We start from the raw sequence: 56202 nt of genomic DNA on the forward strand, positions 1-56202 counted from the left end.
CTGACCGTGCAGCCCCTTGGGGGGATGGGTCACCACGTTCTCCGTTTCCGTATCGGTCCTTGTGTCTGGCCCACCGCGCGGTGCGCGACGCTCACGAGGACTCCTTCATGACGCTCCATCCTCCATCGACCACCAGGCTCGCGCCGGTCACATAGGAGGCGTCCGCCGATGCCAGGAAGGCGACGGCCGATGCGACCTCCTCCGGCTGCCCGAAGCGCTTGGCCGCCGTCGCGGCCACGCTGCGCGTCCGGTCGGGCTCCGGGATGCCGTCCCAGGCGGCGGTGAGGATGGGACCGGGCAGGACGGTGTTGACCCGGATGTCGGGACCGTACTCGACGGCCAGTTGCCTGCCCAGTGAGCACAGCGCGCCCTTCGCGGCGGCGTAGGCGGCGTGCCCGGGCAGGCCGATGACCGCGTGCACCGAGGAGGTGAGGACGACCGAGCCCTGCGACGCGCGGAGCAGGACCGCGAAGGTCTTCATCCCGCGCCAGGCCGGCTTGAGCAGCACCGCCATCTGGCCGTCCCACTCTGCCTCGCTCAACTCGTGTGCCGCTTTGTTGAGCTGGGCGAAGGCGTTGCTGTGCAGCACGTCCAGTCGGCCGTGGTGCTCTTCGACGTGCCGGGCCAGGTTCTCCCAGTCGGCGGCCGAGGTCACGTCGCAGCGCACGTATTCCGCGCGTCCGCCGCTGTCCGCGATGTCTGCCGCGACCGCCTTGCCGGCCGTGTCGTCCACGTCCGTGACCACGACCACTGCCCCTTCGGCCGCGAGTCTGCGGGCCGTGGCCGCGCCGATTCCGTGCGCCGCACCGGTGATCACCGCTACGCGCTCCGTCATCCTGCGGCATTCCGTCATCACGTGCGTCTCCCCTTCGCTCCTGGCTACGGACCCACCATAGCTGTTTCAATTAATTATGAATATATCTTGACGGCATGGCGATGTCGCTCCGAGACTGACCGGCACGCACCAAGCAGCTTCGGTACGAAGCCAGGAAGGACCTCCTCCCATGAGCCGCACCACACCCCGCCGCAGAAGCCGGGGCGCACTCGCCGTCACCCTTGCCACCGCCTCCCTGTTCCTCTCCGCCTGCGGGGGTTCGAGCGATGCGCAGGACAAGGCACAGGCCCCCGCGAAGCCCGGCCAGAAGGTCGACCTGCGCTTCTGGTCGTGGGTTCCCGGCGTCGACAAGGCTGTCGACAAGTGGAACGCCACCCACCCGGACATCCACGTGAAGCTGGAGAAGATCCCGGCCGGCAGCAGCGGCGGCTACGCGAAGATGCGCGCCGCGCTCAAGAGCGGCAACGCGCCCGACCTGGCGCAGGTGGAGTACCAGGAGATCCCCTCGTTCCTGCTGGAGAACGGCCTGGTGAACCTGTCCCAGTACGGCGTGGACAAGGACCGGTCGAAGTTCGTGGACTGGCAGTGGCAGCAGGGGGTCTTCGACTCGAAGGTCTACGCGATTCCCCAGGCCTCTGGTCCGATGGGCCTGTTCTACCGCTCCGACCTGTTCAAGAAGTGGGGCATCGCGCCGCCCGCGACCTGGGACGAGTTCGCCCAGGCGGCGCAGAAGATCCACAAGGCCGATCCGAAGGCCTACATCAGCACCTTCCCTGCCGGCAACTCCGCCTGGTTCACCGCGCTCGCCTGGCAGGCCGGCGCCAAGTGGTTCGGCGTGAACGGCGACACGTGGTCGGTGAACATCGACTCCCCCCAGACCCTGAAGGTCGCCGCCTTCTGGGACAGCCTGCGCAGCAAGGGAGTGATCAAGACCGAACCCGACTTCGCCAACGGCTGGTACAAGGACCTGCAGAGCGGTGGCATCACCTCGTGGGTCAGTGCCCAGTGGGGCGACGCCATCATCAGCGGGAACGCTCCGCAGACCACGGGCAAGTGGGCGGTCGCGCCCATGCCGCAGTGGACAAAGGGCTCGAACTCGTCAGCGAACTGGGGTGGATCCTCCACGGCCGTCCTCAAGGGCGCCAAACACATCCCCGAGGCCCTGAAGTTCGCCGAGTGGCTCAACACCGACCCCGCCAGCGTCGACCTGCTGCTGCAGGGAGGTTACGGCTGGCCCGCGGCGGCCGACGGGTACAAGGGCTCCTCGCTGGACAAGCCGTCACCGTTCTTCGGCGGCCAGAAGTACAACGAGGTCTTCGCGAAGTCGGACAAGAGCATCGACAACTCGTGGAAGTGGATACCTACGATCGACGCCACCTACCAGCACCTCAACGACGGCTTCCAGGCCGCCGTGGCCGGCAAGGGCACGTTCGTCTCCGCGGTCCGGCAGGCGCAGAAGCAGACCGTCGAGGACCTGAAGAGGAAGGGCCTGAAGGTTTCCACCGGCCAGTGACCGCCTCCGGAGGCGCGACACGGCCGCCGCCGTTCTCCCCTCCGGACTCCAGAAAGAATCCTCATGCCCACCCGAGCGCCCCGCCGCCGCAGAAACCTGGCGCCCTTCGCCTTCGTCGCGCCGTTCCTCCTGCTGTTCCTCCTGACCTTCGCCGTGCCCATCGGCTACGCCGTCTACCAGAGCGTCATGGACGACGAGCACACCGGAGCCCTGGGGCTCGGCGGCACCCGTACCGTCTTCGTGGCGCTGCGCAACTACTCCGACGCGCTGTCCGACCACGCCTTCCTCCAGAGCATCGGCCGCGTACTGCTGTTCGCGGTCGTCCAGGTGCCGGTGATGGTCGTGCTGTCCGCCGGGCTCGCGCTGTTGCTGGACACCGCCTCGGCCAGAGGCGTGCGGTTCTTCCGCGCCGCCTTCTTCCTGCCCTACGGCGTCCCGGGGGTCATCGCGTCCATCTTGTGGGGCTTCCTGTACGTCCCCGGAGTCAGCCCCCTCGTGGACGGCATGAGCCACCTGGGGATATCGGTCGATCTGCTGGGCGGACACACCGTTCTGTGGTCCATCGCGAACATCGTCACCTGGGAGTTCGCCGGCTACAACGTCCTCGTTCTCGTCGCCCAGTTGCGGACCATCCCCGCGGAGCTGTACGAGGCCGCCCGCATCGACGGCGCCAGTGCGTGGGAGACGGTCCGGCACGTCAAACTGCCGCTGCTGCGCCCGGCGCTGATCCTCACCACGGTCTTCACCATCATCGGCACGCTGCAACTGTTCGCCGAACCGCTGGTGCTCAAGCCCGTCTCATCGAGCATCGACAGCGCCTACACCCCCAACCTCAGCGCCTACAACGAGGCGTTCACCAACGACAACTACCACCTCGCCGCCGCCGAGGCGGTGCTGCTCGCCCTCGCCGCGTTCGTGCTCTCCTTCGGATTCCTGCGGCTGATCAACAAGAGAGGTGGGGACGCGTGAGTCTCCAGACACCGGCCCGCACCGTCCCGCGAGGGGACGAGACGCCGGCCTCCGAGGACGGCGGCACCGCGCCGCGCGCCGGCATCACCGGGGTCACCACGCGCAGTCGGATCCTGGTCATCGGCCTGCTCACGGCGGCCGCCGGGTACTTCCTGCTCCCGGTGTACTGGCTGGCCGTGGCCTCCACCAAGTCCACCGGTGACCTGTTCGGCAGCTTCGGTCTGTGGTTCTCCCACCCCCGGTTCCTGAGCAACCTGCACCAGGTGGTCACCTACGACCATGCGATCTACCTGCGCTGGGCCGCCAACAGCCTGCTGTACGCGGGCGTCGGCGCGGGCGTGGCGACGCTGTTGGCCGCGATGTCCGGCTACGCGCTGGCCAAGTTCTCCTTCACCGGCCGCGACACGATCTTCAACGTCGTGCTGGGTGGCGTCCTGATCCCCGCCACGGCGCTGGCCCTGCCCATGTACCTGCTGTTCAGCAAGGCAGGCCTGGCCAACACCTACTGGGCCGTACTGCTGCCGAGCTTCGTCAGCCCCTTCGGCGTGTACCTGTGCCGGATCTACGCCGCGGCATCCATACCGGACGAGCTGTTGGAGGCGGCCCGGATCGACGGCGCCGGAGAGGTCCGCATCTTCACGGTCGTCGCCATGCGCATCATGACCCCTGCCCTGGTGACGATCTTCCTCTTCCAGTTCGTCGGCATCTGGAACAACTACTTCCTGCCGCTGGTGATGCTGTCCGACTCCAAGCTGTACCCCATCACGCTCGGCCTGACGTCGTGGCAGTCCTTCGCCGACCGCCAACCGCAGCTTTATCAGCTGACCGTCGGAGGTGCCTTCGTCTCCGTCGTCCCACTGATGATCGCCATGGTCGCCCTGCAGCGCTTCTGGCGCAGCGGTCTGACCGAGGGCAGCGTGAAGGGCTGAGCGCTCGCAGGCAGAAGGGGGAGGGACAGACGTCCCTCCCCCTTCTGCCGCACCACGTCAGGTCACCTGCCCCTGGGATTCGACGCCTTGCGGAACACGTCGTAGACGAGCTTGGGCCGCTCCTCGGCGAAGGTGACCAGACCCATGACGGAGATGCCGTTGTAGGACTGGTTGTACCCGGCCCGCTGCTTGTAGTCCTTGAGCACCCAGTAGGTGAAGCCGGCGACGAACTCGCTGCGCGCGGTCACCTGCGCCCAGTGCGCGGTGAAGCTCGCCGCCTGCCACTCCTCCGTGCCCTGCGTGGTGCCTGGGCCGTGGGTGCCGGCAATGGACCACGTTCCGTTCTCGGTGATCAGGATGGGCTTGCCGGGATACTTCGCGTGCACCGCGTCCAGCGTGGGGCCGAGGTCGGCGTCCTTGCCGTAGAAGTAGCCGAAGTACTCGTTGAACCCGATCACGTCGGCGAGGTCGAAGGCAGGGTCGTTGCTGGTGTTGGAGGCCCAGGTCACCGGGCGTGCGGTGAGGTCGACCGCCTTCACGGCCGCCTTCAGGTCGGCGAGCCAGGCCCGGTAGACCGGGGCGCCGTCGGCGTCGATCTCCGACTCGTTCTGCAGACCCCACAGGATCACCGACGGGTTGTTGTGCTGGTTCCACGCCATCGTCAGAGCCAGGGCGCGGGCGAGGCCGTAGCGCTCGGTCTGGAGCTTCTCCTGGGCGGTGTTGAGCCACATGGTGTCGATCTCGTCCATCACCAGCACGCCGTGCTCGTTCGCCCAGTCGTAGACGTAGGGGTGGCGGTTGTAGACGCAGTTGCGGATGAAGTTGGCGCCCAGTGCGGTGATGTGTCCCAGTTCCCGGTCGTACTCGGCCGGCGTCATCGCCCTGCCGTGCGCGGCCGTCTCCTCGTGCCAGTTGAGCCCCTTGAGGAACAGCGGCTTGCCGTTCAGCCGCAACTGGGCCTCCGCGATGTTCAGTTCACGGACGCCGTACACGGTGGACAGGGTGTCCACGCGTGAGCCCGAGGTTCTTCCAGCGGTCAGGGTGGCGCGGGCGGTGAGCGTGTGCGGCGAAGCCGGGCTCCAGCGCGGTGCCTGGGGTATCGGGACCGAGACACGTACGACGCCGGCCGACCGGGCCGCGATCCGTGCCGCAGCCACAACGGGTTGCCCGCCGCTCCCGCGGCCGGGATCCAGGGTGAGCCGGCCGTCGAAGTCGGTGGCGCTGTGGTTCTCGACGACCGCGTGAGCCTCCAGGCGCCCCTGCGCGGCGGACACGAGCAGTTTCGTGATGGTGACCTGCGGGACCGCCTCGATCCAGGCGGACCGTGTCAGTCCCGCGTACGGCCAGTAGTCGACGGGCTTGTACGGCAGTTCGTGGTCGTCGGTGACCGGCTGCAAGGCCGCGGCTGTGTAGTCGGTGTAGCTCGCCCGGCGGAAGACGCGCACGGCGATCGTCTGGCGGGTCCCAGGCCGGAGCGCCCCCGCGGCCGGCAGCGCGAATGGCGAGTTGGCGCCTTCGTGCTTGCCCAGGTGCGTGCCGTCGAGCCACACCTCGGCGCTGTAGCCGGCGGCCAGGAAGGCGATGCGTACGTGCCGGGCACGCCAGGACGCGGGCACGTCGACGGTGGTGCGGTACCAGGCGTAGCCGTCGCTGAACGCCGTGCCCTTGCCGAAGGGGGCGGTCTCGGAGCCGAAGCCGGGGGTGTCCAGCAGATCCCAGGCCGCCGGGACGTCGATGCGGCCCCAGGACCGGTCGTCGAAGTGCGGAGAGTGCCAGCCCTCGCCGAGTCCCTGGTCGGAGGGGTCGAAGCGAAAGCGCCATCGCTTGTCGAGGGACAGGTACTCACGTGTGGGCTCGTGCGTGCGCCAGCCGTCGAAGGCCGGAAGCACCGTGCCGTACTGGAAGACGACGTGGGTGCCGCCGACCTCGCGCACATGGGTACCCGAGGGCTCGGTGGCCGGGTGGGTGTCGAGCAGCGGGCCGTCGGTGGCCGACGTGGCCGTGCCGTCAGCCGCTCGTGCCGTCTCCGGCCAGGCCGGCAGGGCGACGACGGCCGCACCGAGTGCCGTGACGACGGCGCGCCGGGACGGGTGGATGGATTCGGTCATGACAGGCGGCTCCTTGATGCACGTACGTATTCGTCCGCCCCACAGCCTGGACAACCGGGTCACCCTCGTCAAGGATTATTCATAAATAATGAATTGAGCTAGCGTGGTGCCGCCGCACCGACGGCGTCCCACCGCACACGAACGACGGGTGACCTCATGACCACCGCACCGCACCAAGCCACCACGGGCCGACTCGCCATCACCCTGTGGGACTTCAGCTGGTACACCCAGGCAGGGCCCGGCGAGCCGTTCGCCGACCTGGACCGGGCCTTCGCCGAGGCGGTGGACCGGGGCTTCAACACGGTCCGCGTCTGCGCCATGCCCTTCCTGCTGTTCTCCGGGCGCGTCCCCGACCCGGAGTCGATCCAGGTCCGCGGCCTGGGGGAGGAGTTCGGACAGCGCACCCGCTGGTACGACGTGCGCGGCGGCTATCCGCTGGACGGCCGCCGACGGCTCGTCGAGCTGTTCGAGGCCGCCGCCCGCCACGACTGCAAGGTGATCGTGTCCTCCTGGGAGTACCAGCAGTCCCCCAGCTTCGCGGACACCGACGCCTGGCACCGTGCCCTGGCCGCGGTCCCCGGCCCGGACCGCGCCGAAGCGGTGGCCGAAGCGCTCGCCGGCCTCCTCGACTTCCTCACCGAGCGCGGACTGGCCGGCCAGGTGGCCTACGTCGAAGTGCACAACGAGGTCGACAACTGCTCCCTGGTACCGCGTGACGACGTCACCCACTACGCCTACCTGGGCGGCCCTCTCGACCGTGCCGTGAAGCTGCTGCGGGCCCGCCACCCCGGCATCCCTGTCACCTACTCGCTGGGCGAGCCCTGGCCGAGCGAGATCGACGACCTGCCGCAGGGGGCGCAGATCGCGCACTTCCACTTCTACGTCTACGGCGTGCTCGGCGCGCTGTACGAGGCGGTCGGACTCGGGCACGGCACCGAAGCGGCACCCGAGACGGCGACCTGGCCCACCCCCGAACTGGCCGCCATGCTGCGCCCCGACGCACCCGCCTTCGCCGACTACCAGCCGGACGAGCCCTGGCGACTGGCCGCCACCGGCATCCCGCGGGAACTGTTCTACGTACACGACTGGGTCGACCCCGACCGCTGGGACCTGTGGCTGTACGAGAACTATCCGGCGCACCGGCAGGCCATGCGGGAGACGCTGGCCGGGTGGGTCGACTCCGTCGCCGAGTTCGCCCGCCTGCGCGGCATCCCCGCTGTGCTCGGTGAAGGCGTCGTCGGGTACACCCCGCTGCTGACGCGCTTCGAGGAGGACGCCGTCGGCAAGGATCTCGCGGAGTTCGTCGTCGACCGTTGTCTGGCCGCGGGCTTCCAGGGCGTCGTCCTGACCTCGAACGCGGCCCCGCACCACCCCATGTGGCACACCGACCGGGACTGGATGCGACGGGTCAACGCCCGTGTCACCACGGCCTGAACACGCCCGCAGCGGCCCGGAACACGGATGCCGAGCCGTGCCGTCACGATGACTGGTAAATGACATGGCAGGCCGCCCGCCGACCGCGAGGACGGCCTGCCCTACCTCTGGGAGACCGTGCCCTCCCGAATCCCGCCGCGGCAGGTCGACGGCATCCCGTCGGTCGCCGGGCGTGCGGGCCATCCCCGTCGACGCTCCGGCGCCGTGCTGGGCGGCAAGGCGTACGACTGCGCCAGGAGTAGGTCAGCTCGTCGGACGGCAATGTCGATGCGCTGGCCCGCCAAACTCCTGCGGTCGCCGAGAGCACGGGCAGCGAAGGGCGCCGATAAGCCGTGCGGGAATCAGCGTCAGCGGACGGTCGGCTGGCAGCGGCAGCGCGGACCGGCCCTCGCGCAGGATGAAGCGTTCCCGGACCGGAGTTCCCGGTCGGCTGCACCGCGCGTACAAACAGAACGAGGCGGCCGTCGCCCCGCTTTCGCGGAACGACGGCCGTCTGCAGGGCGTTGGGTCACGCCTTCGTGGCCGTGGCCTCCACTTGTTCGGGCGCGTCCGCCTGCCCGATCGGGGTTCCGGCCTTGGCGCGCGGGATGAACGTGGCGACGAGGAAGGCGAGCAGAGCCGCTCCGGCGCCGATGGCCATGACGAGCTTGAAGCCGTTCTCCGAGGGCAGCGCGTGGCCGCCGAAGTCGGTGGTCATCTGGGCCAGGATCACGCCGGCGAGGGCACTGGCGAAGCTCGTGCCCAGGGACCGCATCAGGGTGTTCAGGCTGTTGGCGGCACCCGTCTGCGAGGGGTCGACCGCGCCCATGATCAGGGCGGGCAGCGCGCCGTAGGTGAAGCCGACGCCCGCGCCGATGATGCAGGAGACCAGGATGAGGTGCCAGACCTCGCTCATGAGCACGATGTTGAGTGCGTAGCCGGTGGCCACGATCAACGCGCCGATCATCAGCGTGACCTTGGAGCCCTTGGCCTTGGTGACACCCGCGGACACGGCGGACACAACCATCATGACGAGGCCCTGCGGGGCGAGCACCAGGCCGACGGTGAGCATGGACTTGCCGAGGCCGTAGCCAGTCTGCTCGGGCAGCTGGAGAAGCTGCGGCAGAACCAGGGACATCGCGAACATCGAGAAGCCGAGGGCGACCGAGGCGAGGTTGGTGAAGAGGACCTGCGGCTTGGCGGTGGTACGGAGGTCGACCAGCGGCTGCTTGGCCTTCAGCTCCCACAAGCCCCAGGCCAGCAGGATCACGACGGCGGCGACGCCCAGGCCGAGCGTGGTGGCGGAGGTCCAGCCCCAGGCACCTCCCTTGGAGACCGCCAGCAGCAGCGAGACCAGCCCCGCCGACAGACCCAGCGAGCCGACCAGGTCGAACTGACCACCCGCACGAACCTTCGACTCCGGTACGACCAGCAGGACGAGCACGAGGGCGAGGGCACCGAGCGCGGCGGAGACCCAGAACAGGATGTGCCAGTTCCAGTTGTCGGCGATGAACGCGGCGGCGGGCAGCCCCAGTGCGCCGCCGACGCCCAGCGAGGCGCTCATCAGTGCGGTGGATCCGGCCAGCCGGTCGGCCGGCAGTGCGTCCCGCATGATGCTGATGCCGAGGGGCACGACCGCGGCGGCCAGGCCCTGCAGGGCGCGACCGATGATCATCGGTGCGAGCGAGTCCGCGAGTCCGCACACCACCGAACCGGACACCAGCAGGACGATGCTGAGCAACAGCATTCGGCGCTTGCCGAACATGTCGCCGAGTCGTCCGACGACCGGGGTGGCCACGGACGCGGCGAGCAGGGTGGCGGTGACCGCCCAGGCGGTGTCGGACGCCTCCGCGTTCAGGAGCTTGGGCAGCTCGGGAACGATCGGGATGACCAGGGTCTGCATCAGCGAGACGACGATTCCGGCCAGCGCCAGCACCGCCACCACGGCGTTCGGCTTCGGCGGGGCGGATGTCCCAGCGTCGGCGGGTCGGGCAAGGGCTTGGGGCACGGCATAGCCTCCGGCAGCAGGTTTATTGCTTGACTTACGCAAGCGTAGGGGAGATTGATTGACTTACGCAATTTAATTCTGTATCGGCGCGTCCGTGGAGGTCGGACGGGGTAGGCCCCTGTCGGCGCCAGGGGAGGGGACTCTGCACCGGAACGCACCTCTGGTGGCCGTCTGTGCGACGAACACCATAGGAAGGTCATCGACCGCTACCTGCTCGCAGTGGCAGGAGCGGTACTTCGCCTCGTCGTCGGCGCCGACGACGAGGCGACTCGCGAAGTCACCCGCTTCGCCCCGCTGGATCAGTGCGCGGTTCGGGACACGACACCCCGGCCCGTTCGCGGTTGGAGTGCGGTCGACCGGGCTTGCGAGACCGGCTGCGGTTGTGGGCGCGGCGAGAGAACGAATTGGCGGGCGCTCGTCGGTTCACGGGGATCGTGTCCCATGCGGGGGCCGCCGATGTCGGCCCCCGCTGAGCGGTGCCACCGCTTCGATGGCCGACGGGAAGCGGCGGGCGGACCCGCGTGTCGTCGGTCGGCCGGACTGTGGCGGACGGATCGGCAGGACCACGGGCGGACCGACCTGGCCGCGGGTACGGCCCCGCGGACCGCCCGCACCGGCACTCGCAACGACGGCCGCGCCGCCGCCCTTGCCCGCGGCGGAGCCGGGGATCGGACTCGGCCGGCGCGGCCGTCCGGTCGCTCTTGCGGCTGGCGGTGAAGACCATGAGCCGCAAGGCCAGAAATCGACCGATACCGGCGAAGCCGGAGGCGCCGAGGTAGACGATCTGTTCGGTCGTCATGGAGGGGGAGGGCTGCAGCAGGTGCAGAATCGCCATCGCCGCGCATGTCACGACATAGGCTGCGATCGCCGAGCCGGCCGACTGCCAGTGCTCGCGGGCGTGCAGCTCGGTGCACAGGAGGGTGCTCAGGGCGGTGATCACCGCATTCGACAGCACGGCGATGAAGGGCTACCGGTTCGCTACCCGCTCGCCATCAAGCTGGTGAACGAGCTGGTAGAGGCAGCCGACGAGAAGCAGCTGAGCAATACCATCGCCCGCTATGGACGCGTCGACAATGAGTGAACCTCCTCTGAGCGACCCGAACTTCGGCCCGGCCCTCATCTGCACGCTCGCCTCCGGCAACTGCACGGCACGGATGTAACCGGTCGGTGCGGCGGGGTTCGATCCGGCCTGGGTCTGACCGCTTTCGCTCGCGCCAGGGGGAGCGGTTCGTAGGTGACTTGCGGTGCGAGTCCGAGACCGCCGAGGTCAGCGTGGCGCGTGAAGCCAGGGTGGAGCCTTCCCGGGGAACCTGACTGCCTGTCAGTAAAGTCGGCATTGAGTCGGCATCAGTCCGATCAAAGCTGACTGCGGCTGGCGAATCCTGCACTTCGAGGGGCGGTGGAACGGGCGGTGTTGCGTGGTTTTGCTCGCGCTATCTTGATGCACCGGGCGGGGCGTCTTTCGCCTCGCCCGGTGGTGCGCCTGCAGGGCCGCGAATTCCCAGCTCAGCGCACCCTTCCCCGTGGTTTCAGCGGCACCGGCGGCAGTTCGGGGGCGGGCAGGGGCGCTCCGTCGTACCCCTTCACTTCCCCGAATCGCGTCCCGGTCATCCACTCCTCCCGGGCCTGTTCGATCTCCTGCTGGGTGCGTCCGACGAAGTTCCACCACATACCACGGATTCGGCGGTTCTTCCCAGGTCAGAGGTATCGAGGACCCTCGGGCGTCAGCAAAAGGTCAGCATCGGACGCCGAGGAGTCAGCACCACATGGCAGCACGCGCGCTCGCCCGCGGAATGGGCACCTTCTTCAAGGACTGCGAGCACCCTGAGTCCCGTTGGTCGAAGTGTCCGCACGAGTACAAGATCCGGTACCGCAGTCCGGCGGGCAAGCAGACGGAGGAGTCCGGTTTCGGGACCCAGGACAAGGCGATCGCGCGTTTGACGGAGGTCTACAACCAGAAGAAGGCGGCGCCGCAGTCCCAGTCGAAGGCGGAACGGATCCAGAAGTACGGGAGGATGCGGTTCGAGGAGTACGTCGAGGAGTGGAAGGCCGGCCAGCGGCATCTGGCTGCCTCGTCTGTACGGCACCTCGACTCGCTCCTGGAGCACCACCTCTACCCGGCGCTCGCGAGCCGGCGGATGAACTCCTTCGACCACAAGGTGGTCGACGGCTTCATCCGCACCATGGAACGCAACGGTGTGGGCCTGGCCACCCAGTCCAACGCGTTCGACAAGCTGCGCGCGGTCCTCCTTGACGGGCACCGGCTTGGCCTCTTCTCCGACAACCCGTTGGATGGCGTCAAGCCGCCGCAGTACGACCCGGCCCGGGCTGTGATCCCGTCCCTCGAACAGCTGCGAGCGATACGGACCGCAGGTGACGACGCCTTCATGCTGGTCGTCGATCTGATGAGCGGCTGCGGTCTGCGGAACGGCGAGGCGTTCGCGGTGAACCTGAACAACATCGTGGCCGATGACGTGTATCGGATCACCGAACAGGTGGTGCTCTCCACCCGCCGGTACGGGCCACTCAAGCACCGCAAGGCGGGGGAGTACCGCGACGTCCCGCTACCTGCACGGATCAGGGAGACGATCCAGTGGTACGCCGAGAAACACGGCACGGTCGACGGCTACCTGCTGCGGCAGGAGACCGACACCCGCAAGCCTTATCCGCATTGGGGAATGGACAACCAGTGGCGACGGATCAGGGCATCGGGACAGGTGGACATCCCGGAAGGAATGGTCCTGTACGGGAACCGCCACTTCTACGCGTCGAACTGCCTGAGCCACGGCATCCCGATCACGGATGTCGCTGAGTGGATGGGGCACAAGAGCGTCGACGTCACGTTCAAGATCTACCGGCATCTCCTGCCGGGATCGATCGGCAAGGCGGCGCAGGTCCTGAACATGGCACTCGCGGCCTGATGGGACAGGCGGGTTCCCGGCCGAGCAGGTGGCCAGGAACCCGCCGCGGAGGAACTCAACCGAGCTTCTGCTGCTGGGCCCAGGCGTGCACGTCCGCGATCTTGAACTGCAACTTCGCGCTAGGGCCGCTCCCGAACTTGTACGGGACGAGTCCCAGCCTGGGCGCGTCTCGGTACACCCAAGTGATCGACATATTCAGATACTCGGCGGTCTGCTTGGCGTTCATGAACTGGGTGGGCATGCAGGATCCTCAAGGCGGCTGGATTGACGAGGACCTTGAGCCTCGGCTGCAGAGTGCGGTTTGCCTAGGCTGGGGGGAGGTGGTAGTCAATGTGCTCCCGGTGGTGGCATCGCTGGTTGGGGCCGTCGGCGTTGCTTCCGCGTGTTTTCGTTGACACGTAGCGATCCTTGAGCCGGCTGCAAAGGGCGCACAAACTGCAGGTTTGAGGTCGCACCGCAACATCGCACAGCGGCTGAGCCCAAACGCTCAACGCCGCTGTGCCCACCAGCCTCCCAGGCCGGCGACCGCCTTCTCTACGAGATGAATGTTGCCGGGCTCCTACAGGGCCGCGACGCGGCCTGTCTTTCGGGCATTGGGCGGGGCTGTGCAGTTCACGGGCATTGCAGGACGACCCCCCGGATGGTTGGTGGATGCGGAGACGTACCACCCCGAGGGGTTCGGAGCTGTGTTCCGGACCACCTCTGTGTAGATGAGAGTGCTGTTCAGGACCGGCGGATCCAGGTATGCGCCACCTGACAACGGAACGTGACCGGAGGGGCAGTTGCCGTAGTCTTCGGCCGAGCCGTTGACGGCGTGTCCGGCGTCGACCCGCCCGACCCGCCCACCCCGCGGTTGTCGAAGGCGATGACCCGACGCTGTGCGGCGAGTCCGTCGACGACCCGAGGGTCCCAGTTGTCCAGGACCCCGGCCAGGTGCATCAGCAGGACGATTGGTACGCCCTCTCGGGGGCCGAGTTCCCGGTAGGCGAAGTCCACGCCCTGAACGGAGACGGTGCGGGTCGGTGTGTTCGTGTAGAATGACGGCGGGTGGGTGGGCGAATTTCGCGATGTGGTCATGGTCGGGTCCTTCTGGTGGCGAGGTTACGGGGAGACTTCTCGTCGCCGTATGGCGGTGTCGTCCTGGTGCTGTGGTGACGGTCTTCACCGGCCTGCGGGCAGACTCACGTCATCTTGGACGCGACCCTGCCGGCCGACGCCCGCCCTGTCGCGAGGTGCTCCGACGCGTCTCCGGTCGACTCGGACGCGGTGTCGACAACGGCGCCTATGACCTTCCCGTCGGGCCTCACCGTGTCCGATGGCTCGACCCGGGTTGCGCGCTTCAGCGGGTGGAAGCGCGGCTTATTGAATTATATTCGTAATCCTAAGTGGTCGATGAGTGAACCGCAACGTTGTGCGGGCCGGGTGGTGTGGGAGCATCCGTCCGGCCGCGGCGGGAATCCCGATGGCGTCGGGTTCTGTGCGCTCCGCGGGTCGGTCACTCTACGGTTTCTGCTTGGCCGTGCTCGATGTTCAGCAAGGCCAAGGTGTTGCGGATCCCTTGGTCGAGGAGTTCGTCCGCCAGTCTCGTGTCGGCGAGGGCTCGTGAGAGCTGTAGCGCCCCGGCCATCATGGCGTAAGCGGTGAGCGTCCTGGTGCGGGCCGAGAGTGGATCGTCGGGTGCCAGGCGGGTGGCGATCCCGTCCGCGACGGCGAGCACGCCATCGGTGTACGCCTGCCGGGTCGGGGTCGCGCAACGCGTGATCTCGTCGAGCAGTGCGGCGGAGGGGCAGCCCCATTCGGGGTTGTCGCGGTGCTGTGTGGACAGGTACCAGCGCACGATCTGTTCGAGTCCGGCGCGGCCGGGTGCCGCGTGCTCGACGACGTTGGCGTTCTGTGCCTCAAGTTGGTCGGCGACCGCGGTGGCCACGAGTTCGTCCTTTGAGGTGAAGTGGGTGTAGAAGGCGCCGTTGGTCAGGCCCGCGTCCTTCATGAGTGCCGTGATGCCTGAGCCGTCGATGCCGTCCCGCTTGAACCGACGACCGGCTGCCTCGACGATCCGCTGCCTGGTGGCCTGGTTGTGCTCATCCGTGTATCGCACGCATTCTCCTTCGCTTGTCGGGCGGGCTGATCACCCTCTGGTGGTGGGGGGCTCCCCGCGGTTTCGGCGTGGACTTGGTTGGCGGTCCTCTTGTGACTGCGACCCCTCCCTTCATAGTATTATGGACATAATTTTATCTCGCTATGCCGGGTGGTCGGCGATCCTCGCGGGCTGGAAGGCCTGTGATCGGTCTTCGTGGCGAGTGGCCTTCATGGGCGCCGACGCGGCCGGCCGGGGATCGGGCGTCACCGGACGGATCATGAGCCTGGTGTGCCGTGTCGGTCCGGTGTGCCCGGCTCGGTGGGGAGAGTTCCGATTCGTGCACCCGGCCTCTCCGTGCTGGTGTCGCCGCGAGCGGTATTGCGAGATGTCACCCACCCGCCGAAATGAGAAGGGCAGTATGAGTACGTATCTGGCAGACAAGGCCGAGGACCTCACGGTCGAGGGTCCCTCCGCGCGCTTCACCTATCGACGGCTGGGTTCGCAGGGCGGCGTCCCGCTGGTCCTGCTGAACCGGTTCCGCGGGACCATCGACTGGTGGGACCCGGAGTTCCTGGACTACCTGGCCGCCGACCATGACGTGATCCTGTTCGACAATGTGGGTGTCGGCTACACCGACGGTGAACCGCGGGACTCTCTCGAGGGGTTCGCCGAAGGTGCCATCGAATTCATCGAGGCGCTCGGCCTCGCGCAGGTGGACCTGCTCGGCTGGTCTCTGGGCGGCATCGTGGCCCAGCGTGTGGCCCTGCGGCGCCCAGAGTTGGTGCGCAAAATCGTCGTGGCGGGCAGTGGCCCGGCCGGTTGGGTTCCGGGTGCGCCGGACTTCAGCGAGAAGGTCCTGGGCATCATGGCCAAGCCCGACGCGGACCTGGAAGACGTCCTGTTCCTCTTCTATCCCGAGACGGAGGCGGCCCGCGCCTCGGGTCTGCAGCACTTCGACCACGTCTCGACCCGGCTGGCCGCCGGCGGACCCGCCGTCTCCGAGGCGGCGGCGCAGGGCATGCTTGCCGCGGCGGGAGCTCTTCTGGCTGTGCCCTTCGAGCAGGTCAAGGCTGAACTGGAGGCCATCAAGCACCCCGTCCTCTACGCCAACGGCCTGGAGGACGTCATGATCCCCGCTCATAACTCCTATGTCGCGGTCCAGCATCTCGACAACGCGACCCTCATTCTCTACAGCGGCGCCGGTCACGCCTTCCTCTTCCAGTACGCCAAGGCCTTCGCCAAGCAGGTGACCGACTTCCTCGCCGCCTGACCCGTGCCGCTTCACCGTCCGCCGTGAACGACGCGGGGGCGGTGGACGACTCCCCCTGCCGGTGCCGCTTCACAGTGACGTGAGGCGGCACCTCTTTGTCGGCCGGCCCGTACGGCCCCACCGGGAGAACTGGTCGGGAATCGATACGTCGCTGGTGACGTGCTCCCGCGGGGACGGCCCAGGCGAGAACTGTTGCCCAACCGGATGCGTGTGCGCCTTGCGAGCCCATGGAATTACGGTCATACTTCAATGGTGACGTGATGCGGAGGGCGTAGCCATTCGGAGTTGCCGCTCCCGTGGTCCTGGCCGCCCCGCGTGATCGTCGCCCCCGCAGCTGCAGCCGCAGCCGGGAGGCGCAGGCGACCGCTCCGCGCTCCTCCTTCCGGAGGAGTCGCGGCCCGCTCGCGGAAACCCCCGCATCGAAGGGCACGGCCATGAGTGATTCACGAGAAGCCAGAGAACGCGTGGTGACGTCGTACAAGGACGCTCCGACCCGCACTGTTGCCGCCGGAGGGGTGACCTTCGCCTACCGCGACCTCGGTCCGCGGTCCGGCGTTCCGGTGATCTTTTTCAACCACCTCGCCGGGGTGCTCGACAACTGGGATCCGCGGGTCGTCGACGGGTTCGCCGCCAAGCACCGTGTCATCACCTTCGACAACAGGGGTGTCGGTGCCTCCACCGGTTCCACGCCGCGCACCATCCAGGAGATGGCGACGGACGCCGTCACCTTCATCCGTGCGCTCGGGTTCGGCCACGTCGACATCCACGGCTTCTCGATGGGCGGCATGATTGCCCAGGTGGTCGTGGAGAGGGAGCCGCAACTCGTCCGCAAGCTGATCCTCACGGGCACCGGTCCCGCGGGCGGTGAGGGCATCGAGAACGTGACCAGGCTGTCCAATCTGGACACCGTCCGGGCGCTGTTCACCCTTCAGGACCCGAAGCAGTTCCTGTTCTTCACGCGCACCGCCAACGGGCGCCGCGCCGGAAAGGAGTTCCTGGCCCGGCTCAAGGAGCGCACCCGTGACCGGGACAAGGCGATCCGGCTCGGGGTGTACCGCGCCCAGCTCAAGGCCATTCATCGTTGGGGAGTGGAGCGGCCCCATGACCTCTCCGGCATCAGCCAGCCGGTGCTCGTCGCCAACGGCGAGGCCGACCGGATGGTCCCGACGCAGAACTCGGTCGACCTGGCCAGGCGGGTGCAGAACGGCGAGCTGGTGCTCTACCCCGACGCCGGGCACGGCGGCATCTTCCAGTTCCACCAGGAGTTCGTGAAGACGGCGCTCGACTTCCTCGAGCGCGAGTAGCCGCTTCTCGGCGGAAGCGGGTGCGCGGTACGGGGGCGTCGAGCATCCGTCGGGCGGGCTAGGTTTACTTTCCTATACTCAGCCAGTAGCGTCCAGAGCAGCACATCGATCCAGCCGCGCAGCCACACCTGGCACGCGCCGCAGAACTTCTCACACCCCTTTCAGCACACAGATCAGAGCAGGAGCATCACCATGGCAGTAAGTCCCGAGGCCCGGCAGTTCGCGCAGTTCCTCGCAAGCGTCAGCGCCAAGTCCGCGACCCCCGGCCTGGACCTGGCGATCATCCGCGACATCGTCGACTCCAACCACAAGGCCGCCACCGAACCCGAGGGCGTCACCTACGCCGAGGTCGACGCCGGTGGCGTCCCCGCCCTGTGGGCCATCCCCGAGAACGCCGACCCCGACAAGGCGCTGCTCCACTTCCACTTCGGAGGCTCCGTCACCGCCTCCATGCACTCCGACCGCAAGGCCGCCGGCCACATCGCCAAGGCCGCGGGCGCCCGCTCCCTCGTCGTCGACTTCCGCCTCGCCCCGGAGCACCCTTACCCCGCCCAGCTCGACGACGCCGAGACCGCGTACCGCTGGCTGCTCTCGCAGGGCTACGAGCCGAGGAACATCGGCAGCACCGGCCACTCCATCGGCGGCACCCTGGCCGTCATGCTCCCCCTGCGCCTCCTCGCCAAGGGCGAAGCCACCCCCGGCGCGATCATCAGCGTCTCGCCCTGGACCGACCTCACCATCTCCAACCCCGCCGTGGACGCCAACGAGCCCACCGACAAGATGCTCAGCAGGGCCACCCTCGAACTCTTCCGGGGAGCCTGGCTCCAGGAGCCCGGCCTCGACTTCGCCGACCCCGCCGTCAGCCTCGTGCACGCTGACCTCACCGGCCTGCCCCCCACCCAGGTCCACTACGGCGAGTACGAGACCCTCGCCGAGGACGGCGCCCAGCTCGCCCAGCGTCTGGCCGACTTCAAGGTCACCACCGAGGTGCACCCGATGCCCGAAGGCCAGCACTCCTTCGTCCTCGGCGCCGGACGTGTCCCCGAGGTCGACCACGCCATCCAGCAGATGGGCAGCTGGCTCCGCACCCATCTCGGCAAGTGAGCAGAGGACGAGCTCACCGCTGTATCGATCACCCAGAGAACCGCCAAGAGAACCACCGAGAAGATCACGCAGAAGGCTGACTGACATGAAGGCATTCGTCGTCGAGAAGTACGACAAGGACGGTGTGCGCGCTGCGGAAGTGCCCGAACCCGCCGTAGGGGACCGCGACGTTCTGGTAAAAGTGAGCGCCACCAGCATCAATCCGCTGGACAAGATGGTCCGCAACGGGGAGTTCAAGCAACTCCTGAAGTACAAGCGCCCCTTCGTGCTCGGCCACGACGTGGCGGGCGTCGTGACGAGGGTCGGTTCCGCCGTGCGTCACTTCAAGGTCGGCGACGAGGTCTACGCCCGTCCGCGCGACCTGCGGATCGGAGGATTCGCGGAGTTCGTCGCGATCCACGAGGACGACGTCTCGCCCAAGCCGCAGTCGCTCACCTTCCAGGAGGCCGCCGCGGTCCCGCTGGTGGCGCTGGCCGCCTGGCAGATCCTCGTCGAACGTGCCCATGTGCAGCCGGGGCAGAAGGTGCTCGTCCACGCCGGCTCCGGGGGTCTCGGCTCGACGGTTGTCCAGCTCGCCAGGCACCTCGGCGCCACAGTGGCCACGACCACGGGTCCTGGAACCGAGGAACTGGTCAAGAGCCTCGGCGCGGACCTCGTCATCGACTTCACGAAGGAGGACTTCTCGAAGGTGCTGTCCGGCTACGACCTGGTGCTGGACTCCGTGGGCGGGGCGAACCTCAAGAAGTCGCTGACCGTGCTGAAGCCCGGCGGCCTGGCCATCAGTGTCGTCGGTCCGCCGGACGCCGGGTTCGCCAAGCAGCTCGGCGCTCCTTCCTTCCTCCGTGTGGTGATGAACGCGCTCAGCCGGAAGATCCGCAAGCAGGCCAGGTCGCTCGGCGTGCGCTATGAGTTCCTCTTCATGCGGGCCAGCGGCTCCCAGCTGCGTGAACTCGCCGGTCTCTACGACAGCGGGCGGCTCCGTCCCGTCATCGACCGGGTCTTCCCGTTCGACCAGACGCTCGACGCGATGGCGCACGTCGAGCAGGGCCGTACCAAGGCCGGCAAGGTCGTCGTCTCGATGGTCCCCGAGGACGACTGAGAGCGAGCCGACCGCAGGCCGTGCGCCCCCGCTTCTGACTGGAGTGGGGGCGCACGGCCTGCGGTCGACGCCCCTACGGCGGCCACGGGCTGAGCCGGTTCGTCGGCCTCCGGGCGTTCGCCCTGGGGCGTCTGGCGCTTCCACCTGCTTGAGGAGGTGACGGAATGTCGGTCACAGTGGTGCGGCTCCGCAACCGCGCCCGCTTCATGGCGCGTTGTCGCGGCGAGCTCGGAAACGCCCGAGCCGCCGGGCGGTGCCCCGCCCCCTCCCCGCGATCGTCAGCCTGGCTGGCTGCGGGCGTCGTCCGCCGCGCGTCGCCATGCGGGACTGCGGTCCTTGTCGACCAAGGCTGCGCGGACGCCCTCCAGGAAGTCCGGCGTCCGGATAACCGTGCGCGTGAGCGCGAGTTCGGTGTCCAGGCACTGGCGCAACGTTTGCTGCCTGCCCCGGGTCAGCAGGGCGTGGGTGATCTCCAGGCTCTGCGGAGAGGCGGCCTCCAGTGCGGTCAGCGCGGCCGCAGCCCACGGAGTGCCGAGGTGGTGCAGGCGTGTCTCGATCTCGCCGAGCACCGGGGCGCCGAACGCCCAGTCCACTTCGTCGCGTACCTTCGTCAGCCCACTCCCCGCCACGGGGGAACAGCCGGCCAGGCGGTTCAGGACGACGTCCACCGGCTCGCCAGGATTGTCGGCCAGGGCGTCCGCGACCGCGTCGAGGCCGTCCCCGGCGACGAAGTGCGTGGCCAGCCCCGTGTACAGGGCGTCGGCCGCGTCGAGCCGGTGTCCGGTCAGTCCCAGGTACATGCCGATCGCGCCGGGCAGCCTGGGCAGAAAGTGGCTGGCCCCGATGTCCGGAAAGAAGCCGATCCCGGTCTCGGGCATCGCGAGCACGGCTTTCTCGGTGACGACGCGGAAGGCTCCGTGGACGGACAGGCCGAGGCCGCCACCCATGCACACGCCGTCGATGAGCGACACGATCGGGACGGGATAGGCGGCGATCCGGGCGTTGAGCCGGTACTCGGTGGCGAAGAACCGCTCGCTGGCGTCGGCATCGCCGGCGAGGCTGTACTCGCGGATCGTGCGGATGTCCCCACCGGCGCAGAAGGCCTTCGCTCCGGAGCCGGCGAACACCACGGCCGACAGCGGCGTGCCCTCCCACGCGACGAGCGCACGGTCGATGGCGGCGACCATGCCGGTCGTCAGGGCGTTGAGCGCCTTGGGGCGGTTCAGCAGGATCCGGCCGACACCCCGGTGGACGTCGATGAGAACGTCGTTCTCTGCGGAGTCAGTCATGGATCGGCACTCCGTACTCCGCGGGTATCACGGCTGGTTCTCGCTGTGTCAGGCGTAGATCTGCGCATACAGATCCTGGATCTCGTCCGCGGTGGGTACGAGCGGGTTGTTGGCCGGAGACCCGGACGCGAGCGCCTGCTCGGCCATGAGCGGCAACAGCCGCAACCACGTGTCCTTGTCGATGCCGTAGGTCTGCGGCGTGGGCACCTCAAGGTCCCTGCACAGGGTACGGAGCGCCGCCACGAACTTCCCGGCGGCCCAGGTGTCGCTGTCGCTGTCGGTGGCGGCTCCGAGCGCGCGGGCGCAGTCGGCGTACCGGCTCACGGCCGCGTGTACGGAGAACGCCGTCACGGCCGGGAAGAGCATCGCGTTCGACAGGCCGTGGGCGACGTGAAAGTGGGCGCCGATCGGACGGCTCATGCCGTGGACGAGCGCCACGCTGGAGTTGGAGAAGGCGATGCCGGCCTGGGTCGCGGCAAGCATCATCGCCTCGCGGGCCTCGATGTCCTCCCCGTCGGCGTAGGCGCGGCGGAGGTGGCGGCCGATGGTCCGGATCGCGTTCAGGGCAACGCCGTCGGAGAACGGGTTGGCCTTGCGGCTCACATACGCCTCTACTGCGTGCGTCAGCGCGTCGATGCCGGTGTCAGCGGTCAGCCGGGAGGGCATCGACAGGGTCAAGTCGAAGTCGACGACGGCGGCGACCGGCAGGAACGCGGGCCCCGTGCAGAGCATCTTCTCGTCCGTGGCACTGTCGGTGATGACGGTGAACTGGGTGGCCTCGGAACCGCTGCCGGCGGTCGTCGGGACCGCGATCACCGGAAGTGCCGGGCCGAGGTTGGTGCGCGGGGCCTTGTAGTCCCGCATCCGCCCGCCCTGGACGCCCAGCAGGCCGAGGGCCTTGGCGGTGTCCATCGGGCTGCCGCCGCCGAATCCGATCACCGAGTCCGCCTCGTGCTCCCGCAGGACGTCCAGTCCCGCGCCGAGCGAGTCGGTCGTCGGATCCGGGACGGTTTCGGCGAACAGGAGCGGTTGCAGACCGGCTTCCCTCAACGTCGTCATCAGCCGTTCCGCCGCACCGGTTCCGGCGAGGAATGGGTCCGTCACCAGCAGGGGGCGGCGCAGGCCCAGCCCTGTGACGACATCGCCCAGTTCACCGACGGCGCCGCGCCCGACGCGCAGGATCCGGGGCAGGGAAAGGCTGGCAATCATGGGGGCCCTTTCGGCAGGAACGGCGGGGCGCGGCGCGCCCCGCCCCCTCGACTGTGCGACCGGCACAATGTGCAATCAACCGCCAATAACGCACATCAACTGTGCGAAGACGCAGAAGGGTGTTGCTGTGCGCCCACGCTCCCCAAATGAGTCGGACGAGCAGGTCGAGAGCCCGGCCTCGCGGCCGGTCGGCCCTCGTCGCTCCGTCGATCCGCGCAAGCTCCGTGCGGACGACCTGCGTTACCTGCTCGTGGTAGCCCGTACGGGGCGTCTGGTGGCCGCCGCCGACGCACTCGGAGTGGATCACACCACCGTGTCACGCCGTATCGCCGCGTTGGAGAAGAGCATCGGCCTCCGCCTCGTCGAGCGTGGCACGGAGGGATGGGCTCTGACGGACATCGGAAGGTCCGTCTCGGAGAACGCGCGTGCGATCGAGGAGGCAGTGCACCGCGTCGTCGACACCGTGGCGGGCCAGGACGCGCCGTCCCTGCGCGGTACGGTGCGCGTCAGCGCACCCGACGGCATCGGCACCGTGTTCGTCACGGCCGCCCTGGTGCGACTGCGCCGCCGGCACCCGCAGCTCCAGGTAGAACTCGTGACCGCGACACGGCAGCTCGCTCTGCGCCCGTCCGGCTTCGATCTCGCTCTCGTCATCGGCGTTCCCTCCAGCGCCCGTCTGGTGACCGAGCACCTCACCGACTACACGCTGGGGCTCTACGCCTCCGACGACTACCTCGCCCGGCACGGCAGGCCGGGGTCGGTGGCCGAACTGCGTGAGCACCCGCTCGTCTTCTACATCGAGTCGATGCTGCAGGTCGGCGACCTCGACATCGAACGCCACCTGCCAGGGGTTAGCCCGGCGTTCTCCTCGACGAACGTCTTCGCCCAGCTCGAAGCCACCGAGCACGGGGCCGGCATCGGGGTCCTGCCGGCCTTTCTCGCGCGGCGGACGCGGCTTCATCGACTGCTCGCCGACGAGATCGACATCCGCCTTCCCATCACCCTGGCCGTGCGCCGCGAGGCGGTGACGCACCCCGCCGTACGCGCCCTGTGGACCGTTCTGCGGCACGAGGTCGCCGAACGGGGCGCCGAACTGATCCCGGAACGAAGGCCAGGTGGTCCCAGGATCAGTGCATGAACGCGAGGGCGTTCTCGATGCCCTGTTCAAGGACCTCGTCGGCGAACTTCGGGTCGGAGAGCGCGCGAGACAGCTGCAGAGTTCCCACCAGCATGGTGAAGAGCCCGATTGCTTTCCCTCGGGCGGATCGCGGATCACCAGGCGTAAGGCGGGCCGCGATCTCCTCCACGATGGCCCGCGCGCCGTCGGTGTAGGCCTGCTTGGCCTGCTCTCCGCAGCGGCCTATCTCGTCGAGAAGGGCGGCGGAGGGGCAGCCCGCGCCCCGGTGGTCGCGGTGTTCGGGCGAGAGGTACTCCCGCACGAGATCCTCAAGTCCCTCGCGGCCGGGCCGCAGCTCGCCGTAGCGGGAGAGCTGCGTGTGCAGCTGGTCGGTCACGACGTTGGCGACGAGGTCGTCTTTCGACGCGAAATGGGCGTAGAAGGCCCCATTGGTGAGCCCGGCGTCGGACATCAGCGTGGAGACGCCCGATCCGTCGATCCCGTCCAGCTTGAACCGCTCACCGGCCTTCTCGATGATGCGCTTCCGCGTCTCCTGCTTGTGCTCCTTGGCGTAGCGCACCATGGGCGTCCTCCATTCGCTCCCTCAAGGCCGTTGCCCCGTACACAAGCCTAACCGATTGCCTGACGTGCGTAATGTGATAGCGGGCGTCGGCAACGGCCGGTCCTTCGACTCACCTCCGAGGTTGAGCGCCAGGCCCCAGTCGGGCGGTCACGTCGCCGGGGTGCAGGGTGGAGTGATCCGCGGAGCACTCGACGACGACGCGGACCGGCGCGTCGCAGTCGGTGTGGCGGATGTCCAGTACGGGGCCCTCGGAGCCGAGGGTGTACGCCTCGCCCCACTGGCTCAGCGCCATCAGGGCTGGCCACAGGTCCCAGCCCTTGCGGGTCAGGCGGTACTCGTTGCGGGAGCGGCTGCCCGGTTCCCGGTAGGGGACGGTGTTCAGGATCCCGGCGGTGACCAGCTTCCTCAGGCGGTCGCTGAGGACCGCCTCCGACAGGCCGATGTGGCGGTGGAAGTCGTCGAACCGGCGGACTCCGTTGACGGCGTCGCGCAGGATCAGCAACGTCCACTTCTCTCCCACCACGTCGAGCGTGCGCTGGACGGGGCAGTTCTCTGTGCTCGCCTCAAGCCACTCCATTGCGCCATCGTACGACCCTGGCTTCGCCGTTGACAGTCAGGTGAACGGAGGCTAGCTTCACTGAGAAAAGCCAGACAGGAGGGTGATCGGCCGTGGGGCGCACACGTACGTACCAGTGGGAAGATCCCGCGATCCTGGCGGAGGCCGCTGGGCGCATGGCCGGTCTCGACTTCCTGCGCGAACTGCAGGCCGGGCGGCTGCCGGGGCCGCCGATCAACCACACCGTCGACTTCACCCTGGACGAGGTGGAGCCCGGCAGGGCGGTCTTCTCCCTGACGCCGGGGGAGGAGCACTACAACCCCATCGGCAGCGTGCACGGCGGCATCTTCGCCACCCTGCTCGACTCGGCGGCGGGCTGCGCCGTCCAGTCCACCCTTCCGCAGGGCATGGCGTACACCTCGCTCGACCTGACAGTGAAGTTCCTGCGCCGGATCACCGTGGACACGGGCACGGTGCGCGCCATCGGCACCGTGGTCAGCAGGGGGCGCCAGACCGCCCTCGCTCAGGCTCAGTTGGTCGACGCGACGGATCGGCTGCTCGCTCACGCCACGAGCAGCTGCATGCTCTTTCCGGTGCCCGACTCCTCGGCGTGAGTCCCGGCGGCGACCGGTGGAGCGCCTCTCCCGAGGTGCGCCGCCCGCTGTGCACATCGGCCCGGCAGCCCGAGCAAGGAACGGGATGCCGGGCCGATGCGTACCGGGGTCCGTGCGGAGCACCCGGGGCGACGACTCCCCGGGTGCGTGGGCCCGTTGTCAGGCCGTGAGGGCGGGGTAGTCGGTGTAGCCGGCCGCGCCGCCGCCGTAGAACGTGTTCGGGTCGGGGGTGTTCAGGGACGCCCCGGAGCGTACGCGCGCGACCAGGTCGGGGTTGGCGAGCGCCATGGTGCCGACGGTGACGACGTCGGCCACGCCGTCCTCGACGTCCTTGGCGCGGGTCGCGATGTCGGCGCCGGCCCGGTTGAGGAGCAGTGTGGTCGGCCACAGCTTGCGCAGCGTGTGCAGGAGTTCCTCGTCGCCGCCGTGGCCTATGTGCAGATAGGCGAGGTCGAGCGGGGCGAGGGCGCGCAGCAGGTGCGGGTAGAGCTCGTGCGGGTCGCTCTCCACGAGGTCGTTGAGCTGGAAGGGGTTGCCGGGGGAGATCCGGATGCCGGTACGGCCGGCGCCGATCTCGTCGGCCACGGCCGTGGCGACCTCCACCGCGAAACGGATGCGGTTGTCGAGGGAGCCGCCGTACTGGTCGGTTCGCTGGTTGGCGCTGGGGAAGAGGAACTGGTTGACCAGGTAGCCGTTGGCCCCGTGGATCTCGACGCCGTCGGCGCCCGCCGCGATGGCGGCCGCGGCGGCGTGGCGGAAGTCCTCGACCGTCGCGGCGACCTCCTCGGTGGACAACTCCCGCGGCTCGGGCATCTCCTGCATCCCGGACGGGGTGAAGGTGAGGCCCTGCGGCCGGATCGCGGAGGGGGCCACCGGCTGCCGGTGGTGCGGGGTGCTGTCCGGGTGGGCGATGCGCCCGGCGTGCATCAGCTGGATGACGATCCGCCCGTCGGCCGCGTGCACGGCGTCGGTGACCTTGCGCCAGCCGGCGATGTGCTCCTCGGTGTAGATGCCCGGGGTCACCGGGTAGCCCTGGCCGTCGGCGGAGGGCTGGGTGCCCTCGGTGATGATGAGCGCGTGCGAGGCGCGCTGGGCGTAGTACTCCGCGTTCAGCTCGGTCGGCGCGCCCTCCAGGGTTGCGCGGCTCCGGGTCAGGGGTGCCATGGCCAGGCGGTGCGGCAGGGGGATGTCTCCGACGGTGGTCGGGTTCCACAGGGCGTTGAGCATGGGGATTCCTCTTGCAAGGGGTGATGGATCGTCGAGGGGCGCGGGGGGAGGCGGTCAACAATCACCCCGGCCGGCCAGCCGAGCGTGTGTCGGTGCGATCGTAGAATTACGAACGTAATATTATGTGGGCCGGTGTGATGTGGCAAGCGGGGAGATCCCGCAGAACCCATGCGGAGTCTCAAGCCGGAGCGGACAGGGCCTCGGTCGAAAGGCTGGGAATCAGCTGCTCGGCCCAGATGACCTTGCCCTCGCGGTTGTGTCGCGTCCCCCAGCGCTCGGTGAGCTGGGCGACCAGGAGCAGACCGCGGCCGCCCTCGTCGAAGACCCGGGCGCGACGCAGGTGCGGGGCGGTACTGCTGGCGTCAGAGACCTCGCACGTCAGCGTGGACTGAAGGACCATGCGCAGTTGGATGGGACCCCTGCCGTAGCGGATGGCGTTCGTCACCAGTTCACTGACCACGAGCTCGGTGGTGAAGGCCATGTCCTCCAGACCCCAGGTAGCCAGCTGGGCGGACGCCTGGGCGCGGGCCTTGGAGACTACGGCCGGGTCGCAGGGCAGATCCCAGGTGGCGACGTGACCGGAGTCAAGGGCTCTGGTCTGTGCCACGAGCAGGGCGACATCGTCCGTGGGGCGGTGGGGCAGCAGCGCGGACAGCAGTTCGTCACAGGTCTCGTCGAGCGAGGCCGGCGACTCGGCGAGGACGTCGTGCAGCAACGCGAGCGTGCGGCCCGGGTCACGCGTGCGGCTCTGGACGAGACCGTCGGTGTACAGCACCAGCCGGCTGCCGTGCTCCAGCTCGAATTGAGCCGTTTCGAAGGGGAGTCCGCCCAGGCCCAGGGGTGGGCCGACCGGCAGCTCCGGGAAGTCGACCTTACGTGATGTGGGGCCGTCGGCGTCACCGGTGAGGGGAGCCACCACGGCCGGCGCTACGTGTCCGGCGCTGGCCAGGGAGCAAGCGCGGGAGACGGGGTCGTAGACCGCGTACAGGCAGGTGGCGCTGATCTCGTCCGCGCGCTCATGCTCCTCGCGCTGCGACCGGATGACCACGTCATCCAGATGGGTCAGCAGTTCGTCGGGAGGCAGGTCGATGTCGGCCAGGGTACGGACGGCCGTCCGCAGCCGACCCATGGTGGCCGCGGCATGGATGCCGCGGCCGATCACGTCGCCCACGACGAGAGCGACGCGGGCTCCGGAGAGCGGTATCACGTCGAACCAGTCACCCCCCACTCCGGCGCGTGATCCGCTGGGCAGGTAGCGCGACGCCGTCTCGACGGCGGACTCCTCTGGCGTGCGGTGCGGCAGCAGGCTGCGTTGGAGAGTGAGCGCGGTGGACCGCTCCTGCGTGTAGCGACGGGCGTTGTCGATGTTCACCGCCGCTCTCGACACGATCTCCTGGGCCAGCAGCATCTCGTCGTCGTCGAACGGATCCGCCGTCCGGCGGCGGACGAACTGCGCGAGTCCCAGCGGACTGCCACGGGCCCACAGGGGGACCAGGAGCAGGGAGTACGGTCCCCACGCACGCAGGGCGAGTGCGTGGTCCGCCGATGTGGCCAGCCACGCGGGAACGTCATCCGCTGTGACGTGGAGGCGGAGGGGCTGTCCGTTCGCCAGTACACGGGCCGGCTCCGAGCCTTCCGGGTAGCTGTGCGTCCGCCCTGCCGCGCATGCCAGATCCGGGCAGCCGGCCGAGGCCGCCTGGGCGATGCGGCGCAGGGTCGCAGGAGCGGGCGCTGGGTAGAGGTCTTCCTCCTCGAGGGCAGAGGAGAGCAGGTCGACGGTGGTGAGGTCGGCGAGGTGATCGGTCCCGACGTCCGCCAGCTCCTGGGCGGTGACGGCGATGTCGAGGGTCGTTCCGATCCGGGTCCCGGCCTCGTTGATCACGAGCAGGCGTCGCTGCAGCCACCGGTCACGTGCCCCCTGGTAGGCCGCGACAGCCTGGCCCGACGTGCGGTCGACGTACTCGAAGGCCAGCGCGCTCAGTGTGACGGTGGTCTGGCTGAGCAGTTCCTGGGAGTCAGCGACCCGGGCTGCTTCGGTGTAGAGCTCGTGCAGCAGGCCCGCGTGCACGATCCGGTAGACACGCAGGAGCTCACTGATCGGCACTCCGTGCTCAGCGAGCCGGCAGGCGAACTCGATGGCCGCGGGCGGTGTCCTGACCTCGGTCAGGTCACGGCTGCGGGCGAGGAAGTCCAGAGCGGCGACGACGTGTTCGGACAGCCCGGCAGGGGCCACGGCGGCGATGTCCTCGTACTTCCACAGCTCGGGAAACTCGCCGCGCAGGCGCCGCAGCACCACGTCCGCCACGTGATCCGTCCGAGGCATGAGCCCCAGGGCGAGATCACTGAGGAAGAGATGCACATCGGTCCCCATGTTCGAAATGTACCCCCGCCCTGATAGCAGGGCCGTGCCTTGCGAAGTCCGCCGGAGGTCCTCCGCCCACCGGCGGACGGGCCGTGCGTCGCCGCTCACGGTGTGTGATCCGGACGGCAGAGAACAGGACGCAGGGTCTCGATGACACCCGGGTCGTCCACCGTGGACGGGATGGGCTCGTCGTGGCCGTCGGCGATGCCGCGCATCGTCTTGCGCAGGATCTTTCCCGAGCGGGTCTTGGGCAGGGCGGCCACGACCGCGACGTCCTTGAGGGAGGCGACGGCACCGATGCGCTCGCGTACGAGCCGGACCAGTTCGGCCTCCACCTCGCCCGGTTCGCGGTCGGTGCCGGCCTTCAGCACGACGAAGCCGCGCGGGATCTGTCCCTTCAAGGTGTCGGCGACACCGATGACGGCGCACTCGGCGACGTCGGGGTGGGCGGCCAGGGCCTCCTCCATGCTGCCGGTGGACAGCCGGTGCCCGGCGACGTTGATGACATCGTCGGTACGGCCCATGACGAAGACGTACCCGTCGTCGTCGATGTGGCCGCTGTCGCCCGTGAGGTAGTAGCCGTCGTATGCGGAGAGGTAGGAGGCGACGTAGCGCTCGTCGTCGTTCCAGAGGGTCGGTAGCGCGCCTGGCGGCAGGGGGAGCTTCACGACGATCGCGCCGTCGACGTCCGTGGGCACCGGCTTGCCCGCAGGGTCGAGGACCCGGACGTCCCAGCCCGGCAGCGGGCGCGTCGGAGACCCCGGCTTGAGCGGCGCGGCCTCGATGCCCATGGGGTTGGCGACGATGGGCCAGCCCGTCTCGGTCTGCCACCAGTGGTCGATCACCGGGACGCCCAGCAGGGCGCTCGCCCAGTGATACGTCTCGGGATCGAGGCGCTCACCGGCGAGGAACAGGTGGCGCAGGGCGGACAGATCGTAGCCGGCGGTGAGTGTGCCCTTCGGGTCCTCCTTGCGGATGGCCCGGAATGCGGTCGGCGCCGTGAACATCGTCTTGACGCCGTACTCGGCGGCGACGCGCCAGAACTGGCCCGCGTCCGGGGTGCCGACCGGCTTGCCTTCGTACAGGACCGTCGTGGCGCCGGCCAGCAGGGGTGCGTAGACGATGTACGAGTGCCCGACGACCCAGCCGACGTCGGAGCCGGTGAACATCGTCTCGCCGGGACCCACGTCGTAGACGGCGCCCATGGACCAGTGAAGGGCGACCGCGTAGCCGCCGCAGTCGCGCACGACTCCCTTGGGTTTTCCGGTCGTTCCCGAGGTGTAGAGGATGTAGAGGGGGTCGGTGGCGGAAACGGGAACGCAGTCGGCCGGCTGCGCGGTGGCGGTCAGTTCGCCCCAGTCGAGATCGTCCGGCCCCAACTCGGCCTGCTCTTGGGGGCGTTGCAGGATCACGCGCTTCTCGGGCTTGTGGGTCGCCAGTTCGATCGCCCGGTCGAGCAGCGGCGTGTACGCGATGACGCGCTGGCCCTCGATGCCGCAGGAGGCGGAGACGACCACCTTCGGGGCCGCGTCGTCGATGCGGAGGGCGAGTTCGCGCGGGGCGAACCCGCCGAAGACGACCGAGTGGACCGCGCCGATCCGCGCGCAGGCCAGCATCGCGACGGCGGCCTCGGGGACCATCGGCATGTAGATCACCACACGGTCGCCCTGCCCCACGCCCAGCTGTGCGAGTGCTCCGGCGAAGGTCGCCACCTCGTCCGTGAGCTCCGCATACGTGTACGTGCGTCGCGTGCCGGTCACCGGCGAGTCGTAGACCAGCGCGGGCTCCTCGCCCCGGCCGGCCTCGACATGCCGGTCGAGCGCGTTGAAACAGACGTTCAGCCGCCCGTCGGGAAACCAGCGGTAGAAGGGCGCGTCCGAGGAATCCAGGGCGCGTCGCGGAGGGGTAACCCAGTCGATGCCTTCCGCCGCCTTCAGCCAGAAGGATTCCGGCTCTTCGATGCTGGCACGGAAGGCATCCTCGTACATTCCCATCGCGCACTCCTTTGTGGCTTCGGGGTCGTGCCGCTTCCGGGGCGCGGCGGCGAACAGGGCGGTACGGGACACCCCTATCGCATACCGGCCGGCAGAGGCGAGGTGGAGGGTCCGGGGCGAGCCGGTCTTCGACTCGGTTGCCGAGGTGGTGGCTGAGCCGAGTGCCGATCCGGTTGGATCCGGCGACGTCGCGGACGATCGGGAGGTCAGGGCCGAGGGTTCGCCGCTTTCGCGCCGACACTCACGATGAACCGCGTGAACAGTTGCACCCGGGGCCTTGCCATGGCGAGGCTCCTGCTCGGGTCGGTACCGGGCCCGGCCGCGCCGGACGCCGCCGGGTGGGTGTGCTGGTCTGGACGCTACTTCCTGAGTATCTAAAAGTAAACCCAGGAGGTGATGGAATCTTCCCTGGACACGACCGGGTCTCTTTGTCTCATCGGGGTTGCGGGCGGCCCCGCCGTTGCGGATCGGCGGACCGGGCCCCGAGTTCCCGCCCGGTCAGGACTCGGTGTTGCACATGCTGGAAATCGGGCTCGGAATCCTCGGCCGAGGTGATGCTGCCGAGCCACCCGAGGGCGAAGGCCGCAGGAACGGAGACCAGACCCGGGGTCTGGAACGGGTACCAGTCGAAACTCGCCTCCGGCCACAGCGCGAACTCGGTTCCCGAGACGATGGGTGAGAAGACAGTGAGGAGAGCGCAGAGCAGTAGTCCCCCATAGACGGACCACAGAAGTCCTCTGCGGTTGAACCGGTGCCAGAAGAACGAGTAGATCAACGTGGGAAAGACACAGGACGCCGCGACACTGATCGCGAAAGCGACCAGGAACTCGTTCGGGTAGCGGTGGATGGCGGCCGCCAGGGACAGGCTCACCGCGCACATGACGATGGCGGCCACCCGAAGTGCCCGCACCTCTTCGGTGTCGGTGCGGCGGCGCCCGCCTCGCGCCAGAACGTCGTGGGCGAGGGAAACGGCCGCGGCGAACGTCACGCTGGTCACGGTGGTGAGCACGGTGAGGAAGATGACGCACGCCATGAGGGTGATCAGCACGACGCGTTGTGTCGAACCGTCGCGGAGCACGTCAGAGGCCAGCAGGATCGGGGCCGTCTGCCCGCCGGCGTCTACCGCGCCGATGCCGGTGCCGCCCACCACGGCCGCGGCGGCGAAGCCGGTGGTGACCAGGAGGGCGACGAAGACGCCGCCCAGCCCTGTGGCGATAGTCATGGACCGGCGTGCCGCCCGCCCGGTCCGGGACGCGCCGATCCGCAGGATCATAGGAGGCATCACGGCCGTGCCGAGGATGAAGACGACGTGATTGCCGAACGTGTTGAGTGACCCGAGGCGCGCTGTGTACGGCCAGAGCCCGGGCTTCAGATAGGCATCGGGCGCCACACTGTTCTTCACCGCGGCCGACAGCAAAACTCCGGGATCCCACGCGAACTTGCTCAAGGCGAGCAGGGCCATCACCAAGAGGGCCGCCAGGGTGATCGGAACCTTGGCTGCGTGCATGAAACTGTTGCCTCGCAGCCCTGTCACCGCGGCGAAGCAGGCGACGAGGCAGCCCATCAGCACCGTGCATATCACCTGGGTGGCATCGTTGGGCAGGCCGATCAGCAGGGCGACGCTGATCCCGGCGGCGCGCAGTTGGATGACGAGGAGAGGGATCGAGATGGCCAGTGTCACCGTGCTCGCGGCGATTCTGGGCCCGGATCCCGATGCGCGCAGGGAGAACAGGCCGCCGAGCGTGTAGTGGCCGCTGTTGCGGATCTTCTGCCCGAGGAGCAGCAGCACGCCGAGCGTGATCAGACCGTCGAGGGCGTACGTGAACCCGTCGTAACCGAACAGGGCGATTCCGCCGGAGACTGTCAACAGGGTGACGACCGAGATCTGCTCGCCGGCCATGGCCCATCCGTTGAAGGCGGGGGAGAGGGAACGGTCGGCGACGTAGAGCTTCTCGGGATCGACCTCGTCCGCGGTGGCGAGGGTGAAGAGCCAGAGCAGGGACACGCCGATGAAGACCAGAAAGGCAATGATCACGGGACGTCTCGCGTCCGGACCGATGGGGTCGAGTACACCCGAGCTCAGGATGTCCGTGGTCACCGCTTCACCACCGGGTCCTGTGGGCGGCGGCGGCCTCCGATGGGTCGGTATGTGGCGCGCCCGACTCCAGGGATTCCTCGACGGGATCCGACGACCGCGTACTTCGCATCTCGTAGAGCCAGGCACTGGCGACGAAGAGCGCGCACTGCAGGATGCCCCACACCATGCCGAGCGTGAGGTTCCCCGACACCGTCGCTGCCGGAACGTCGGTGAAACAGGACAGCACGATGCCGACGGAGAACGGCACCGTGTTCACGACCAGGAAGGTGCGCTGCGCACTGTGCGTGGTCTCGCGCAGGCGGTCCATGCCGTGCAGCTCCGCGGCGTGACGCGGTGCCGGCGGGTGACCTGGGGGAGCCGGGGGGACGGGCGGGAGCACGGAGCCTCCAAGTGGTGGGGTGGACGACCGCGCGGCACGCGGCCTTCCGGCATCGAGATGGTGGGGGCATGCCTGGCAGCCGCATGGTGGCAGCGAGCAGAGGCAAGGGGGCGTCCCGGCCGAGGTGCGGCGCGCGGTACAGGGCGCGGCGCTCGCATCTGTCGCCGTTCGCCGCACAGGGTGCTGTGCCGGGCGGTCGGCGAAGGCGCGGAGGAACCAGAGGTCGGGATGGCGAAGTCCCGACAGGACCTCGCGAAAGCAGGTGCGCACTCACCGGCCTCTTGTGCCGTGATGCGCCTTGCTGAGATCAGGAGGATCACGGAACTTGTGACGAGCTGTCAACAGCCTGTGAGGTGTGTGGGGTACGTCACTGCTGTGGCGGAGTGTCGGCGTGTGAGGCCGGTCTGGCGTCGACGCGCGGCAGCGAGTGGACGGACCCGCTTCTAGGTATCGAAAAGTAAACTCAGATCGCGTTAGAGTCATACCCATGACTGCGTGGACCGAACTTGCCAAGGACACCGGCGCGGACCTCCGCCTCGACCGGGACACGTCGAACTGCTCGATCGCGCGGACCCTTGAGATTGTGGGTGAGAAGTGGACGATTCTGATCCTGCGTGAGGTCTGGTACGGATCGTCCCGCTTCGGTGACTTCGAGCGAGTCCTGGGCTGCCCCCGCAACCTTCTCGCGGCGCGGCTCCGGATGCTCGTGGCCGAGGGGATCCTCGCCACCGAGAGCTACCAGGAGCCCGGTTTCCGCAGTCGCCCGAAATATGTGATCACCCCCAAGGGCATGGATCTGGTGCCGGCGGTGATGGGGCTTCTGCAGTGGGGGGACCGGCACGCCGCCGACCCCGAGGGGCCGGCCGTCCTGACGCGGCATCGCGAGTGCGGCGCACCCGTCGGCGTCCAGATCAGTTGCGGAGAAGGTCATGCCGTACAGGCCCAAGACGTCGAGAGCGTTCCCGGCCCCGCCTTCCGTCTGAAGCCCGTGGGGTGAACGGCGGGAGGCGACCGCGCCGGTGTCGCGTTCAGTTGTCCGGTGCGCGCCCGCTCCGCACGTCCGATCGAGGTCCCGTGCCCCGCGCTCTGGCCTGGTGGAGGCGGACCTTGGCGCGGTTGCCGCAGCGGGCCATGGAGCACCAACGGCGATTGCGGGCGGGCGAACGGTCCACGAAGCGCAGGGCGCAGCGCTCCGCGCCGCAGACGCGTACCCGCTGGATCTCGTCGGACAGCACAAGATCGACGGCGTCCTGGGCGATCAGCGCCAGTGCGGCCGTGGGGTCGCAGACCCGGTTCGCGGTACCGGAAGGCTCCAGGTGGCCGTCCCTTACGGCCAGCTGCAGGGCGGGCCGGGGGGCCGCCGCCGCGGAGCGGTTCAGCAGCGTGACGTCGCCCGAAGCCGGCAGCAGGCCGTCGGCTGCCGCCAGTACGGCCCGGTCTAGTGCTTCGCGCAGGCGTAGGCCCGGCACCAGAACGCTGGTAGCGGCGGGATCCACGGCGGCGGCATCCGGCGCGAGCAGGCCTGCCTCCTGAAGCCAGCGCGACAGGTCGTCCGGACTCCGGAGCGTCTCCTCGGGCGTGGTGCGCCATCGGAAGCGCAGCGTGTTGACGAAGTCCAGGCAGATCCGCCCGCCGTCCCAGACCCACAATTCGTCCGTTGCCACGCCTCCATTCTGCACGTTAGCTTAACCACTTAAGACGGTTAGCTGGTCGACACCGAGGAGGAGTGTTCATGGGACAGCCGACGGTGACGGCCGGGGTGACGCAGGTCGACGGGGTCCGCCTGCACTACGTCCGGGCGGGATCCGGCCCGCTGGTCGTCCTGCTCCACGGCTGGCCGCAGACCTCCCTGTGCTGGCGGGAGGTGCTGCCGGAGCTCGCCGCCGACCACACCGTGGTCGCGCCCGACCTGCGCGGGTACGGCCGGAGCGACAAGCCCACGACCGGGTACGACAAGCGGCGGATGGCCGCCGACATGGCCGGCCTGGTCGAAGCGCTCGGCTTCGAGAAGGCCACGGTCGTGGGGCACGATCGTGGTGCCCGTGTGGGGCACCGCTGGGCGCTGGACCGTCCGGACCAGGTGGAGCGGCTCGCCGTGCTCGACATCGTGCCTACCCGGGAGATGTTCCGCCGCCTGGACGCCTCGCTTGCCTCCGGATACTGGCACTGGCTGTTCCAGATGCAGCCCGATCTGCCCGAGCGGCTCGTGGGCCACGACATCCGCGGGTATCTGGAGTACTTCTTCGAGCGGTGGACCTACAACCGCCCTGGGCTGACCCCCGACGCGGTCGATGCCTATGTCCGTGCGTTCTCCCGACCCGGTGCCCTGCGGGCGAGCTTCGACGACTACCGGGCCATGGAGCAGGACATCGAACTCGACGACGTTGACGCGGCCGAGGGCCGTCGCCTCACCATGCCGGTGCTGGCGCTGTGGGGTTCCGTGGGACTGCCGTCCCGCCTGCCCACGCTGGAGATCTGGCGTGCCTACGCGGCCGACGTCACGGGTGCCGAGATCCCGGAGTGCGGTCACTTCATCCCGGAGGAGCGGCCGGAGGCCCTCCTGGCACATCTGCGGGCTTTCCTGCCGTCGGGCGCGGATCAGTGACGATTCCGTGGCGCAGCTGAACCAGAAGCCGCCGGAGGCGCCGAAGGGCGGCTCCAGCCGCGATCGGCTGGGCCGCCCGTCGGTCTGTCCGCATCAGGCCGCGATCGGCGCGTCCTCGGTGGCGAGTCCGGCAGCCGGGCCGTGGGCCGCGCGTCGCCGCGGCATCAGGAACGCCAGGGCCGCCGCGACGGCGACGGCACCCGCCCCTACCCACAGCGCCGGGACCAGCCCGTCCACGAACAGAGAGGCGGAGCCGTAGCCGCCCTGGGCGGAGAAGACCGCTGCCAGCGACGCGACGCCGATCGCGCCGCCGACTTCGCGGATCGCGTTGTTCGCGCCGGAGGCGATGCCCTGTTCTTCCGGACGGACCGTGCTCATGACCAGGTTTGCGCTGGGCGCGAAGAACATGCCCATGCCGATGCCGCAGACGATCAGTGCGGGCAGCAGGTGGGTGTAGGCCACCTGCGGTTCGACGGCGAGCGCCCACAGCCCGAGGCCCACGGCGTTCAGGGTCATGCCTACCGCGACGACCGGGCCGCCGCCGATGCGGTCGGAGAGCACTCCGGCCAGCGGCCCGGCGATCATGGGCATGGCGGTCCAGGGCAGCATCCGGATTCCGGCCTCCATCGGCGAGTAGCCGCCGACGGTCTGCAGGTACTGGCTGAGCAGGAAGATCGCCCCGAACATGCCCAGGAACATCAGTAGGCTGGCGATGTTGATGGTGCTGAACGATCGGTGGCGGAAGAGGCGCATCGGCAGCATCGGGTGCTCGGCGCGCAGCTCGTACAGGACGAAGCCGATGAGCAGGGCTGTACCCGCGAAGAAGCCGCCCAGAACCGGGGTGCTGGTCCAGCCGTCGGCGTTGCCGCGCACCAGGGCGTAGACGATGCCGAACAGGCCGCCGCTGACCAGGACCGTGCCCACGAGGTCCAGGCTCGGGTGTGGGCCACGGCTCTCGTCCAACCGGAGCAGGGCGAGAGGGATCAGCGCCAGGCCGATCGGGACGTTGACCCAGAAGATCCACTGCCAGGAGAGGTGCTGGGTGAGCGTGCCGCCGATGAGCGGTCCGGTGGCGACGGCTATGCCGCTGGCCGCGCCCCAGATACCGAAGGCCGCGCCGCGCCGCTCGGCCGGGACGGCGGCCGACAGCAGAGTGAGCGTCAGCGGCGTCACGATCGCGGCCCCGACACCCTGCGCCGCACGGGCGGCGATCAGCTCGCTCATCCCGGGGGCGAGGGCGGCGGCGGCCGAGGCGCCGGTGAAGATCGCGAGTCCGGTGGCGAACAGTCTGCGGCGGCCGAAGCGGTCACCCAGGGAGGCGCCGAACATGAGCAGGACCGCGAAGGTGAGGGTGTAGGCGCTCACCGTCCACTCGAGGTCTTCGAGGCCGCCGCCGAGGTCCTTGCGGATGGATGGCAGGGCGGTGGTGACGATCAGGTTGTCGAGTGCGGTGATGAACCCGGCGATGCTGGTGATGGCTATGGCCCAGGCGGCGCTGCCGCTCCGAGTCGGTTGTCTGCGGTGCTCTGTCATGACGTTCCCTTGCTGGACGTACTGTGCGGTGGGTCGGTGGGCGGGGGTTTCTGAGCGGCCGGCTCTCAGGGAAGCTGGGGGTAGAGAACCGAGAGGTCCCCGGACAGGGCGGCCTTGGCCTGGCGGGCCGCGTTGTCCGCGAGGATCTCGTAGGCGCCGTCGGTGATGCCGTCGATGGCGATCCGGGCGATGTCGGCGGGGTCGGACTTGGCGGCGTCGATGTCCCGGACCATGTCGGTGTCCATGTAGCCGACGTGAAGTCCGGCCACCCGGATGCCCCGGTCGGCGAGCTGCACGCGCAGGGCGTTGGTGAGGGACCACTCGGCGGACTTGGCGGCGCAGTAGGCGCCGAACTCCGGGAAGCTGACCCAGGACAGACCCGATAGGACGTTGAGGATTACCCCGCCGCCGTGTTCGGCGATCTGGGGGGCGAAGCCCCGGACCACCGAAAGGGTCCCGAAGTAGTGGGTGTCCATCTCCCGGCGGATGTCGGCCGGGTCGGCCGAGAGCAGGTCGGCGCCGGTGTTCGACCCCGCGTTGTTGATCAGGACGGTCACATCGCCGGTGACCGCGGCCGCAGCCGCGACGGAGGCGGGGTCCGTGATGTCGAGGGCGATCGGCTTGGCACCAGGCAGGTCGACCTGGTCCGGGTTGCGGGCGCCGGCGTAGACGGTGGCACCCCGGGAGAGCAGTTCGGCGGCGAGCGCCCGCCCGAAGCCTCGGTTGGCGCCGGTGACGAGGGCTGTGCTGGTGGAGAGGTCCATGGGGAGTTCCTGGGGGAGTGGGGAGGCGTGGAGCGTATTGAATTACGATCATAATTTTAAGAGGGTGAGGCGAGTGATCGCAAGCGGGCTGCGCCTACCGCGACGGTGGAATCGCCCCGAGTCCCTTCTCGGCCCCAGGGCTCCCGGGCCCCTATGGACGAGGGGCCCGCCGTGCGTGCGGCGGGCCCCTCAGGCTTCGGTACTGCGGAGCGCACTCAGAGCTTGACGATCATCTTTCCGACGTTCTCGCCCCGCATCATCGACAGGAAGGCCTCCAGGGTGTTGTCGAGGCCCTCTCGGACAGTCTCGGTGTAGCGGAGCTTGCCCTGGGCGAGCCAGCCGCCGACCTCCTGGACGAACTTGGGCTGGAGGTCCAACTCCTCGCTGAACATGAAGGCCAGGATGTCCGACCGGGTCACGGACAGGTTCCACAGGTTGCGCGGTCCCACGACCTTCTCGTCGTTGTACTGCGAGACCATCCCGGACAGCACGATCCGCGCGTGCAGCCTGAGCGCGCCGATCGCCGCCTCCAGGTGCTCGCCGCCGACGTTGTCGAAGAAGACGTCGATGCCGTCGGGTGCCGCCTTGGCCAACTGGTCGGCCACCGGGCCGTTCTTGTAGTTGAACGCCGCGTCGTAGCCGTACTCCTCTGTCAGCAGCTTGACCTTCTCGTCCGAGCCCGCGCTGCCGATCACTCGGCCGGCGCCCTTCAGCTTGGCGATCTGGCCGACCTGGCTGCCGACCGCGCCGGCCGCGCCGGAGACGAAGACCGTGTCGCCCTCCTTGATCTTCGCGAACCGCTCAAGGCCGATGTACGCGGTGAGGCCGGTGACGCCGAGCACGCCCAGGTAGGCGGTGAGCGGGGCCAGGTTCGGGTCCACCTTCTGGGCGCCCGCGGCGTCGAGAACGGCGTGGTCACGCCAGCCGAGGACGTGCACCACGTAGTCGCCGGGCTCGAAACCCTCCGCGTTGGAGACGAGGACGCGGCCGATAGCGGGGCCGTCCATCGGTGCGTCCACGTCGTAGGGCTCGATGTAGGACTTCTTGTCGCTCATCCGGCCGCGCATGTACGGGTCGACCGAAAGGTACTCGTTGGTGACGAGGAGCTGTCCGGGGCCCGGTGTCGCGAGTTCGGTCTCGCGCAGCGAGAAGTTGGCCGCCGTAGGTCGGCCTTCCGGGCGGGAATCCAGGAACCAGGCGTGTGCGGTGGTGGGGAGGGGCTGCTCGGACATGTGGATCGAATCCTTTGGGGTGTGGTCGGGTTGCTGGCGTAGGTGCGGACAGAAAGGTCTGTCTACTTGATTCGTGGCGAACGGAATGCGGAGTGACTGAACTGGAGTCGGTGGACGTGGGAAGTCGGGTGCTGCTGGCCGGCGGCTTCAGGCGGGCCGAGCGCAGGCCGCGTCGAGCAGAGTGCGCGCCGCCTGTTTGGCGGCCTCGGCGGCCTCGGCGGCACGCTCGACGCGTGTGGCCGCCAGGGTGCCGTCGATGAGGAGGGTGAGCTGGAACGCGAGCATGCCCGGGTCCGTGGCGCCGGCCGCGGCGGCCAGGCCCCGTACCCAGTCGCGGACGTTGGCCTTGTGTTCGGCGGTGATGGCGTGCGCTGTGCTGCCGGGGTCGTACTCCGCCACCGCGTTGATGAACGCACAGCCCAGCGTGCCCGCTCGTGCAGCCTGCTCCAGTGCGACGAAGAGACCGAAGAGCTGCTCGCCGGGATCCTCTCCGGCGGCCAGTGCCGCCGAGCGCAGCTGGCGCCGCCAGCTGTCGTCCATTCGCCGCAGGTAGGCGGCGACCACATCGTCCTTGCTGGGAAACTGCTTGTACAGCGTGGCCTTGGCGACTCCCGACTCGGCGATCAGCCTGTCCACTCCCACGGCGTGGATGCCATGGGTGTAGAACAGCTCGCAGGCTGTGTCGAGGATGCGTTCCCGGGCCGGGCGCCGGATGGACGTCGTGCTCATGCGGTGTAAGTTAACAGACGGGTCTGTCTGTCTGCAAGTAAAAGACAGACCTGTCTGTCCTTACGTGCGTTTGACTGTGAGGAGATGTTCTGATGGGCAGCATTGACGGTCTTGACCTCGGCACGTTCGGGGTCTACACCTTCGACTTCGAGGCCCAGTCGGCGGCGCGGATCCGCGAGTCCGTCCAGGAATTGGAGGAACGCGGCTGGCGGGCGGTGTGGATTCCCGAACTCCTCGGGCGTGACGCGTTCACGCACGCTGGCTTCTGCTCTCCTGTACCGAGCGGCTGAGTGTGGTCAACGGCATCGCACAGATCTGGTCACGCGGAGCCCGGTGGGCGTACGGCGCCGGCCTTCTGCTGGCCGACGCCTACCCCGACCGGCATGTGCTCGGTCTCGGATTCGGCGGCGGGCCGGGTCCGGGGCAGGGGCCGACTGTCAAGCCCTTGGCGGCCATGACCGCGTACCTCGACGAGATGGACGCGGTCAAGACGCCCAATCCTCTGCCGAAGGCTCCGATGCGCCGCATCATGGCTGCGTACGGGCCCAAGATGCTCCAGCTGGCCGGCGAGCGCACAGCCGGCGCGCAGACCTATCACGTCAACGTGGCGCACACCGCACAGGCGCGCGAGATCCTCGGGCCGGACGCGTTCCTGGGTGTCGAGCACGCGGTGCTCTTCGAGTCCGACCCCGGCAAGGCCCGCGCGATCGCGCGCGAGCATCTGCACATCTACCTGAACAGCCCGTACAACGTCGCCAAGTTCCGCAGGCTGGGCTACTCGGAGGAGGAGATCGCGAGCGGCAGCGACCGCATCGTCGATGACCTGGTGTTCTGGGGCGACCTGGACACCATCGTGGAGAAGCTCCACGCCCATGTCGGGGCCGGCGCCGATCATGTCGCGATCCAGGTGATCGGGATCGAGCCAGGTGCTTCCGCGATGCCGTACTGGCTCATGCTCGGAGAGGCACTCCTGCCTCGGGGAGGCAACGGCTGACCCGCAGGGTCACCGAGGGTGCTGTGCCCGTTTACGGGCACAGCAGCCTGTGCTGGGGGCCGGTGCGGGCGCAGACGTCCCGGTTCGGCGTCAAGCGGTCGAGGTGCGGAGGTCCTTGCGGAGGATCTTGCCCGACGCCGACTTGGGTATGACGTCGATGAACTCGACCCGCCGGACCTTCTTGTGCGGGGCGACCCGGCCGGCGACGAACTCGATGACCTCGTCCGCAGTGAGGTCGGTCCCGGCCCGGCGGACCACGAAGGCCTTGGGAATCTCCTCGCCGTCGTCGTCGGCGACCCCGATAACCGCACTGTCGCTGATGTCCGGGTGGGTCAGCAGCAGGGCCTCCAACTCGGCGGGCGGGACCTGGTAGCCCTTGTACTTGATCAGTTCCTTGAGCCGGTCGACGATGAACACCCGGCCGATGCGGTCGACCTGTGCGAGATCTCCGGTGTGCAGGAACCCGTCGGAGTCGATCGTGCCGGCGGTCGCCTCCGCGTTGCCCAGGTAGCCGGTCATCACGTTCGGTCCCTTGACCCACAGCTCGCCCGGCTCGCTCAGACCTGCCGTCGGGTAGGCGACTTCCTGGTCGGTGACGGGATCGACGATCTTGTTGAGCGTGTTGGGGACGGGCCAGCCGCACGAACTGAGCGGCGCGACCTCGCCGAAGTGTGCCTGGCCGCCGTCCAGCGGCATGACGTGGCTGACCGGGCTCAGCTCGCTCATGCCGTAGCCCTGGAGCACCCGGACGCCCAACCGCTCGGCCACGGCGTTCCCGAGTTCGGCGTCCAGCGGCGCGGCACCGGACAGGATGGTGTGCAGGGAGGACAGGTCGTACTCGTCAACGAGCGGCTGCTTGGCCAGGGCCACCGCGACCGGAGGTGCGATGAAGGTGTAGGTGATCCGGTGTTTCTGGATGGTGTCCAGGAACGCGGCCAGCTCGAACCGAGGCATGACGGCCAGAGTCGCCCGCGCCTGCAAGGCGGCGTTCAGTAGCACGGTCATGCCGTAGATGTGGAAGAACGGCAGCACCGCAAGCATGTTGTCGTCGGACCTCATTCCGAGCAGGGGCCGGATCTGCGCCATGTTGGCCACCAGGTTCCGGTGCGTCAGCATGACGCCCTTGGGGTTGCCGGTGGTTCCCGAGCTGTAGGGCAGCACGGCCAGGTGCGTGGCGGGATCGAAGCAGACCTGCGGAGCCGGGGTGCCCTGGGCTAGCAGATCGTCGGCGTTCGGGTAGCCGGTGGCGTTCTCGCCTTCACCGTCCAGCACGATGAGACGCCCGGGTGTGATCCCCACCGACCGCGCCGCCTCCTCGGCCTGCGGCAGCAGCGCGCCGACGGTGATCAGCATCGTCGCGCGTGCGTCGGTGAGCTGTTTGGCGGTGTCCTGGGCGGTGAACAACGCGTTGACGGTGGTCGCCGTGGCGCCGGCCCGCAGAATGCCGTGGAAGGCCACCGCGAACAGGGACGAGTTGGGAGCGAGGAGACCCACCACGTCCCCGACGCCGACCCCGCGGGCGGCGAGGGCGCCGGCTGTCGCGTTCACCCGCCCGATCAGCTCCCGGTAGGTCGTCCGCGTGTCATCGGCGGCGTCGATGAACGCGATCCGGTCCAGGTCTGTCTGATCGATGTCCGTGAAGAGCATGTCGAAGACGCTCACTTCGGGGATCTCGACGTCGGGAAACGGGCTGGTGAACATCAAGGGGCTCCACTACTGGTGTTGTTGGCGCTGTGTGCGAGGAATGTCAGGACACGTGCGGCGAACTCGTCGGGGCATTCGATCTGCGGCATGTGACCGATCCCGGCGAAGAGATGCGTCTCGGCGTGGGGGAGGAGCCCATGTGCGGAGTCGAGATGACGGGCGGGCAGGACTCGGTCCCGGTCGCCCCAGATGATCAGTGTCGGGCGGGGGTGCTTCCTGACGGCGGCGGTCAGGTCCGCCCGCCAGCCGGGCCTGGTACCACGCACCGTGGCGAGTTGTCGGACGGTCTCAAGCAGTACGGCGTTCGGGTCGGGCTGTCGGGCGATGGCCAAGGCATGATCGATCCGCTCCTTGGTGGCCAGTAGCGGGTCGCTGAAAAGCAGGCGCTCGGCCATCCCCGCCCCGGCGCGGGTGGTGCGTCGGGTGGCGATACGGCCGAGAACGGGGAGGGCGAGCAGCCGCAGCGGGAGGGCGACCTCGGAGCCGAATCCTGCGCTGTTGACCAGCACCAGCGAGGCCACCCGTTCCGGCTCGAGGACGAGCAACTGCTGGGCGATCGCGCCGCCGAGCGAGTTGCCGAGCACGTGCAGCGGTCGACGCTCGCCAAGCGCGTCAAGTGTGTCAAGCGCTCCACGGGCCAGCACCTCGAGAGTGATGGGTTCGGGGGAGCGGGCGGAGAACCCGAAACCCGGAAGGTCAAGGGCGATCAGCCGATGCCCCTGGGCAAGGCGCGGGTACTGCGGGGCCCAGTCCTCCAGACTGCGGCCGATGCCGTGCAACAGCAGCACCGGCGGGTCGGCTGGGTCACCCTCGACGCGCACGCGGATGCGCCGGCCGCTGACGGAGAGGAAGGCGGGGGTGCTCACGCGGCTGCTTCCTCGGGCGTCTCCACCGCACCCACCACGGCACGGGTGAAGTGCAGTGCGGGGTCCTCGACCGGTCCGTCACGCAGCCGGTCACGGTCGAGTGCGTAGTTCTGGTCCACCGTCCAGGGGCCGTGGGAGCCCTGCTGCGGGAACAGGTGCATGGCGCGCTTGATGTAGGCCGTGTCCATTTCGAGGAACGGCCGCCGGGTGAGGGTCGGGTCGTCGAGGACCGGTGTGAAGGCGGCGTAGCCGAAGCGGTCCATGTGGGCCAGCATCCGACACAGGTGGTCGGAGACCAGGTCGACCTTGAGCGTCCATGCGTTGGTGGTGTAGCCGAGTGCGAACGCGAAGTTGGGCACGCCGCTGACCATCATGGCCTTGAACATCAGCCGGTCGTTGAGTTCCACCGGCTGTCCGTCGACGTGCAGGGCGATCCCGCCGAACGGCAGCATGTTCAGTCCGGTGGCGGTGACGATGATGTCGGCATCGAGTTCGATGCCTGACTTGAGTAGAATGCCTCGCTCGGTGAACCGGACGATGTGATCGGTGACCACGGACGCCGCCCCGCTGGAGATGGCCTTGAACAGGTCGGAGTCGGGAACCACACAGAGCCGCTGGTCCCAGGGGTTGTAGCGGGGGTTGAAGTGCGTGTCGACCGCGTAACTCTCGGGAAGCGCTGCGGCGTTGAGCCGGCGGATCAGTCGGCGCATCTGCCGTGGGTAGCGTCGGCTGAGGGACAGGATCAGGCGCTGGCGGTTGATGTTGATGCGCCGGGTGATCCCGTACGCGACCGCGTCCGGCAGGAGTCGGAGCAGGGTGTTGGCGATCGGGTCCTTGCGCGGGACCGGCAGGACGTACGACGGTGAGCGCTGCAGCATCGTGACGTGTCCCGCTGTGCCCGCCATCGACGGCAGGAGTGTCACGGCCGTGGCGCCGCTGCCAATGACGACGACCTTCTTGCCGGTGTAGTCGAGATCTTCCGGCCACTGCTGCGGGTGGATGATCAGGCCGCCGAAGTCCTCGCGCCCCTCGAAGTGGGGGGTGTATCCGCCGGCGTAGTCGTAGTAGCCGGCGGCGGAGAACAGCACGCCACAGGTGACGTCGAACTGTTCGCCGTCACTGGTCCGTTCGAGCGTGACCGTCCAGCGCGCCATGTCGGACGAGAAGTCGGCGCGGAGCACCTTGTGCCCGAGGTGCAGGTGCCGGTCGAGGCCGTTCTCGGTGATCGTCTCGTGCAGGTAGTCGAGGATCTCGTGGGCGTCCGCGATCGCGTTGTCCTTGGTCCACGGCTTGAACTCGAAGCCGAAGCTCTGCATGTCGGCGTCGGAGCGGATGCCCGGGTAACGGAACAGGTCCCAGGTGCCGCCGATCGCGTCGCGGCCGTCGACGATGGCGAAGGTCCGGCTCGGCTGCTTCGTGGTCAGGTGGTAGCCCAGATCGATGCCGGAGATCCCGGCTCCGACGATCAGTACGTCGACGTGCTGAAGTCTTGCTGCCGCCGCGGCGGTTCCGCTCATGTCGGCTTCCTTCGTTCAGTGAGGTGTGGGTGACGGTTCGGCGAAGGTGGTGGTCACTGCTGCGCGATCAAGGACACGAGGCGCGGGACGGCAGAGAGGTCGGGGACGTCGAGGAAACCGGGGCGCTGGTAGGCAGGGTCGGGGTAGGTGTAGTAGCCCTTGCCGGTCTGCAGCCCGAGCAGGCCCTGGTCCAGGAAGTTGCCCTTGATGTACTCGGCGTTGGCGCTCATCTGCGCGTCGCCGGTCTCCCTCGCCCAGTGGGCGAGGACGTCGTACGCCGTCTTCATGCCGATCATGTCCATCATGCCCAGCGGTCCGAATCTGGCGCCGGTGTACAGGAAGGTGCGGTCCACGTCCTCGGGGGTGGCGACCCCGTTGGTCACGAGGGTCTGTGCGGCGTTGAGGAAGGGCACCAGCCATGTGTTGACGACGTACCCGTGCTGTTCCTTGCGCACAGGGATCGGCAGCATGCCGATCTCGACGGCGAACTCCGTCACCTCGGTGAGCGTCTCCGTTGCCGTATCGGGGTGCGCCATGATCTCGGCGAAGTTCATCGACCAGATCAGGTTGGAGAAGTGCAGAGCGCAGAACTTCTCCGGACGGCCGGTGGCCTCGGCGAAGTCCCTGGGCAGGAACGTCGAGGAGTTGGTCGCGACGAGGGCCGCCGGTGGCAGGAGTTCGGCCATCTCCTTGTACACGGCCGTCTTGACCTCCGGGATCTCCGGCACCGCCTCGATCACCAGGTCTGTCCGTACGACCGCGGCAGCCAGGTCGGTGCTGTAGGTCAGGCGCTCCCTCGTTGCGGCGATGTCCGCGTCGTCGGCGCCGACATCGGACAGGTAGATGGCGGCGTACTGGTCGTGCGCGGCCCGGCAGCGCTCGATGGCGTCCGGTGCGACGTCGTAGACGGTGACGGTCTTGCCCTTGAACGCGCTGTGCCAGGCGATCTGTCCGCCCAGCACACCCGAGCCCAGGACGGTCACCCGGTTCAGTCGGGACATGGAGCTCTCCTCTTCACGACGTTGGGAATGGAGAGACGAGCGCCGGCAGGGCTTCACGCAGCCGAGTCCATTGTTGCCGGCACACTCGCTCCTTGAGTTGTACTCAGGCGGGCACGCTCGCCCAGTGCTGTGCCAGTGCGTCGGCGAGTTCCCGCGGGCGCTGGAGTGGCGTCCAGTGCCCGCTGTCCAGCCTGATCACGCCCGTGGCCCTGACGGCCTTCGCGACGGGTTCGGCGTACTGCTCCGGCGCGAACTGGTCATCGTTGCCCCAGAACACGAGAGAGGGGCTGGTGATGTCCGCCAGACCGGGCCGCCAGTCCTCCCACAGCAGGACCGCGGAGCGGTAGAGGCGCAGGATGCTGTCTTTCATCGTGGCGTCCATGCGGCTCGCGTTCTCCTCCGCGTGCCGGGCGGGCACGCCGTTGGCCTGGAGCAGCTTGCTCAGCTCCGACGGGTCGAGCGCGGCCATCCACTGCTCCCCGACCTGGGGGGTCTGCCAGAGTTTCGCGAGGTCGTGCCATTCGTCCGCGCCGGCGATCTGGGCGCCGCCGGCGGCCCACGTCCGCACCAGGTCGGGGCGGACCGAGGCGACACGGGAGGTGAGGATGCAGCCCCAGTCATGGCCCACGAGGTCCACGGGGGTGCCGATCTCCTCCAACCGGGCGATGATCCAGTCGGCGTACTCCTCCTTGGTTGAGGTGAAGCCTTCCGGGACGGGGTTTCCGAAGCCGGGCAGGGAAAGGCTGACGACGTCGGTCCGCGTCAGGTGGGCTATGACGTCGTCCCAGACGTGGTGCGTGTCGGGGACGCCATGCACGAATACGGCGGGCACAGGAATTCTCCGTTCGGTAGTTCAGCCGGTGGTGTACTTCGCCGTGCCGCCCGTCAGGTACTTGACGGGGCCGAGCCCCTGGGCCTCGGCGCACTGCTCGGTCAGTTTCTGGACGGTCACGGCGTCGAGGACCGAGTGGAACTGTCCGTCCTCGGTGAAGCCGACGTTGGCGCCGTTGATGACGAACAGCACGACTGTGTCCTCGGTGTTGGTCGGAGGCACGGCGAAGGTGTGCACCGACGAGGCCGGCTCGTAGAGGTAGGAGCCCGCGGTCTGCGGCTGGTCGGGGTACTCCTTGTAGAGCCACTCGCCCTTGAGGGTGTAGCCGTGCACCCCTCCGGTGTGCAGGTGGATGGGCAGCTCCACCCCCGGAGCGAAGGTGCCGAGGATCGACCAGATGCCCATCTCGGGGTCGAGGAACAGCGGCTGGAAGCTGATCCCGGGGCCGAGGGCGTCCTTCAGCAGGGGGACGTCGTTCACGTTGAGCGTGAGCAGCTCGGTCTGCGGGAGCGAGACGACGGGCACCTTGCTCGCGGTCTGTACGGCGGTCATGGTTTTCCTCCGGTTCGTGTGCGGTGAGTGTGGTTCAGCGGGTGTGGGGAGTAATGATGATCTTGGCGTCCTGCTCGGGGTCGCGGAGCCTGGCGAAGGCGTCGGCCACCTCGGCGAGTCCGATCCGACTGGTGATGAGCGGATCGGCGTGGAGTTCGCCGGCGGCCAGGTGGCCGAGGGTCTGGGCGAACTCCTCGACCGTGTAGGAGACGGAGAAGACCAGGTCGATCTCCTTGAAGACACCGAAGGTGGGGTAGAAGGTGTCCTGCTCCATGCACAGCCCGGCGACGACGATCTTCGTGCACGCGGCGGCCCCGCCGAGGATCTGCTGAATCACCCCGGGGACGCCTACGCACTCGAACACCACCGACGGACGGAACGCGGCATCCGGGAACGTCACCGTCTGGCGGCCGAACCGCGCCGGGTCCGTGACGGCGGCGACGGAACGCCAGGAGTCGTACGGTGACGTCTCGCGCGGGTCGACGACGATGTCGGCGCCGAGCGCGGTGGCCATCGCACGCCGCGTGGGGGAGAAGTCCGCGGCGATGATCGGGCCGATACCTCGCATCTTGAGCACGGCAATCACCGCGAGGCCGATCGGGCCGCAGCCGATGACGATGGGCACGTCGTCGGCTCCGAGGGCACCACGGTTGACGGCGTGCAGGGCGACGGCCAGCGGCTCGGTCAGAGCGGCGACGTCGGTGGGCACGTTGTCCGGCACCGGGATGAGGAGGTCCTCCGACAGGAGCATGTAGTCGGCGTAACCGCCCGGGGTGTCGACACCGCCGAAGCCGAGCAGCACCGGCTGCGGCTGCCGGAGCAGGAACGGCACCGAGACCACTCGGGTGCCGGGCGCGTGCACCCCGCGCGTGCCCGGCCCGTACTCGACCACTTCGGCGCAGAACTCGTGACCCAGGGATGTCCGCGCGTCGAGATCGAACGGGGCGACGCCGGTCACCGCCTTGTAGCCTTCGATCAGTTCGGAGCCGTGCGCGACGGCATGCAGGTCGCTCCCGCAGATCCCGTTCGCGAGGGTCTTGACCAGTACTTCTCCCGGCCCGGGCCGGGGGATCGGCGTCTCGATCAGTTCGAGCCCGCCCTTGCGCATGACAACAGCAGTCATCGTCATAGGTGTTTCCTTGCGGTTGAGGTGTTTCGGGGTGGTGCCCTGGAGGCCCGGCACGTCAGGGCGACCGATGGGCACGGCTGTCCCTGAGTGGGACCCGCGACAGGATGAAGAAGCAATGCGCACCACGAGCCGGGACTCGGAGGCTGGTGCCGTTGGGGGAGGCCTGTTCGACAGGCTTTCTTAGGAGGTCGTGAACGGCCGTCCGGTGTCAGGCGGTTGACCACCGGTCCGGACGGGGCCGCAGATTCGCGGCGGACGCGGATACGAAATCCGTGTGTATGCAGGGGTGTAAACGGGTGCCAGAGTGCCCCGGTCCCACCGCACGGGAGAACTGCCGGGTTACGGTCGTCCGTTCACTCCGACCGAACCGACGTCGACCACTCCGGCGGCTCGGTCCGATCGTCGTGATCGTCATGTGGTGGTACCGGACGGCTCGGTCCGTTGTTGAAGCGCTCATGGCACACCTCGTCGTGTGACTGCCCCGCCTGGGCGGCGGCCGGTGGAGCGGTACTCGGCCGTGCGGCCCGAGCGAATCGCCCACGTGCTCGTCCTCGTCAGTGGGCTCAAGCGCTAACAGTAAGAGGGTGACTACCATCATGCAAGTGACTGGCTGCAGTGATGGAAGTCACCGTTCGGGTCCGGGGCTTGGGTTCAGGAGGCGTGCTCGTTCCGTCGTTCGAGCAGCGCGCGGAGCCGGTCGTCGGCCGACGGGCCCGGCAGGAACATGGAGTGCTCCTCGTCGATGGGGCGGCCGGTCGTGCGGTCGATCATCAGGGGATTGACGTCGATGCCGGACTCCTTGTCCACCACCCGGATGTTGGGCGCCTCGGGCGGAAAGTGCTCCAGGCCGAAGGCGTAGAGCGCGATGAGCACCGGGCGGAACGCGTGTCCGGCTTCGGTGAGTACGTACTCGTCCCGCGGTGGCCGTTCGCTGTAGCGGCGTCGTTCGAGGAGACCCGCCCCGACGAGCGCGCCGAGTCGGCGGGTCAGGGAATTCGGCGAGATGCCGAGGCTTTTCTGGAACTCGTCGAACCGGGTGATGCCGTGGGTCGCGTCACGCAGGATGAGGATGCTCCACCACTCGCCCACGTGTTCCAGTGTCAGCGCGACCGGGCAGGTCATGTCCTGAAAGCTCTTCCGTTCCATGATGGAAGTCTACGGACGGCGCCTCGGTGGCCGGAGTCTCGCGGGTGGTGGTGCGCTGTGGGGGGGGCATCGTCAGTGGGAGGCGCCGCCGGCCGCCAGGCCCGAGAGCAGGAGGTCGAGTGCGCGACCTGTGTGGACCAGGGCGTCTTCCGGGTCTTCAGCGGTCGCGATGATGTGATTGCCCTCGCACAGGCAGGCCAGCAGCAACCGTGCCGTGGTGGCGATCGGCGTGTCCGGCTTCAGTTCCCCTCGCGCGGCCGTCACGGTGAGCAGCTGTTCGATCGGCGGCTGGGCGACCGTCTCGTTGATGTGCCGGTACTGCTCGCCCAGGACCGCGGGTGCTTGGGCCATCAGTTCGCGGTGCAGCGGGTCGTCGACGGACCGCCGCAGGAAGGCGAGGGCGAGGGACCGGGCCTCCGTCAGGGCGGGGGTGCCCGGGGTCGCCGCAGCCTCCTTCGCGGTCGTGTCACCGAGGGCTGCGACCTGCTGGATCAGCTCGGTGTACAGCTCGGCGAACATCGCCTTCTTGTCAGGGAAGTGGTGGTAGAAGGTGCCCTTGCTCACCATCGCCGCCCCTGTGATGGCCTCGACCGGCGTGTCGGCGAACCCGTTGTCCATGAACAGCCTGCGGGCGGCGGCCGTCAGGTCCGTCCGGGTCTGCTCCGCGTACATCTGCCGCCGGTGTGGCCTGCTCATGTGCACCATCGTATATTCGATGACCTGAGGTCAATGAATGACCATGAGTCAATGAATGGGCGTGGTGGCAACCCGCGTGTCCAGTCCGTCTGAAAGGTGTGGTCGTGGACAGTCGCAGGATCGTCCTGCTGGGCGCTACGGGGTACCGGTCAGCGAGTACTCCGGGAACTCCTCAAACGCGGTGCGGAGCCGACACCGGTTGGGCGCAGTCGCGCCAGGATGCGGGTCGTGGCTGATCGCTTCGGGGTGGACCTGCCGGTGGCCGAGGCGGATCTCACCTCGGCTGCCGACCTCTCGCGACTCCTGGAGTCGAGCGACGTGGCCGTCTCCACGGTGGGTCCGTTCATGGAACTCGGCATGGCAACCGTTACAGCGGCGGCCCGGGCAGGGCCCATTACCTCGACTCCACTGGCGTCGAGGATGGCCTGAACCGCGGTGCGGAGTTGTTCGCGCGCAGGTGACGCGGGGCCCTGGTAGGACGCGAGAACCGCGCGTAGCGCGTGCGCCGTCTCCTGATTCGTACTGGCGTAGTCGGCGAAGCGGTCCATTCAACTGCGCAGTGCGCGGGTCGGATTCTCACTGGCGAGCAGGGCTTCGGCGTCGGCGCGAAACTGGGACAGCTCTTCCTGGTGGATCGCCTCGACCAGTGCCTCCCGGGTGAGGAAGTGGCGGTAGAGCGTCGCGATGCCCACCCCCGTGTCCCGCGCGATCTGTTTCAGGGATACCGGTGCCTCGGACGCGAACGCGACACACGCGGCGTCGAGCAGGCGGGTGCGGTTGCGTGCGGCGTCCGCGCGGACAGGTTTGGGGGTGTGGTGGCCCGGCATGGTGTGGAGGGACCTCCGTGCGCGGTCCGACTCCGGGCCTTTGAAATTATGATCGTAATCTCAAGAGGGGGGTGAGGTGGCTACTTCAAGACGGGAGCCGGTGATGTGTTCAGGGTGTTGACCCGGCGCCGCGGAACGTGCGCCGGTAGAGGCGTGGAGAGACGCCGATGGCGGCGTGCAGGTGCTCTCGCAGGGATGTGCCGCCGGCGAAGCCGACCCGGTCGGCGATCTCGTCCACCGGCGGGTCGGTGGATTCCAGGAGGTGCCGCGCCCGCTCGACGCGCTGTTGGATCAGCCAGCGTCCCGGGCTGGTGCCCACCTCCTCGGTGAAGCGGCGGACGAAGGCGGCAGGCTCATGTGGGAGTGCCCGGCCAGGTCCGTCAGGGCCATCGGCTCGTGGAGGTTCTCCAGTGCCCACTGGCGTGCGGTGGCCGTACCGCTGGTCGTGGCGTCAGGGACCGGGGGGCGCATGTACTGCGCCTGCCCGCCGTCGCGCCAGGGTGGGACGACGCACATACCGGCCACGTGGTTGGCGACCTCGCTGCCGTGATCCTTGCGGATGAGGTGCAGACAGACATCGAGCCGCGAGGCGGCGCCGGCGGAGGTCAGTGCATCCCCGTCGTCGATGAACAGGACGTTCGGGTCCAGTGCGACCATGGGAAATCATGGGCGGAAGAGGTCGGCCACGACCCAGTGGGCGGTGGTCGGCCGCCCGTCGAGGAGCCCGGCTGCGGCGAGGGTGAAGGCGCCGGTGCAGATCGACACGAGGCGGGTGCCGGGAGCGACCGATCTGAGCGCCTCCACCACGGCCTGTGGCACCTCCGGGGTGACGGCGGTGGTGCTGAAAGGGCGGGATAACGACGGTGTCGGCGGTGCTCAGCGTCTCGAAGCCGTGCTCGGTGGTGATCGAGAAGTCGGAGTTGGTGCGGACCGGGCGGCCGTCGACGGTGCAGGTGAGGACCTCGTAACGGCCGTCCGTCGCCCCGAACACCCGGCTGGGGATGCCCAGTTCGAACGGATACACTCCGTCGACGGCCAGAAAGAGCGTCCGCAAACTCAACCGGATGACCGACTGACAGCCGGGTGCGGGAACTCGCCGGCAGTGCCTGTGCCCGCGGCGAGTTCCCGCACGGCGCACTCAGCGGGAATGGTTCAGGCGAAGAGCTTTGCGGCGGCGGGCGTTGACGAGGAACATCAGCCGACTCCATGTGCTGCACGACGGCGCCGTCGTGCAGCACATGGAGTCGGCGCCGTCCGTCCCGGGACGTCACGCCCCGGCGGAGGCAGAAGAGTGGCTTGCTCGCAGTGCGACCTTGTCGATCTTGCCGACAGCGTTCTTGGGGATGGCCTCCACCACGATGTACGAGGTGGGACGCTTGTAGCCGGTGAGATGCCGTGCGCAGAGGATTTGGAGTGCCGCGGGATCGACTGTCACGCCCGGTCGCGGCTGGACGTACGCGACGACCACTTCGCCCCATTTTTCGTCCGGTACCCCGATCACGGCGGCCTCCAGGACGGAGCGATCTCCCGTCAGCACGTCCTCGATCTCCTTGGGGTAGATGTTCTCCCCTCCTCGGATGATCATGTCCTTCGACCGCCCGACCAGGGTCAGGTACCCTTCCGCGTCGAGATGACCGATGTCGCCCGTGTGCAGCCAGCCGTCGATGACCGTTCGCGCCGTCTCCTCGGGACGGCCCAGGTAGCCGCGCATGACGTTGGCGCCGCGCACGATGACCTCGCCGTCCAGTCCCTGTGGCAGGTCGGCACCGGCCGCGTCGACGATCCGTATCTCCTGCCCGGGGAAGGGCAGCCCCACTGTTCCGGCTCGCCGGGGTCCCGAGACCGGATTGATCGTGGAGCCGCAGGTTCCCTCGGAAAGGCCGTACCCCTCGACGAGGGGGAACCCGTACCGCGTCTCGAACCGGGCCAGCAGGTCGGCGGAGGCGGGCGCGGCACCGCAGACCCCGAACCGCAGCGACGACGTGTCCGGCTGAACATCGTCCGGAAGCGCCGCGAGCATCCCGTAGATCGTGGGCACGGCACTGAAGAAGGTGGGGCGCTCCCGCTCGACGAGGCCGAAGAAGGTACGGGGATCGAACCGGCCGGCGATGACGACACTGGCTCCGACGAGCAGCGGCGTCAGGACGCTGACGATGATGCCGTTGACGTGGAAGAGCGGCAGGATCAGCAGGCAGCGGTCGCTCGGCCCCAACTCCAGGGCCAGCCGACCCATCTCCACCATGGCGTCGATGTTCGCGTGGTCGAGCATCACCCCCTTGGGCACCCCGGTCGTACCGCTGGTGTAGATGAGCAGGGCCAGAGCTGACGGGTTCGGCTGCGGCGCCTCGTCCCACCCCGGAGCCTGTTCGCGCAGGCCTCCGACTGCGAGCGTGACGAGGCCGGCCACGGCTTGCCTGCCGTCCTCGACCACTAGCAGGCGCGCGCCGGAGTCGACGAGCTGCCGGGCGACCTCGCCGTCGGTCATGCTCGGATTGACCGGGGTGACGGTGGCACCGAGCCGCCAGGCCGCGAACAGCAGCAGGACGAATTCCACGCGGTTGGTCAGCTTGAGGGCGACGACGTCACCGGGACCGATGCCGAGGTCTCGAAGGTGGTGCGCAGCCGCGCGGACACGGTCCAGTAGTTGGGCGTTGGTGAGCGCCTGGAGCCCGTCCGAGACCGCGGGACCGCCCGGGTCCAGGGCGGCGCGGCGATCAGGCAGTGAAGCGAAATTCATGGCGTGCGTACCTGTTTCGGTGGGCGATCCGGTCAGGAGGCCGAAGAGGCGGGCAGCGGAGCGAGGTGCCGGGTCAGGAACTCCACCTGGTCGCGCGCCAGGGCCTCGAAGGTCTCGCCGGTGTAGAAGTCGAAGTGGCCCGCGGCGTACCGCTTGACCTCGCCGTGGGGTGCGGTCCGCGCGTACCGGAGTGTCTGTGCGGGAGGCGTGACGGAGTCCGTGTCGCTGACGCAGAAGAGGATCGGCATGACGACCTTCTTCGCCGCACGGCCGGGCCGGTAGGCGGCGATGGTCGGGATGACCCGCGCCGCGACCTCGTTGCGGAACGTCTTCCCCTTCGGCACGAGCGCCTGGTAACCGGGCAGTGCGTCCGCGGCGTTCATCAACGCGGGCGAACCGGGGGAGGCGGCGATGGGGACCATCACGGGTGCCTTGCCACGTATCCTGGCCGACAGATCCCGGGCGAGTACGGGGGTCATCCTCAGTGAGGCCACCGGGCCGAGCGCGAGTGCCGAGGCCAGACCGTCGGTGAACGGACACTGGGCCACGGCCGCGCACAGTTCGGGATGACGCGAGGCGACGGTGATGGCGTGCCCCCCGCCGAACGAGCTGCCCCACACCGCGATGCGCGAACGGTCCACGTCACGGCGCGCCTTGACCCAGTCGAGGGCGGAATCCCAGTCGGCGAGCTGGCGCTTGATCGACAGCAACTGGCGAGGGTGGCCGCCGCTGTCGCCGAAGTGCCGGTAGGTGAAGGCCAGGGCGGCGATGCCGGCCTGTGCGAAACGCTCGGCGAAGGCGTCCAGGCGCATGTCACGGGTGGCACCGAGGCCGTGCCCGAGGACGACGACGGGCGGAGAGACGACACCGGTGGGGAGATAGAGCCATCCGGCACAGGAGCTGTCGCCGGAGGGGAACGAGACGTCGTGACGGACGAAGGGATGCCGTGTGGTCATGGTCGGCTCACCTTCCGGTCGGTCGTCGAGCGGGGCCCGGGCACGGTGCCGGAGGCGAGCGCCTCGGCGTAGGTGTCCGGCCGGTAGAGCGGAAGCTCCCCCGTCGCGTCCGTCGTGTCCATGTAGTCGAGCATCAACTCCTGGCCCTCCCGCGACAGAACTCTGGTGAAGAACTCGGTGCGTTCGACGTGCAGGCCGTCCGCCAGGGACATCGAGCCGCCGAAGTACACCGACCTCTTGGCGGCGGCGACCGACCCCTTCGGCCGGGCGCCGAAGTGCTGGGCGAGTTCGACCGCCCGCGTGACCACCTCGCCCTGCGGAACGACCTCGTCCACCGCCCCGTTGGCGAGAGCCTGAGCAGGGGTGAACGGTTTGCCTTCGAGGATCGCGACGAGAGACCGGTGGGTGCCGATCAGGCGGGTCAGCCGCTGGGTGCCGCCACCGCCCGGAATGATGCCGAGAAGGATCTCCGGCTGGCCGATGAAGAACTCCCCGTCGGCCATCACCCGCAGATCACACGCCCAGGCGAACTCCGCGCCGAGGCCCAGGGCCGAGCCGTTGAGGGCGGCGACGAAGAGCACGCCGCTGGCGTTCATCTTGAGGAAGGTCGTGTGCAGGGCTTCCAACTGGAGTGCTCCCCGCAACGGGGTCCTGCGCGCCACAGGCTCCAGGACCCGGGCCCGGTCCACGCCCTTCGCCACACGAACGACGGCGGCGGCACCGCGTCGGCCGACGGTAGGGCTCGCGGCGCCCTCCTCCTGAAGCCACCGGACCTCGGCGTGGCTCACGAACCGCTCGGGGTGCGCGCCCGTGAACACGACGGCACGGACGGCGGGATCGCGGTCTACCCGATCCACCAGCTCCTTTAGTCGGTCGGCGATGTCGGGGCCGAACACACCGTGCGGCCCGCCGTCGACCCGGACGGTCAGGACGGCTCCGTCGTCCTGGATCTCAAGATGACCCTTTTCGGGTTTTCTCATGGAATCTGCTCCCGTGCTGAATCCGTGGTGAGGGGAGGGCGGTACGAAGGAAACGGTGCGTGCCCAGGCGGGCGGGGATCGCCACGCGGGTGCCTCGCCCGCCGCTGCGGGGCGCTGGTTCGGCGGAGACAGGACCGCGAGCGGTCCCGTGACCTGTGTCGGCTCTGGTGCGTGAGGCCCGGAGCTGCTGCGGTGCTCGCGACGCCGTGCTATTCGTGATGTGTATCCTGGCGTGGAGAACTCGTATAACCAAGTTATTTTATGTGTGGCAACTGTCACTCCGGTCGGCGTTGCGCCTCCGGTGCGAGGTCGGTTGCGGAGTCGGGTGGGTACATGGGAGACGCGTCAAGAGCGTCGGCGCCCCTGGGGGTGCCGGAACGGCTCATCAGCGCCACGATCGGCCTCCTTGCCGAGCAGGGGC

The 56202-nt window shown here is 68.6% G+C and carries 49 protein-coding genes and 4 pseudogenes (2 of these 53 cut by a window edge); 18 read left to right on the forward strand and 35 right to left on the reverse strand.

The annotated features are described in order from the left end of the window. Nucleotides 1–36, reverse strand: partial view of a FadR/GntR family transcriptional regulator gene (locus tag ACZ3KP_RS02430; protein WP_467495736.1) — the 5' portion only. 717 nt of this gene lie to the left of the window's left edge; only the first 36 of its 753 coding nucleotides appear in the window; the start codon lies at nucleotides 34–36; its stop codon lies beyond the left edge, outside the window. A 55-nt stretch (nucleotides 37–91) separates the two neighbouring features. After that, nucleotides 92–835 (reverse strand): SDR family NAD(P)-dependent oxidoreductase, encoded by a 744-nt coding sequence (locus ACZ3KP_RS02435; protein WP_467495737.1) that lies wholly within the window; start codon nucleotides 833–835, stop codon nucleotides 92–94. A 169-nt stretch (nucleotides 836–1004) separates the two neighbouring features. On the opposite strand from ACZ3KP_RS02435, the gene ACZ3KP_RS02440 reads away from it, so the two are divergent. From ACZ3KP_RS02440 to ACZ3KP_RS02450, 3 genes are all read left to right on the forward strand, one after another. Then, complete coding sequence (locus ACZ3KP_RS02440) at nucleotides 1005–2348, forward strand: ABC transporter substrate-binding protein (RefSeq protein WP_467495738.1); 1344 nt, start codon at nucleotides 1005–1007, stop codon at nucleotides 2346–2348. Between the two features lie 63 nt (nucleotides 2349–2411). Next, nucleotides 2412–3317: a carbohydrate ABC transporter permease gene (locus ACZ3KP_RS02445; RefSeq protein ID WP_467495740.1), complete on the forward strand. Its 906-nt coding sequence runs from the start codon at nucleotides 2412–2414 to the stop codon at nucleotides 3315–3317. Next, nucleotides 3314–4246, forward strand: a complete 933-nt coding sequence (locus tag ACZ3KP_RS02450; RefSeq protein WP_467495742.1) for a carbohydrate ABC transporter permease — start codon at nucleotides 3314–3316, stop codon at nucleotides 4244–4246. Before ACZ3KP_RS02445 ends, ACZ3KP_RS02450 begins: the two co-directional genes overlap by 4 nt. Nucleotides 4247–4308: 62 nt before the next feature. Here ACZ3KP_RS02450 and ACZ3KP_RS02455 read toward each other — a convergent pair whose 3' ends face one another. Beyond that, entirely contained in the window at nucleotides 4309–6354 is a 2046-nt protein-coding gene (locus tag ACZ3KP_RS02455; protein WP_467495744.1) for a glycoside hydrolase family 2 protein, read from the reverse strand. 156 nt (nucleotides 6355–6510) lie between these two features. Between ACZ3KP_RS02455 and ACZ3KP_RS02460 the strand changes: the two genes are divergently transcribed. Further along, nucleotides 6511–7788, forward strand: coding sequence for a cellulase-like family protein (locus tag ACZ3KP_RS02460; RefSeq protein WP_467495746.1), 1278 nt, complete (start codon nucleotides 6511–6513; stop codon nucleotides 7786–7788). Between the two features lie 508 nt (nucleotides 7789–8296). Here the strand turns inward: ACZ3KP_RS02460 and ACZ3KP_RS02465 are convergent. After that, entirely contained in the window at nucleotides 8297–9775 is a 1479-nt protein-coding gene (locus ACZ3KP_RS02465) for an MFS transporter (protein ID WP_467495748.1), read from the reverse strand. Nucleotides 9776–10745: 970 nt separating this feature from the next. Here ACZ3KP_RS02465 and ACZ3KP_RS02470 point away from each other — a divergent pair. Then, a pseudogene (locus tag ACZ3KP_RS02470) lies at nucleotides 10746–10847 on the forward strand (IS21-like element helper ATPase IstB); the annotation flags it as partial. 434 nt (nucleotides 10848–11281) lie between these two features. Here the strand turns inward: ACZ3KP_RS02470 and ACZ3KP_RS02475 are convergent. Further along, nucleotides 11282–11446: pseudogene (locus ACZ3KP_RS02475) on the reverse strand (pirin family protein); the annotation flags it as partial. Between the two features lie 95 nt (nucleotides 11447–11541). Between ACZ3KP_RS02475 and ACZ3KP_RS02480 the strand changes: the two are divergent. Next, nucleotides 11542–12696 (forward strand): tyrosine-type recombinase/integrase, encoded by a 1155-nt coding sequence (locus tag ACZ3KP_RS02480; protein ID WP_467495749.1) that lies wholly within the window; start codon nucleotides 11542–11544, stop codon nucleotides 12694–12696. A 55-nt stretch (nucleotides 12697–12751) separates the two neighbouring features. Here ACZ3KP_RS02480 and ACZ3KP_RS02485 read toward each other — a convergent pair whose 3' ends face one another. After that, entirely contained in the window at nucleotides 12752–12937 is a 186-nt protein-coding gene (locus ACZ3KP_RS02485) for a helix-turn-helix transcriptional regulator (protein WP_387140722.1), read from the reverse strand. A 1254-nt stretch (nucleotides 12938–14191) separates the two neighbouring features. Continuing rightward, entirely contained in the window at nucleotides 14192–14794 is a 603-nt protein-coding gene (locus tag ACZ3KP_RS02490) for a TetR/AcrR family transcriptional regulator (protein WP_387140728.1), read from the reverse strand. 400 nt (nucleotides 14795–15194) lie between these two features. Between ACZ3KP_RS02490 and ACZ3KP_RS02495 the strand changes: the two genes are divergently transcribed. The 4 genes from ACZ3KP_RS02495 to ACZ3KP_RS02510 all read left to right on the forward strand — a co-directional run bounded on the left by ACZ3KP_RS02495 (nucleotide 15195) and on the right by ACZ3KP_RS02510 (nucleotide 19553). Then, nucleotides 15195–16046: an alpha/beta fold hydrolase gene (locus tag ACZ3KP_RS02495; protein WP_387140731.1), complete on the forward strand. Its 852-nt coding sequence runs from the start codon at nucleotides 15195–15197 to the stop codon at nucleotides 16044–16046. 434 nt (nucleotides 16047–16480) lie between these two features. After that, on the forward strand, nucleotides 16481–17350 hold the full coding sequence (locus ACZ3KP_RS02500) for an alpha/beta fold hydrolase (RefSeq protein ID WP_387140734.1): 870 nt from the start codon (nucleotides 16481–16483) through the stop codon (nucleotides 17348–17350). Nucleotides 17351–17542: 192 nt separating this feature from the next. Beyond that, nucleotides 17543–18454, forward strand: coding sequence for an alpha/beta hydrolase (locus ACZ3KP_RS02505; RefSeq protein ID WP_384572405.1), 912 nt, complete (start codon nucleotides 17543–17545; stop codon nucleotides 18452–18454). A gap of 85 nt (nucleotides 18455–18539) precedes the next feature. Then, entirely contained in the window at nucleotides 18540–19553 is a 1014-nt protein-coding gene (locus ACZ3KP_RS02510; protein ID WP_467495753.1) for an NADP-dependent oxidoreductase, read from the forward strand. A 278-nt stretch (nucleotides 19554–19831) separates the two neighbouring features. Here the strand turns inward: ACZ3KP_RS02510 and ACZ3KP_RS02515 are convergent, their stop codons facing one another. Both ACZ3KP_RS02515 and ACZ3KP_RS02520 read right to left on the reverse strand, forming a co-directional pair. Next, nucleotides 19832–20842: an enoyl-CoA hydratase/isomerase family protein gene (locus ACZ3KP_RS02515; RefSeq protein WP_387144938.1), complete on the reverse strand. Its 1011-nt coding sequence runs from the start codon at nucleotides 20840–20842 to the stop codon at nucleotides 19832–19834. A gap of 48 nt (nucleotides 20843–20890) precedes the next feature. Then, nucleotides 20891–22051, reverse strand: a complete 1161-nt coding sequence (locus tag ACZ3KP_RS02520; protein ID WP_387144941.1) for an iron-containing alcohol dehydrogenase — start codon at nucleotides 22049–22051, stop codon at nucleotides 20891–20893. A gap of 127 nt (nucleotides 22052–22178) precedes the next feature. Here ACZ3KP_RS02520 and ACZ3KP_RS02525 point away from each other — a divergent pair, with 127 nt between their 5' ends. Further along, entirely contained in the window at nucleotides 22179–23189 is a 1011-nt protein-coding gene (locus ACZ3KP_RS02525) for a LysR family transcriptional regulator (protein WP_387144944.1), read from the forward strand. Here the strand turns inward: ACZ3KP_RS02525 and ACZ3KP_RS02530 are convergent. Both ACZ3KP_RS02530 and ACZ3KP_RS02535 read right to left on the reverse strand, forming a co-directional pair. Further along, the gene (locus ACZ3KP_RS02530) at nucleotides 23179–23751 is read right to left on the reverse strand and encodes a TetR/AcrR family transcriptional regulator (RefSeq protein WP_387144947.1); all 573 of its coding nucleotides are present in this window, start codon (nucleotides 23749–23751) and stop codon (nucleotides 23179–23181) included. The genes ACZ3KP_RS02525 and ACZ3KP_RS02530 overlap by 11 nt on opposite strands. A gap of 109 nt (nucleotides 23752–23860) precedes the next feature. Continuing rightward, nucleotides 23861–24328 (reverse strand): winged helix-turn-helix transcriptional regulator, encoded by a 468-nt coding sequence (locus ACZ3KP_RS02535; RefSeq protein ID WP_467495758.1) that lies wholly within the window; start codon nucleotides 24326–24328, stop codon nucleotides 23861–23863. Between the two features lie 92 nt (nucleotides 24329–24420). Between ACZ3KP_RS02535 and ACZ3KP_RS02540 the strand changes: the two genes are divergently transcribed. Then, the gene (locus ACZ3KP_RS02540; protein WP_387144953.1) at nucleotides 24421–24921 is read left to right on the forward strand and encodes a PaaI family thioesterase; all 501 of its coding nucleotides are present in this window, start codon (nucleotides 24421–24423) and stop codon (nucleotides 24919–24921) included. 159 nt (nucleotides 24922–25080) lie between these two features. On the opposite strand, the gene ACZ3KP_RS02545 is transcribed toward ACZ3KP_RS02540, so the two are convergent. The 5 genes from ACZ3KP_RS02545 to ACZ3KP_RS02565 all read right to left on the reverse strand — a co-directional run bounded on the left by ACZ3KP_RS02545 (nucleotide 25081) and on the right by ACZ3KP_RS02565 (nucleotide 32909). Beyond that, on the reverse strand, nucleotides 25081–26148 hold the full coding sequence (locus ACZ3KP_RS02545) for an alkene reductase (RefSeq protein ID WP_387144956.1): 1068 nt from the start codon (nucleotides 26146–26148) through the stop codon (nucleotides 25081–25083). A gap of 178 nt (nucleotides 26149–26326) precedes the next feature. Continuing rightward, nucleotides 26327–28519 (reverse strand): ATP-binding SpoIIE family protein phosphatase, encoded by a 2193-nt coding sequence (locus ACZ3KP_RS02550; RefSeq protein WP_467495760.1) that lies wholly within the window; start codon nucleotides 28517–28519, stop codon nucleotides 26327–26329. Between the two features lie 95 nt (nucleotides 28520–28614). Then, on the reverse strand, nucleotides 28615–30504 hold the full coding sequence (locus ACZ3KP_RS02555; protein WP_387144962.1) for a propionyl-CoA synthetase: 1890 nt from the start codon (nucleotides 30502–30504) through the stop codon (nucleotides 28615–28617). Between the two features lie 433 nt (nucleotides 30505–30937). Next, a complete protein-coding gene (locus ACZ3KP_RS02560) occupies nucleotides 30938–32602 on the reverse strand; it encodes a sodium:solute symporter family transporter (protein WP_387144965.1) in 1665 nt (554 codons plus the stop codon). 4 nt (nucleotides 32603–32606) lie between these two features. After that, nucleotides 32607–32909 (reverse strand): DUF485 domain-containing protein, encoded by a 303-nt coding sequence (locus ACZ3KP_RS02565; RefSeq protein ID WP_387144968.1) that lies wholly within the window; start codon nucleotides 32907–32909, stop codon nucleotides 32607–32609. 559 nt (nucleotides 32910–33468) lie between these two features. Here ACZ3KP_RS02565 and ACZ3KP_RS02570 point away from each other — a divergent pair. After that, entirely contained in the window at nucleotides 33469–33978 is a 510-nt protein-coding gene (locus tag ACZ3KP_RS02570; RefSeq protein WP_387144971.1) for a winged helix-turn-helix transcriptional regulator, read from the forward strand. 31 nt (nucleotides 33979–34009) lie between these two features. On the opposite strand, the gene ACZ3KP_RS02575 is transcribed toward ACZ3KP_RS02570, so the two are convergent. Further along, nucleotides 34010–34645, reverse strand: a complete 636-nt coding sequence (locus ACZ3KP_RS02575) for a CGNR zinc finger domain-containing protein (RefSeq protein ID WP_387155586.1) — start codon at nucleotides 34643–34645, stop codon at nucleotides 34010–34012. 68 nt (nucleotides 34646–34713) lie between these two features. On the opposite strand from ACZ3KP_RS02575, the gene ACZ3KP_RS02580 reads away from it, so the two are divergent. Further along, nucleotides 34714–35586: an alpha/beta fold hydrolase gene (locus tag ACZ3KP_RS02580; protein WP_467495765.1), complete on the forward strand. Its 873-nt coding sequence runs from the start codon at nucleotides 34714–34716 to the stop codon at nucleotides 35584–35586. 93 nt (nucleotides 35587–35679) lie between these two features. Here ACZ3KP_RS02580 and ACZ3KP_RS02585 read toward each other — a convergent pair whose 3' ends face one another. From ACZ3KP_RS02585 to ACZ3KP_RS02600, 4 genes are all read right to left on the reverse strand, one after another. After that, complete coding sequence (locus ACZ3KP_RS02585; protein WP_467495767.1) at nucleotides 35680–37119, reverse strand: DHA2 family efflux MFS transporter permease subunit; 1440 nt, start codon at nucleotides 37117–37119, stop codon at nucleotides 35680–35682. Between the two features lie 65 nt (nucleotides 37120–37184). Next, nucleotides 37185–37883, reverse strand: a complete 699-nt coding sequence (locus ACZ3KP_RS02590; protein ID WP_387143561.1) for an SDR family oxidoreductase — start codon at nucleotides 37881–37883, stop codon at nucleotides 37185–37187. A gap of 215 nt (nucleotides 37884–38098) precedes the next feature. Next, complete coding sequence (locus ACZ3KP_RS02595) at nucleotides 38099–39115, reverse strand: NADP-dependent oxidoreductase (RefSeq protein ID WP_387143564.1); 1017 nt, start codon at nucleotides 39113–39115, stop codon at nucleotides 38099–38101. 147 nt (nucleotides 39116–39262) lie between these two features. Continuing rightward, nucleotides 39263–39844 carry a TetR/AcrR family transcriptional regulator gene (locus ACZ3KP_RS02600; RefSeq protein ID WP_387143567.1) on the reverse strand — a complete coding sequence of 194 codons (582 nt, stop codon included), beginning with the start codon at nucleotides 39842–39844 and terminating at the stop codon, nucleotides 39263–39265. Between the two features lie 92 nt (nucleotides 39845–39936). Here ACZ3KP_RS02600 and ACZ3KP_RS02605 point away from each other — a divergent pair, with 92 nt between their 5' ends. Beyond that, nucleotides 39937–40134, forward strand: coding sequence for a hypothetical protein (locus ACZ3KP_RS02605; protein ID WP_387143569.1), 198 nt, complete (start codon nucleotides 39937–39939; stop codon nucleotides 40132–40134). Between the two features lie 2 nt (nucleotides 40135–40136). Continuing rightward, complete coding sequence (locus ACZ3KP_RS02610; protein ID WP_467495771.1) at nucleotides 40137–40838, forward strand: LLM class oxidoreductase; 702 nt, start codon at nucleotides 40137–40139, stop codon at nucleotides 40836–40838. 90 nt (nucleotides 40839–40928) lie between these two features. Here ACZ3KP_RS02610 and ACZ3KP_RS02615 read toward each other — a convergent pair whose 3' ends face one another. The 9 genes from ACZ3KP_RS02615 to ACZ3KP_RS02655 form a co-directional block, all read right to left on the reverse strand. Further along, on the reverse strand, nucleotides 40929–42539 hold the full coding sequence (locus tag ACZ3KP_RS02615; protein ID WP_387143575.1) for a 4-coumarate--CoA ligase family protein: 1611 nt from the start codon (nucleotides 42537–42539) through the stop codon (nucleotides 40929–40931). Beyond that, complete coding sequence (locus ACZ3KP_RS02620; RefSeq protein WP_387143578.1) at nucleotides 42539–43408, reverse strand: alpha/beta fold hydrolase; 870 nt, start codon at nucleotides 43406–43408, stop codon at nucleotides 42539–42541. Before ACZ3KP_RS02620 ends, ACZ3KP_RS02615 begins: the two co-directional genes overlap by 1 nt. Next, nucleotides 43405–44925 carry a flavin-containing monooxygenase gene (locus ACZ3KP_RS02625; protein WP_387143581.1) on the reverse strand — a complete coding sequence of 507 codons (1521 nt, stop codon included), beginning with the start codon at nucleotides 44923–44925 and terminating at the stop codon, nucleotides 43405–43407. The genes ACZ3KP_RS02620 and ACZ3KP_RS02625 overlap by 4 nt, the downstream gene beginning before the upstream one ends. Before the next feature lie 53 nt (nucleotides 44926–44978). Further along, nucleotides 44979–45926, reverse strand: a complete 948-nt coding sequence (locus ACZ3KP_RS02630) for a 3-hydroxyacyl-CoA dehydrogenase (RefSeq protein ID WP_387143584.1) — start codon at nucleotides 45924–45926, stop codon at nucleotides 44979–44981. A gap of 103 nt (nucleotides 45927–46029) precedes the next feature. Next, nucleotides 46030–46758 (reverse strand): alpha/beta fold hydrolase, encoded by a 729-nt coding sequence (locus ACZ3KP_RS02635; protein ID WP_387143587.1) that lies wholly within the window; start codon nucleotides 46756–46758, stop codon nucleotides 46030–46032. Between the two features lie 21 nt (nucleotides 46759–46779). Beyond that, a complete protein-coding gene (locus ACZ3KP_RS02640; RefSeq protein WP_387143590.1) occupies nucleotides 46780–47310 on the reverse strand; it encodes a 2,4'-dihydroxyacetophenone dioxygenase family protein in 531 nt (176 codons plus the stop codon). Between the two features lie 34 nt (nucleotides 47311–47344). Then, nucleotides 47345–48433 (reverse strand): zinc-binding dehydrogenase, encoded by a 1089-nt coding sequence (locus ACZ3KP_RS02645; protein ID WP_387143593.1) that lies wholly within the window; start codon nucleotides 48431–48433, stop codon nucleotides 47345–47347. Between the two features lie 657 nt (nucleotides 48434–49090). Then, nucleotides 49091–49585, reverse strand: a complete 495-nt coding sequence (locus ACZ3KP_RS02650; protein WP_387143596.1) for a winged helix-turn-helix transcriptional regulator — start codon at nucleotides 49583–49585, stop codon at nucleotides 49091–49093. A gap of 72 nt (nucleotides 49586–49657) precedes the next feature. Next, a complete protein-coding gene (locus tag ACZ3KP_RS02655) occupies nucleotides 49658–50281 on the reverse strand; it encodes a TetR/AcrR family transcriptional regulator (RefSeq protein ID WP_387143599.1) in 624 nt (207 codons plus the stop codon). A gap of 96 nt (nucleotides 50282–50377) precedes the next feature. Here ACZ3KP_RS02655 and ACZ3KP_RS02660 point away from each other — a divergent pair, with 96 nt between their 5' ends. Next, a complete protein-coding gene (locus tag ACZ3KP_RS02660) occupies nucleotides 50378–50710 on the forward strand; it encodes an NAD(P)H-binding protein (RefSeq protein WP_387143602.1) in 333 nt (110 codons plus the stop codon). 119 nt (nucleotides 50711–50829) lie between these two features. On the opposite strand, the gene ACZ3KP_RS02665 is transcribed toward ACZ3KP_RS02660, so the two are convergent. From ACZ3KP_RS02665 to ACZ3KP_RS02685, 5 genes and pseudogenes are all read right to left on the reverse strand, one after another. Further along, a complete protein-coding gene (locus ACZ3KP_RS02665; protein ID WP_387143605.1) occupies nucleotides 50830–51108 on the reverse strand; it encodes a TetR/AcrR family transcriptional regulator in 279 nt (92 codons plus the stop codon). Nucleotides 51109–51217: 109 nt separating this feature from the next. Further along, a pseudogene (locus ACZ3KP_RS02670) lies at nucleotides 51218–52174 on the reverse strand (GlxA family transcriptional regulator). Nucleotides 52175–52375: 201 nt separating this feature from the next. Beyond that, nucleotides 52376–53845: a class I adenylate-forming enzyme family protein gene (locus ACZ3KP_RS02675; protein WP_387141561.1), complete on the reverse strand. Its 1470-nt coding sequence runs from the start codon at nucleotides 53843–53845 to the stop codon at nucleotides 52376–52378. Nucleotides 53846–53877: 32 nt separating this feature from the next. Next, nucleotides 53878–54804, reverse strand: a pseudogene (locus tag ACZ3KP_RS02680) (alpha/beta hydrolase); the annotation flags it as partial. Then, a complete protein-coding gene (locus ACZ3KP_RS02685; protein WP_387141564.1) occupies nucleotides 54798–55781 on the reverse strand; it encodes an enoyl-CoA hydratase/isomerase family protein in 984 nt (327 codons plus the stop codon). The gene ACZ3KP_RS02685 and the pseudogene ACZ3KP_RS02680, both read right to left, overlap by 7 nt. Nucleotides 55782–56150: 369 nt before the next feature. Here ACZ3KP_RS02685 and ACZ3KP_RS02690 point away from each other — a divergent pair, with 369 nt between their 5' ends. Beyond that, nucleotides 56151–56202, forward strand: the start of a protein-coding gene (locus tag ACZ3KP_RS02690; protein ID WP_467495779.1) for a TetR/AcrR family transcriptional regulator. Its footprint extends 602 nt past the window's final position; only the first 52 of its 654 coding nucleotides appear in the window; it begins with the start codon at nucleotides 56151–56153; its stop codon lies off the right edge, out of view.

Source organism: Streptomyces sp. NPDC020958, from assembly GCF_055562175.1.

Coding starts and splice junctions, on each gene's coding strand:
- ACZ3KP_RS02580 (WP_467495765.1), top strand. CDS start 34,714: ATGGGACAGCCGACGGTGACGGCCGGGGTGACGCAGGTCGACGGGGTC.
- ACZ3KP_RS02495 (WP_387140731.1), top strand. CDS start 15,195: ATGAGTACGTATCTGGCAGACAAGGCCGAGGACCTCACGGTCGAGGGT.
- ACZ3KP_RS02645 (WP_387143593.1), bottom strand. CDS start 48,433: ATGACTGCTGTTGTCATGCGCAAGGGCGGGCTCGAACTGATCGAGACG.
- ACZ3KP_RS02665 (WP_387143605.1), bottom strand. CDS start 51,108: ATGCCGGGCCACCACACCCCCAAACCTGTCCGCGCGGACGCCGCACGC.
- ACZ3KP_RS02440 (WP_467495738.1), top strand. CDS start 1,005: ATGAGCCGCACCACACCCCGCCGCAGAAGCCGGGGCGCACTCGCCGTC.
- ACZ3KP_RS02675 (WP_387141561.1), bottom strand. CDS start 53,845: ATGAATTTCGCTTCACTGCCTGATCGCCGCGCCGCCCTGGACCCGGGC.
- ACZ3KP_RS02570 (WP_387144971.1), top strand. CDS start 33,469: ATGACTGCGTGGACCGAACTTGCCAAGGACACCGGCGCGGACCTCCGC.
- ACZ3KP_RS02505 (WP_384572405.1), top strand. CDS start 17,543: ATGGCAGTAAGTCCCGAGGCCCGGCAGTTCGCGCAGTTCCTCGCAAGC.
- ACZ3KP_RS02435 (WP_467495737.1), bottom strand. CDS start 835: ATGACGGAGCGCGTAGCGGTGATCACCGGTGCGGCGCACGGAATCGGC.
- ACZ3KP_RS02500 (WP_387140734.1), top strand. CDS start 16,481: ATGAGTGATTCACGAGAAGCCAGAGAACGCGTGGTGACGTCGTACAAG.
- ACZ3KP_RS02510 (WP_467495753.1), top strand. CDS start 18,540: ATGAAGGCATTCGTCGTCGAGAAGTACGACAAGGACGGTGTGCGCGCT.
- ACZ3KP_RS02480 (WP_467495749.1), top strand. CDS start 11,542: ATGGCAGCACGCGCGCTCGCCCGCGGAATGGGCACCTTCTTCAAGGAC.
- ACZ3KP_RS02585 (WP_467495767.1), bottom strand. CDS start 37,119: ATGACAGAGCACCGCAGACAACCGACTCGGAGCGGCAGCGCCGCCTGG.
- ACZ3KP_RS02650 (WP_387143596.1), bottom strand. CDS start 49,585: ATGGAACGGAAGAGCTTTCAGGACATGACCTGCCCGGTCGCGCTGACA.
- ACZ3KP_RS02550 (WP_467495760.1), bottom strand. CDS start 28,519: ATGGGGACCGATGTGCATCTCTTCCTCAGTGATCTCGCCCTGGGGCTC.
- ACZ3KP_RS02685 (WP_387141564.1), bottom strand. CDS start 55,781: ATGAGAAAACCCGAAAAGGGTCATCTTGAGATCCAGGACGACGGAGCC.
- ACZ3KP_RS02625 (WP_387143581.1), bottom strand. CDS start 44,925: ATGAGCGGAACCGCCGCGGCGGCAGCAAGACTTCAGCACGTCGACGTA.
- ACZ3KP_RS02555 (WP_387144962.1), bottom strand. CDS start 30,504: ATGGGAATGTACGAGGATGCCTTCCGTGCCAGCATCGAAGAGCCGGAA.
- ACZ3KP_RS02640 (WP_387143590.1), bottom strand. CDS start 47,310: ATGACCGCCGTACAGACCGCGAGCAAGGTGCCCGTCGTCTCGCTCCCG.
- ACZ3KP_RS02530 (WP_387144947.1), bottom strand. CDS start 23,751: ATGGTGCGCTACGCCAAGGAGCACAAGCAGGAGACGCGGAAGCGCATC.
- ACZ3KP_RS02460 (WP_467495746.1), top strand. CDS start 6,511: ATGACCACCGCACCGCACCAAGCCACCACGGGCCGACTCGCCATCACC.
- ACZ3KP_RS02655 (WP_387143599.1), bottom strand. CDS start 50,281: ATGAGCAGGCCACACCGGCGGCAGATGTACGCGGAGCAGACCCGGACG.
- ACZ3KP_RS02565 (WP_387144968.1), bottom strand. CDS start 32,909: ATGGACCGCCTGCGCGAGACCACGCACAGTGCGCAGCGCACCTTCCTG.
- ACZ3KP_RS02600 (WP_387143567.1), bottom strand. CDS start 39,844: ATGAGCACGACGTCCATCCGGCGCCCGGCCCGGGAACGCATCCTCGAC.
- ACZ3KP_RS02590 (WP_387143561.1), bottom strand. CDS start 37,883: ATGGACCTCTCCACCAGCACAGCCCTCGTCACCGGCGCCAACCGAGGC.
- ACZ3KP_RS02630 (WP_387143584.1), bottom strand. CDS start 45,926: ATGTCCCGACTGAACCGGGTGACCGTCCTGGGCTCGGGTGTGCTGGGC.
- ACZ3KP_RS02455 (WP_467495744.1), bottom strand. CDS start 6,354: ATGACCGAATCCATCCACCCGTCCCGGCGCGCCGTCGTCACGGCACTC.
- ACZ3KP_RS02535 (WP_467495758.1), bottom strand. CDS start 24,328: ATGGAGTGGCTTGAGGCGAGCACAGAGAACTGCCCCGTCCAGCGCACG.
- ACZ3KP_RS02615 (WP_387143575.1), bottom strand. CDS start 42,539: ATGTTCACCAGCCCGTTTCCCGACGTCGAGATCCCCGAAGTGAGCGTC.
- ACZ3KP_RS02520 (WP_387144941.1), bottom strand. CDS start 22,051: ATGATTGCCAGCCTTTCCCTGCCCCGGATCCTGCGCGTCGGGCGCGGC.
- ACZ3KP_RS02515 (WP_387144938.1), bottom strand. CDS start 20,842: ATGACTGACTCCGCAGAGAACGACGTTCTCATCGACGTCCACCGGGGT.
- ACZ3KP_RS02595 (WP_387143564.1), bottom strand. CDS start 39,115: ATGTCCGAGCAGCCCCTCCCCACCACCGCACACGCCTGGTTCCTGGAT.
- ACZ3KP_RS02545 (WP_387144956.1), bottom strand. CDS start 26,148: ATGCTCAACGCCCTGTGGAACCCGACCACCGTCGGAGACATCCCCCTG.
- ACZ3KP_RS02485 (WP_387140722.1), bottom strand. CDS start 12,937: ATGCCCACCCAGTTCATGAACGCCAAGCAGACCGCCGAGTATCTGAAT.
- ACZ3KP_RS02605 (WP_387143569.1), top strand. CDS start 39,937: ATGGGCAGCATTGACGGTCTTGACCTCGGCACGTTCGGGGTCTACACC.
- ACZ3KP_RS02445 (WP_467495740.1), top strand. CDS start 2,412: ATGCCCACCCGAGCGCCCCGCCGCCGCAGAAACCTGGCGCCCTTCGCC.